General features: G+C 32.4%; 63 protein-coding genes and 1 other RNA gene (2 of these 64 cut by a window edge). 16 read left to right on the top strand and 48 right to left on the bottom strand.

The genetic code is table 11. The features are described 5' to 3' along the window. From BMZ09_RS13470 to BMZ09_RS13450, 5 genes are all read right to left on the bottom strand, one after another. Positions 1–433 carry the 5' portion of an N-formylglutamate amidohydrolase gene (locus tag BMZ09_RS13470; RefSeq protein ID WP_090841510.1) on the bottom strand. 248 nt of this gene lie to the left of the window's left edge, so only the first 433 of its 681 coding nucleotides appear in the window; its start codon is at positions 431–433; its stop codon lies off the left edge, out of view. A 1-nt stretch (position 434) separates the two neighbouring features. Further along, the gene (locus BMZ09_RS13465) at positions 435–1,667 is read right to left on the bottom strand and encodes a glutamate-cysteine ligase family protein (protein WP_090841509.1); all 1,233 of its coding nucleotides are present in this window, start codon (positions 1,665–1,667) and stop codon (positions 435–437) included. 2 nt (positions 1,668–1,669) lie between these two features. Then, positions 1,670–3,115, bottom strand: a complete 1,446-nt coding sequence (locus BMZ09_RS13460) for a RimK family protein (RefSeq protein WP_090841507.1) — start codon at positions 3,113–3,115, stop codon at positions 1,670–1,672. A 107-nt stretch (positions 3,116–3,222) separates the two neighbouring features. Next, positions 3,223–4,749 carry a carbon-nitrogen hydrolase family protein gene (locus BMZ09_RS13455; protein WP_090841505.1) on the bottom strand — a complete coding sequence of 509 codons (1,527 nt, stop codon included), beginning with the start codon at positions 4,747–4,749 and terminating at the stop codon, positions 3,223–3,225. A 78-nt stretch (positions 4,750–4,827) separates the two neighbouring features. After that, on the bottom strand, positions 4,828–6,561 hold the full coding sequence (locus tag BMZ09_RS13450) for a M14 family metallopeptidase (protein WP_090841503.1): 1,734 nt from the start codon (positions 6,559–6,561) through the stop codon (positions 4,828–4,830). 95 nt (positions 6,562–6,656) lie between these two features. On the opposite strand from BMZ09_RS13450, the gene BMZ09_RS13445 reads away from it, so the two are divergent. Then, complete coding sequence (locus BMZ09_RS13445) at positions 6,657–8,318, top strand: SulP family inorganic anion transporter (RefSeq protein WP_090841501.1); 1,662 nt, start codon at positions 6,657–6,659, stop codon at positions 8,316–8,318. A 174-nt stretch (positions 8,319–8,492) separates the two neighbouring features. Here BMZ09_RS13445 and coaD read toward each other — a convergent pair whose 3' ends face one another. The 3 genes from coaD to BMZ09_RS13430 are packed head-to-tail and all read right to left on the bottom strand — an operon-like array spanning position 8,493 to position 10,583. Continuing rightward, positions 8,493–8,951: a pantetheine-phosphate adenylyltransferase gene (gene coaD, locus BMZ09_RS13440; protein ID WP_090841603.1), complete on the bottom strand. Its 459-nt coding sequence runs from the start codon at positions 8,949–8,951 to the stop codon at positions 8,493–8,495. Between the two features lie 10 nt (positions 8,952–8,961). Next, on the bottom strand, positions 8,962–9,570 hold the full coding sequence (locus tag BMZ09_RS13435) for a hypothetical protein (protein ID WP_090841499.1): 609 nt from the start codon (positions 9,568–9,570) through the stop codon (positions 8,962–8,964). 38 nt (positions 9,571–9,608) lie between these two features. Beyond that, positions 9,609–10,583, bottom strand: coding sequence for a D-alanine--D-alanine ligase (locus BMZ09_RS13430; protein ID WP_090841497.1), 975 nt, complete (start codon positions 10,581–10,583; stop codon positions 9,609–9,611). Positions 10,584–10,709: 126 nt separating this feature from the next. Between BMZ09_RS13430 and BMZ09_RS13425 the strand changes: the two genes are divergently transcribed. From BMZ09_RS13425 to BMZ09_RS13410, 4 genes are all read left to right on the top strand, one after another. Continuing rightward, positions 10,710–11,273, top strand: a complete 564-nt coding sequence (locus BMZ09_RS13425; RefSeq protein ID WP_090841495.1) for a PASTA domain-containing protein — start codon at positions 10,710–10,712, stop codon at positions 11,271–11,273. A gap of 2 nt (positions 11,274–11,275) precedes the next feature. Continuing rightward, positions 11,276–12,313 (top strand): RluA family pseudouridine synthase, encoded by a 1,038-nt coding sequence (locus BMZ09_RS13420; protein ID WP_090841493.1) that lies wholly within the window; start codon positions 11,276–11,278, stop codon positions 12,311–12,313. A gap of 319 nt (positions 12,314–12,632) precedes the next feature. After that, a complete protein-coding gene (gene yaaA, locus BMZ09_RS13415) occupies positions 12,633–13,391 on the top strand; it encodes a peroxide stress protein YaaA (protein ID WP_090841491.1) in 759 nt (252 codons plus the stop codon). Next, a complete protein-coding gene (locus BMZ09_RS13410; protein ID WP_090841489.1) occupies positions 13,348–13,686 on the top strand; it encodes a hypothetical protein in 339 nt (112 codons plus the stop codon). The genes yaaA and BMZ09_RS13410 overlap by 44 nt, the downstream gene beginning before the upstream one ends. On the opposite strand, the gene BMZ09_RS13405 is transcribed toward BMZ09_RS13410, so the two are convergent. Next, positions 13,676–13,813: a 30S ribosomal protein THX gene (locus BMZ09_RS13405; RefSeq protein ID WP_090841487.1), complete on the bottom strand. Its 138-nt coding sequence runs from the start codon at positions 13,811–13,813 to the stop codon at positions 13,676–13,678. The two genes, BMZ09_RS13410 and BMZ09_RS13405, sit on opposite strands and share 11 nt — an antisense overlap. Positions 13,814–13,964: 151 nt before the next feature. Between BMZ09_RS13405 and BMZ09_RS13400 the strand changes: the two genes are divergently transcribed. Continuing rightward, complete coding sequence (locus BMZ09_RS13400; protein ID WP_090841485.1) at positions 13,965–14,657, top strand: uracil-DNA glycosylase family protein; 693 nt, start codon at positions 13,965–13,967, stop codon at positions 14,655–14,657. A gap of 75 nt (positions 14,658–14,732) precedes the next feature. On the opposite strand, the gene BMZ09_RS16205 is transcribed toward BMZ09_RS13400, so the two are convergent. The 10 genes from BMZ09_RS16205 to BMZ09_RS13355 form a co-directional block, all read right to left on the bottom strand. Beyond that, positions 14,733–14,906 carry a hypothetical protein gene (locus tag BMZ09_RS16205; protein WP_177183541.1) on the bottom strand — a complete coding sequence of 58 codons (174 nt, stop codon included), beginning with the start codon at positions 14,904–14,906 and terminating at the stop codon, positions 14,733–14,735. A gap of 129 nt (positions 14,907–15,035) precedes the next feature. Continuing rightward, positions 15,036–15,671 (bottom strand): hypothetical protein, encoded by a 636-nt coding sequence (locus BMZ09_RS13395; protein WP_090841482.1) that lies wholly within the window; start codon positions 15,669–15,671, stop codon positions 15,036–15,038. Positions 15,672–15,807: 136 nt separating this feature from the next. Next, positions 15,808–16,521: a PH domain-containing protein gene (locus BMZ09_RS13390; protein WP_143067826.1), complete on the bottom strand. Its 714-nt coding sequence runs from the start codon at positions 16,519–16,521 to the stop codon at positions 15,808–15,810. A 161-nt stretch (positions 16,522–16,682) separates the two neighbouring features. Beyond that, a complete protein-coding gene (locus BMZ09_RS13385; RefSeq protein WP_090841478.1) occupies positions 16,683–17,477 on the bottom strand; it encodes a hypothetical protein in 795 nt (264 codons plus the stop codon). A 160-nt stretch (positions 17,478–17,637) separates the two neighbouring features. Continuing rightward, complete coding sequence (locus tag BMZ09_RS13380; protein WP_090841476.1) at positions 17,638–19,491, bottom strand: hypothetical protein; 1,854 nt, start codon at positions 19,489–19,491, stop codon at positions 17,638–17,640. 454 nt (positions 19,492–19,945) lie between these two features. After that, on the bottom strand, positions 19,946–20,521 hold the full coding sequence (locus BMZ09_RS13375) for a hypothetical protein (RefSeq protein WP_090841474.1): 576 nt from the start codon (positions 20,519–20,521) through the stop codon (positions 19,946–19,948). 327 nt (positions 20,522–20,848) lie between these two features. Beyond that, positions 20,849–21,346 carry a hypothetical protein gene (locus tag BMZ09_RS13370; RefSeq protein ID WP_090841472.1) on the bottom strand — a complete coding sequence of 166 codons (498 nt, stop codon included), beginning with the start codon at positions 21,344–21,346 and terminating at the stop codon, positions 20,849–20,851. 301 nt (positions 21,347–21,647) lie between these two features. Further along, positions 21,648–22,184 carry a DUF6933 domain-containing protein gene (locus tag BMZ09_RS13365; RefSeq protein ID WP_090841470.1) on the bottom strand — a complete coding sequence of 179 codons (537 nt, stop codon included), beginning with the start codon at positions 22,182–22,184 and terminating at the stop codon, positions 21,648–21,650. 421 nt (positions 22,185–22,605) lie between these two features. Further along, positions 22,606–23,016: a DoxX family protein gene (locus BMZ09_RS13360; protein ID WP_090841468.1), complete on the bottom strand. Its 411-nt coding sequence runs from the start codon at positions 23,014–23,016 to the stop codon at positions 22,606–22,608. 82 nt (positions 23,017–23,098) lie between these two features. Next, entirely contained in the window at positions 23,099–23,572 is a 474-nt protein-coding gene (locus BMZ09_RS13355) for a Crp/Fnr family transcriptional regulator (protein ID WP_090841466.1), read from the bottom strand. A gap of 513 nt (positions 23,573–24,085) precedes the next feature. Here BMZ09_RS13355 and BMZ09_RS13350 point away from each other — a divergent pair. Genes BMZ09_RS13350 through BMZ09_RS13340 form a run of 3 tightly spaced genes read left to right on the top strand, consistent with a single transcriptional unit; the run spans position 24,086 to position 25,834 of the window. Then, complete coding sequence (locus BMZ09_RS13350; RefSeq protein WP_090841464.1) at positions 24,086–25,387, top strand: DEAD/DEAH box helicase; 1,302 nt, start codon at positions 24,086–24,088, stop codon at positions 25,385–25,387. Between the two features lie 7 nt (positions 25,388–25,394). Further along, positions 25,395–25,610 (top strand): DUF6500 family protein, encoded by a 216-nt coding sequence (locus tag BMZ09_RS13345; protein ID WP_090841461.1) that lies wholly within the window; start codon positions 25,395–25,397, stop codon positions 25,608–25,610. Continuing rightward, the gene (locus BMZ09_RS13340) at positions 25,610–25,834 is read left to right on the top strand and encodes a VF530 family protein (protein WP_090841458.1); all 225 of its coding nucleotides are present in this window, start codon (positions 25,610–25,612) and stop codon (positions 25,832–25,834) included. The genes BMZ09_RS13345 and BMZ09_RS13340 overlap by 1 nt, the downstream gene beginning before the upstream one ends. A 2-nt stretch (positions 25,835–25,836) precedes the next feature. On the opposite strand, the gene BMZ09_RS13335 is transcribed toward BMZ09_RS13340, so the two are convergent. The 12 genes from BMZ09_RS13335 to BMZ09_RS13285 form a co-directional block, all read right to left on the bottom strand. Further along, a complete protein-coding gene (locus BMZ09_RS13335; RefSeq protein WP_090841456.1) occupies positions 25,837–26,754 on the bottom strand; it encodes a YitT family protein in 918 nt (305 codons plus the stop codon). A 3-nt stretch (positions 26,755–26,757) separates the two neighbouring features. Next, positions 26,758–27,210: a tRNA (cytidine(34)-2'-O)-methyltransferase gene (locus BMZ09_RS13330; RefSeq protein WP_090841453.1), complete on the bottom strand. Its 453-nt coding sequence runs from the start codon at positions 27,208–27,210 to the stop codon at positions 26,758–26,760. Further along, a complete protein-coding gene (locus BMZ09_RS13325) occupies positions 27,203–27,427 on the bottom strand; it encodes a hypothetical protein (RefSeq protein ID WP_090841451.1) in 225 nt (74 codons plus the stop codon). Before BMZ09_RS13325 ends, BMZ09_RS13330 begins: the two co-directional genes overlap by 8 nt. 58 nt (positions 27,428–27,485) lie before the next feature. After that, entirely contained in the window at positions 27,486–27,635 is a 150-nt protein-coding gene (locus BMZ09_RS16200) for a hypothetical protein (protein WP_177183540.1), read from the bottom strand. 105 nt (positions 27,636–27,740) lie between these two features. Further along, complete coding sequence (locus BMZ09_RS13320; RefSeq protein WP_090841449.1) at positions 27,741–28,202, bottom strand: GNAT family N-acetyltransferase; 462 nt, start codon at positions 28,200–28,202, stop codon at positions 27,741–27,743. 12 nt (positions 28,203–28,214) lie between these two features. Further along, a complete protein-coding gene (gene trpA / locus BMZ09_RS13315) occupies positions 28,215–28,979 on the bottom strand; it encodes a tryptophan synthase subunit alpha (RefSeq protein ID WP_090841447.1) in 765 nt (254 codons plus the stop codon). A 456-nt stretch (positions 28,980–29,435) separates the two neighbouring features. Further along, the gene (gene trpB, locus BMZ09_RS13310; protein ID WP_090841445.1) at positions 29,436–30,617 is read right to left on the bottom strand and encodes a tryptophan synthase subunit beta; all 1,182 of its coding nucleotides are present in this window, start codon (positions 30,615–30,617) and stop codon (positions 29,436–29,438) included. Beyond that, on the bottom strand, positions 30,607–31,242 hold the full coding sequence (locus tag BMZ09_RS13305) for a phosphoribosylanthranilate isomerase (protein WP_090841443.1): 636 nt from the start codon (positions 31,240–31,242) through the stop codon (positions 30,607–30,609). The genes trpB and BMZ09_RS13305 overlap by 11 nt, the downstream gene beginning before the upstream one ends. Positions 31,243–31,246: 4 nt before the next feature. Next, positions 31,247–32,032, bottom strand: coding sequence for an indole-3-glycerol phosphate synthase TrpC (trpC, locus tag BMZ09_RS13300; protein WP_090841441.1), 786 nt, complete (start codon positions 32,030–32,032; stop codon positions 31,247–31,249). Then, positions 32,032–33,024, bottom strand: a complete 993-nt coding sequence (trpD, locus tag BMZ09_RS13295; RefSeq protein ID WP_090841439.1) for an anthranilate phosphoribosyltransferase — start codon at positions 33,022–33,024, stop codon at positions 32,032–32,034. Before trpD ends, trpC begins: the two co-directional genes overlap by 1 nt. A gap of 80 nt (positions 33,025–33,104) precedes the next feature. Then, entirely contained in the window at positions 33,105–33,668 is a 564-nt protein-coding gene (locus BMZ09_RS13290) for an anthranilate synthase component II (RefSeq protein ID WP_090841437.1), read from the bottom strand. An 84-nt stretch (positions 33,669–33,752) separates the two neighbouring features. After that, positions 33,753–35,147 (bottom strand): anthranilate synthase component I family protein, encoded by a 1,395-nt coding sequence (locus BMZ09_RS13285; RefSeq protein WP_090841435.1) that lies wholly within the window; start codon positions 35,145–35,147, stop codon positions 33,753–33,755. Positions 35,148–35,515: 368 nt separating this feature from the next. On the opposite strand from BMZ09_RS13285, the gene BMZ09_RS13280 reads away from it, so the two are divergent. Together BMZ09_RS13280 and BMZ09_RS13275 are read left to right on the top strand one after the other, a co-directional pair. Further along, positions 35,516–35,824: a rhodanese-like domain-containing protein gene (locus tag BMZ09_RS13280; protein ID WP_090841433.1), complete on the top strand. Its 309-nt coding sequence runs from the start codon at positions 35,516–35,518 to the stop codon at positions 35,822–35,824. Between the two features lie 9 nt (positions 35,825–35,833). Beyond that, the gene (locus tag BMZ09_RS13275; RefSeq protein ID WP_090841430.1) at positions 35,834–36,226 is read left to right on the top strand and encodes a rhodanese-like domain-containing protein; all 393 of its coding nucleotides are present in this window, start codon (positions 35,834–35,836) and stop codon (positions 36,224–36,226) included. 54 nt (positions 36,227–36,280) lie between these two features. Here BMZ09_RS13275 and BMZ09_RS13270 read toward each other — a convergent pair whose 3' ends face one another. The 5 genes from BMZ09_RS13270 to BMZ09_RS13250 are packed head-to-tail and all read right to left on the bottom strand — an operon-like array spanning position 36,281 to position 44,059. Then, the gene (locus BMZ09_RS13270; protein WP_090841427.1) at positions 36,281–37,258 is read right to left on the bottom strand and encodes a type I phosphomannose isomerase catalytic subunit; all 978 of its coding nucleotides are present in this window, start codon (positions 37,256–37,258) and stop codon (positions 36,281–36,283) included. Between the two features lie 2 nt (positions 37,259–37,260). Next, positions 37,261–38,394 (bottom strand): glycerate kinase, encoded by a 1,134-nt coding sequence (locus tag BMZ09_RS13265; RefSeq protein WP_090841425.1) that lies wholly within the window; start codon positions 38,392–38,394, stop codon positions 37,261–37,263. A gap of 9 nt (positions 38,395–38,403) precedes the next feature. Beyond that, positions 38,404–40,011, bottom strand: a complete 1,608-nt coding sequence (locus BMZ09_RS13260; RefSeq protein WP_090841423.1) for a sodium:solute symporter family protein — start codon at positions 40,009–40,011, stop codon at positions 38,404–38,406. 22 nt (positions 40,012–40,033) lie between these two features. Then, positions 40,034–41,344 carry an MGH1-like glycoside hydrolase domain-containing protein gene (locus BMZ09_RS13255; protein WP_090841421.1) on the bottom strand — a complete coding sequence of 437 codons (1,311 nt, stop codon included), beginning with the start codon at positions 41,342–41,344 and terminating at the stop codon, positions 40,034–40,036. A gap of 48 nt (positions 41,345–41,392) precedes the next feature. Further along, positions 41,393–44,059 (bottom strand): TonB-dependent receptor domain-containing protein, encoded by a 2,667-nt coding sequence (locus tag BMZ09_RS13250; RefSeq protein WP_090841419.1) that lies wholly within the window; start codon positions 44,057–44,059, stop codon positions 41,393–41,395. Positions 44,060–44,177: 118 nt separating this feature from the next. Between BMZ09_RS13250 and BMZ09_RS13245 the strand changes: the two genes are divergently transcribed. Next, positions 44,178–45,200, top strand: coding sequence for a LacI family DNA-binding transcriptional regulator (locus BMZ09_RS13245; RefSeq protein WP_090841416.1), 1,023 nt, complete (start codon positions 44,178–44,180; stop codon positions 45,198–45,200). A 32-nt stretch (positions 45,201–45,232) separates the two neighbouring features. Here BMZ09_RS13245 and ssrA read toward each other — a convergent pair. Continuing rightward, positions 45,233–45,627, bottom strand: a transfer-messenger RNA (tmRNA) gene (ssrA, locus tag BMZ09_RS13240). A gap of 100 nt (positions 45,628–45,727) precedes the next feature. On the opposite strand from ssrA, the gene BMZ09_RS13235 reads away from it, so the two are divergent. Continuing rightward, entirely contained in the window at positions 45,728–46,933 is a 1,206-nt protein-coding gene (locus tag BMZ09_RS13235) for an NAD(P)-dependent oxidoreductase (RefSeq protein WP_090841414.1), read from the top strand. A 65-nt stretch (positions 46,934–46,998) separates the two neighbouring features. Beyond that, positions 46,999–49,395 (top strand): carboxypeptidase-like regulatory domain-containing protein, encoded by a 2,397-nt coding sequence (locus BMZ09_RS13230; protein WP_090841413.1) that lies wholly within the window; start codon positions 46,999–47,001, stop codon positions 49,393–49,395. A gap of 34 nt (positions 49,396–49,429) precedes the next feature. Here the strand turns inward: BMZ09_RS13230 and BMZ09_RS13225 are convergent, their stop codons facing one another. The 8 genes from BMZ09_RS13225 to BMZ09_RS13190 all read right to left on the bottom strand — a co-directional run bounded on the left by BMZ09_RS13225 (position 49,430) and on the right by BMZ09_RS13190 (position 54,564). Next, complete coding sequence (locus BMZ09_RS13225; RefSeq protein WP_090841411.1) at positions 49,430–50,101, bottom strand: DUF1361 domain-containing protein; 672 nt, start codon at positions 50,099–50,101, stop codon at positions 49,430–49,432. Continuing rightward, positions 50,088–50,471 (bottom strand): ribosomal maturation YjgA family protein, encoded by a 384-nt coding sequence (locus BMZ09_RS13220; RefSeq protein ID WP_090841409.1) that lies wholly within the window; start codon positions 50,469–50,471, stop codon positions 50,088–50,090. Before BMZ09_RS13220 ends, BMZ09_RS13225 begins: the two co-directional genes overlap by 14 nt. Then, positions 50,472–51,104, bottom strand: a complete 633-nt coding sequence (locus tag BMZ09_RS13215; protein ID WP_090841407.1) for a SanA/YdcF family protein — start codon at positions 51,102–51,104, stop codon at positions 50,472–50,474. It lies immediately after the preceding gene. 2 nt (positions 51,105–51,106) lie between these two features. After that, on the bottom strand, positions 51,107–51,580 hold the full coding sequence (locus tag BMZ09_RS13210; RefSeq protein WP_090841403.1) for a Coq4 family protein: 474 nt from the start codon (positions 51,578–51,580) through the stop codon (positions 51,107–51,109). A gap of 7 nt (positions 51,581–51,587) precedes the next feature. Then, a complete protein-coding gene (locus tag BMZ09_RS16070; protein ID WP_143067825.1) occupies positions 51,588–51,950 on the bottom strand; it encodes a hypothetical protein in 363 nt (120 codons plus the stop codon). Positions 51,951–51,952: 2 nt separating this feature from the next. Beyond that, positions 51,953–53,344, bottom strand: coding sequence for a DUF4153 domain-containing protein (locus BMZ09_RS13205; protein WP_090841401.1), 1,392 nt, complete (start codon positions 53,342–53,344; stop codon positions 51,953–51,955). 54 nt (positions 53,345–53,398) lie between these two features. Next, positions 53,399–53,692, bottom strand: a complete 294-nt coding sequence (locus BMZ09_RS13200; RefSeq protein ID WP_090841399.1) for a winged helix-turn-helix domain-containing protein — start codon at positions 53,690–53,692, stop codon at positions 53,399–53,401. Between the two features lie 263 nt (positions 53,693–53,955). Continuing rightward, complete coding sequence (locus BMZ09_RS13190; RefSeq protein WP_090841397.1) at positions 53,956–54,564, bottom strand: hypothetical protein; 609 nt, start codon at positions 54,562–54,564, stop codon at positions 53,956–53,958. A gap of 147 nt (positions 54,565–54,711) precedes the next feature. On the opposite strand from BMZ09_RS13190, the gene BMZ09_RS13185 reads away from it, so the two are divergent. After that, positions 54,712–55,086 carry a hypothetical protein gene (locus tag BMZ09_RS13185; protein ID WP_090841394.1) on the top strand — a complete coding sequence of 125 codons (375 nt, stop codon included), beginning with the start codon at positions 54,712–54,714 and terminating at the stop codon, positions 55,084–55,086. 6 nt (positions 55,087–55,092) lie between these two features. Beyond that, on the top strand, positions 55,093–55,440 hold the full coding sequence (locus tag BMZ09_RS13180; RefSeq protein ID WP_090841392.1) for a DUF1801 domain-containing protein: 348 nt from the start codon (positions 55,093–55,095) through the stop codon (positions 55,438–55,440). Here the strand turns inward: BMZ09_RS13180 and BMZ09_RS13175 are convergent, their stop codons facing one another. The 3 genes in view from BMZ09_RS13175 to BMZ09_RS13165 are tightly spaced (at most 30 nt apart) and all read right to left on the bottom strand, a layout consistent with a single transcriptional unit that may run on beyond the window. Beyond that, a complete protein-coding gene (locus tag BMZ09_RS13175; protein ID WP_090841390.1) occupies positions 55,441–56,301 on the bottom strand; it encodes a TonB-dependent receptor in 861 nt (286 codons plus the stop codon). It abuts the gene before it with no gap. 26 nt (positions 56,302–56,327) lie between these two features. After that, the gene (kdsA, locus tag BMZ09_RS13170) at positions 56,328–57,146 is read right to left on the bottom strand and encodes a 3-deoxy-8-phosphooctulonate synthase (protein WP_090841388.1); all 819 of its coding nucleotides are present in this window, start codon (positions 57,144–57,146) and stop codon (positions 56,328–56,330) included. A 30-nt stretch (positions 57,147–57,176) separates the two neighbouring features. Next, on the bottom strand, positions 57,177–57,671 hold the 3' portion of the coding sequence (locus BMZ09_RS13165) for an ABC transporter permease (RefSeq protein WP_090841386.1). 699 nt of this gene lie beyond the right edge of the window; only the last 495 of its 1,194 coding nucleotides appear in the window; its start codon lies off the right edge, out of view — the gene reads right to left on this strand; its stop codon occupies positions 57,177–57,179.

Genomic DNA, 57,671 nt, shown 5'->3' with positions numbered 1-57,671 from the left:
CTTTTCTAGAATCGAATAGTAAACCGATATCACAATTACGGATGTCTTGGTTTAATTGTGGAGTAAAGGAATGTATGGATAAGTGTAATACGTCATTATTATTTTTAATACGTGCTTGGATATAATCTGTTACTGCACTTCTGTATACGCTATAATGTTTTTTAATAATTTGTTTTTTCTCATTGATAGGAAGCTTTTTAGTAAACTCGGAATATACATTTTTGTGTAATAAAGACCTATTCAACTCTATTAACAAGCGACTAGTTTTGCTATAGTTAGAATAATCAGCTAGTGGTTGTAAGTAATTAAACACATCCAAAGCGCCTAAATCATAACCTCTATGCGTTTCAAGTACGGAAGTGTCTGTGAAAAGTGATTTGTATTCCTTGGGAATAGTATTACCACCATGTTCGCAAGTTATAACTAATTTCATTTTAAACCGTGGGTGTAAATAGCACGTTGTTTTGCAAACATTGGGCTAGTTGATTATAAATGTGAGTTATGTTTTTAACTGAAACATCTTGTTTTAATGCGGTAATAATTCTAGTAGATAATGTACCATGTGTAAGGATAGTCTCTAACGCTTTTTGGTAGTCCTCAGAGATGTTTTCTTTAACTAGACTGTATAGATGTTTCCATATGTCTTTTACTGTGGCAGCGTCTTTTAAATCAAATAGCTCTAAATAGTTTAAGTCAGAGATGTTGTAAAGTTCTCCGTCTTTTATAGTATTATTCAAAATAGCAAAAAGATCTTGTTTTAACCATTTTTCTTGCTTTTTAAGTCCTACCGTTTCTCCATTAACTAATAGCTTTAAAACTTCAATTATTAATGCGCAAATGGCAATGTCTGCTTTTGGACATTCTTGTATATCTACTAATCTAATTTCAATAGCATTTCTGTCAAATCTAGCAATGGCACCACGACTATTTAAAAAGTGATGATCTAAGATATTGTTAGTGTCATGCTTTTTAATGGCTTTTTTTATGGGTTCAAAAATAGTTGCGTAGTAATCTGCTTTTGTAAAGACGCGCTCCGGAATAACTAACCCTGTCATTTCTGGAATTTCTTTTTGGTTGGTTTTATAATACTCTAATCTAGTGTCTTTAAAACCTGTTACTTTACCATCTAATATTGGAGAGCTGGCACACAATCCTGGTAATAGCGGTAAAATTACCCTAACGGCTGCGTGTAGTTTTTCAAATTCTTTATCATCATAAAAAGGGAGGTTAATGTGTGTGCTTTGGACATTACTCCAGCCATGACCTTTACAGTCAAAAATCCTATTGTACAACTCATACACTTCACTATAACTGTGTTTCCATAATTGTGTGTCTTTTAAAGGATCCATTGTCGGGTGACATGCTGTAGGTAGTAAATTAGCTTGTAGCGGTTTTAGTAACGCATTAATTTCTAATACGTTTTTATGAAATGCTTCCGCTAACGAATTTAAATCTTTAGTTGGTCCATTGGTCTTTAATTCTACCACATGGGCAACCAACTCATTACTCCAAGCAATGGTTCCGTTTTCAATATCAGAAGTTAATTGGCCATTCTTTTTAGTTAGTAATACATCAACAATAGGTGCCACTTTAAAGCTATTAGTGTTAACTAACATGTATTCAAGCTCTATCCCATAGACCTCAAATAAGTGATACTTTTTACCCATAATTATTCCAATCTTGTTTTTAAAGCATTCAATATTTTTGTGTAGACTAGATCACCATAAAATGCGTCTTCTACTCCAAAGTCAATGTTAGGGTTGTCATTAATTTCAATAACCATCGACGTATTGTTTACCACTTTTATATCAATACCATATAAACCTTTTCCCATCAGTTTAGCCGATTTTATAGCCATAGTAATAACTGTTTTTGGGACGTCTTCTATTGGTAGGCAATCTGCGTCACCATCTTGATCGTTTTTTTTATCGGCATTCCAATTATAGATTTGCCAATGTCCTTTTGCCATATAGTATTTACAGGCATAAAAAGGCACATCGTCTATAATTCCAATGCGCCAATCGTAATCAGATGGACAAAACTCTTGCGCAATAATTAAGTCTGATTCTTTAAGCATTTCAGAGACTAACGTATCATATTCTGCTGCTGTTTTAGCTTTTTTTACACCAAACGAAAACGTGCTATCTGGTGCTTTTAAAACACATGGTAAGCCTACTTGTTCTAAAACTAACGCTCTATTCTCTTTGTGTACAATGACTGTTTTTGGTGTTGCTATATGTGCATTGTTTAAAGCTTCTGCCATATACACTTTGTTGCAACATTTTAAAATAGCCTCGGGGTAGTCAATAATTGCAAGTCCTTCTTGTTGTGCTTTTCTAGCAAAAGCATAGGCTTCATTATTAACTTCTGTACTTTGTCTAATAAATAAAGCATCAAAAGACGATAGGCGACTTAAGTCTTTAGGCTCTATGATTTCGGCATAAATATTCATTTTTTCAGCAATATCAATAAACCTTTTTAAGGCTTTGGCGTTGCTTGGAGGTGCGGGATCGTTTGGGTTAACTAAAATCGCTAAATCGAAATCTGACGTCGCTAATTTAGGTGTGTCGTAACGTTTTTTTGCAAAATATTGATTGGCGAATACGTTGACACTTTCGATATGATCCGCTGGGATTTCGGATTCTGAAATGGCTTTAATACTTTGTATGTTCCATTTGTTGTTATGATGAAACTTAATACGTAAAAAAGGCACTTGAAAATGTTTATAAAATAAGCTGCTTAGCTCTTTATATTTTTGAGCTACATTTTGTCCAAAATAGATGCTCAATGTAAATTCTCTTGATTTAATACTTTTTAAACTTTGTTGGATAACATCATCAAACTCATCCGATACAATTTTAACGAGTTTTAATGTTTTTAAATCTACAATGTTTCTAACCGTAGGAATGGCTAAATGACCTCTAGCTTCTGCTAATAAAGACACGTAATACCCTTTAGATTGATAGCTGTAGTCTTTGCAAAGGTTAAATATTCTCGCTTTTTTTAAAAGTGAAAACTTAGGATTGGTAAGATAGTCTTGAGAAGAAATTACCGTAATATTCTCAATCGAAAAATGCCATTTTTCAGGTTGATTGACAACAATGTATTTGTTCATTTTATGCGATGATCGCGATATAAATTATAAGTAAAGTTATATTATTTTTAAACTGGTTTTACAAAAAGTAAAACCAGTTTAGTTAATTTTTTAATAAATAGTAAAGCCTATTTTTTAGTCAAGCTGAAAATGTCTTTACGTCTGTCTTTTAGGTTTCTAACGCTACCAAATTGGTTTAATTCGCGTAGTAAATCTATGTCTACATCTGCAATTAAAATCATTTCTGTGTTTGCTGTAGCTTCTGCTTTTATACCATTTGCAGGGAACGCAAAATCGCAAGGCGTAAACACCATCGACTGCGCATATTGGATGTCCATGTTGTGTACTTTTGGTAAGTTACCAACGCTACCTGCAATAGCAACATAACATTCGTTTTCTATAGCACGTGCTTGTGCACAATGACGGACTCTAGAATACCCATTTTGTGTATCCGTTAAAAACGGAACAAATAATATGTCCATACCCTCATCAGCTAATAATCTACTTAACTCAGGGAACTCAGAATCGTAGCAAATTAAAATTCCTATTTTTCCGCAATCGGTATCAAATGCCTGTAGTTTGTTACCACCTTGCATACCCCAAACTTTAGCTTCATCAGGTGTGACGTGTAATTTTTCATAACGTTCTAATGTCCCATCTCGTCTACATAAATATCCAACGTTATATAATAGGTCGTCTTTCATTTCTGGAAAACTTCCTGTAATAATATTGATGTTGTATGAAATCGCTAATTCTGAAAATTTTTGTACAATCTCATCCGTATGTTTTGCTAATTCTCTAATAGCTTCAGATACCGGTAAGTGGTTGTTGGTAGCCATTAAAGGCGCGTTAAAAAACTCAGGGAATAACGCAAAGTCAGAACGGTATCCAGATACGGCATCCACAAAATATTCGGCTTGTTGCATTAATTCTTCCAGATCCTTATATAAACGCATTTGCCACTGTATAAGACCTAAACGCACTACTTTTTTCTTGGTAGCTGCTTTTTTAGATGGTTTTTTGTAATAAATATTATCCCATTCTAAAAGCACCGCAAATTCTCCAGAGTCTTTATCCCCTTCTAAGTAGCCTTTTAAAACACGTAGTGGGTGAAAGTCGTTTGATATTTGAAAGTTTAAAACAGAATCATGGATTTCTTTACGCTTCACTTTATCCATGTATTCCTTCGGCGTCATTTTATCTTGGTGATTGTGGTAGTTTGGAATACGACCGCCAAATACAATACCTCTTAGGTTAAGTTGTTCGCATAATTCTTTTCTGTAGTCATACAAACGTCTCCCTAAACGTAATCCTCTAAATTTAGGTTTTATAAAAACATCAATACCATAAAGCACATCTCCAGATTTGGTATGTGTGTTAAAAGAGTAATTACCTGTAATATCCTCGTAGGTGTGTTCTTCTTCAATCCTATCGTAATCTACTATTATAGATAAAGCACAACCTGCAATTTGGTTGTTGATTTTAATAACAACTTGTCCTTCCGGAAACTTGTCTATTAATGTTTTAATTTGATGTTCTCTCCAATATAAATTAGGCATAGACTTATATGCTTCTTGCATAGCCTCTTTTAACTCTTGATAATCATCTAGAGTTAGATATGCTAATTCTATATTTTCAATGTCTTGTGGGTTCATTTTTATTTACTTGATTTGTATAGTAAATGTAGTATAAAAACAAATTGAAAAAACAACTAAAAAAAATATTTTTTACATTTATTTTTCCACTCTAAAAACAGGATATTGTAAGTGTGATTTCTCGTAATTTGGACTCTGTTTGTGCAACCAGTCTAGTTGTGAGTACCAGTTAGTTGCGAAGTCTTTATCGTACGATTTTTTAAGATTGAAATTTATTTTAAGTTTTGGATTTTGCGCCAATAATAATTCGGCTTTATCTTCCCAAACGTAAGGCGAAAATCCTTCTTTTTGTTGCAAGATTGTATCAAAGAAATTCCAGTTAAAAAATGAATCTGGAGCTTGAGGTTCTAAAGTTTCAATTAGATACCTAAACGCCGTTTGATTGGTTTCAATTAGAAAATCTCCTTTTCTAAAAAGAATGTTTTCCTCTGAGGCTTTTATGGAAGTATTATAATGTTGGTAATGTCCCTCATAAGCTCTTGTTCTAGTTTCAAACGTATCAATTTTATAAGATTGTACCGTTATGGTTGTGTCCTTGGTTAACGTTTTTAGTGCTACATTATTCAACTTTAAAAGTTCAATAACATGCCACCAACCTTGAGGTATAATGTAGGCTTTTGGAACACTAACCTCAACACTAGGTTTGAAGTAGTTCTGATAGGCAACAGGTTTTGTAAAAGGTTTGTTGACGTCGTATTTTAAACGATCGGCTTCGGTAATATTACTTGGTATTCTGTGACCTTCAAAACCTTTAAATTGTAATGTTGTGGTTTTTGTAGTATCAATTTCCCATTGTAATGGATAAGTTGTTTTAGCCAACAGTTTTTGATTCGCCTCTAGGCGTAGTGTTTTTATTTGCTCATGGTCTTCTTCTATAATTTCTATCATAGATTTCATTAACTCATAAGTCCCTTCTACACGTTGCTTATAGGGTTTAAGCATGTGTGTTTCTACCATCATGCCCAAGGTGTTAAATAATGTTGTGTATCCAGTGGAGTAGCGCGGGCTGTCCATAAATTGACTAAATCCAGCTTCGGGAACCGTGTTAAAAACATTGACATAAGGTGTGATGTCCCATTTTTTATCAGCTAATTTATGTTCTAAGTTAGGTTGCATCTTGCTGTGTAAATAGTCTCCTAATGCGCCACCCAGTTTGTTGTGTTGTGTAAATAAATGGGTTAGGGTGTATTGGTAATCTGCACCATTACTAACATGATTATCAATAAAAACATCAGGTTGTACTAAATGAAAAATCTGTGCAAACGTCTTGGCGTTTTTAGTGTCACTTTTTATAAAATCTCTGTTTAGATCATAGTTTCTAGCATTACCTCTAAAGCCATATGCTTTTGGTCCGTTTTGATTGGTTCTTGTGCCTGTGTTTCGGTTTAAGCTTCCACCCACATTATAAATAGGGATTGTAGTTAATACAGTATGTTTTGGTATTGCAATAGTACCATCCGCAATGTCTCTAAATAATAGCATTGTAGCGTCAATACCATCGGATTCTCCAGGATGGATTCCGTTATTAATTAGTAAGATGCGCTTGTCCTTTTTGATGTTTTCAAAATTGAAATTGCCATCAGGGTTTAAAGTTACTATATGTAATGGTTTTCCGGAATCTGTTTGACCTAAAGAGTCTATAGATATTGAAGGGTAAGTCGATGCTAAATTATTGTAAAAGGTAATAGTCTGTTGGTAAGTCGCTGTTTCTAATCCATTAGATTTTTCGAAAATAGTTTCAAAATCATAGTTAGTCTTAGTGGATGGTTTGCAAGAAACGATTAAAATTAAAAGGACTAATATTTTTTTCATTGGTAGTTTTTTAAAAAGTGGTTACACAAATATAATACTATAGACTTGTGATTGTTGTAATTAAACGTACTTTTGCAGCTTGAAAAATTGAAGATATGACTGAGTTTATTAGAAAGATAATTCCGAATGCAAAAGATGATGTTTTAGCCGGGATAACAGTGTCTCTAGCTATGATTCCAGAGGTGGTAGCGTTTGCGTTTGTAGCGCAAATTGATCCATTAATGGCATTGTCAGGTGCTTTTATTATAGGTTTAATTACAGCTATTTTTGGAGGTAGACCAGGTTTAATATCTGGAGCAGCAGGAGCAGTGGCAGTTATTTTTGTGACTATGATTGCCGATGGACATACCAAAGGAATGTTGATGGATACGCCTATTGAAAATATGGGGTTTTTCTACCTGATGGCCTGTGTGGTTTTAATGGGAGTGATTCAAATATTAGCAGGTGTTTTTAAACTAGGACGTTTTGTACGATTGATTCCGCATCCAGTAATGATGGGGTTTGTAAACGGGTTGTCTATTGTAATATTTATGGCACAAGTAAAAATGTTCTCTCATAAATCATTACAAATTTCTGATGCAGGAGTAAAGGAATACATTAGTACTTACATGCAAGGGTCTGAATTATATATCATGATTGGTTTAGTATTACTAACTATGGGTATTATTTGGGGATTACCTAAAATAACTAAAAAATTGCCAGCAGCATTAACTGCAATATTGGTGACTAGTTTAATAGTTATTGGTTTTAATATGGATGTGTCTACCGTTGGATCTTATATTGTTGAAGGTGGTGGTACAGGTTTAAAAGGAGAATTTCCAACACCTAACATGGAGCTTTGGGAGAAATTACCGTTTAATTTAGATACTTTAAAGTTTATTGCAATACCTGCGTTTTTAGCAGCTTCTGTTGGATTAATTGAGTCTTTAATGACTATGAATTTAGTGGACGAGTTAACAGAAACTAGGGGTAATGGAAACAGAGAATGTGTCGCACAAGGTGCCGGAAATATTGTGTCTGGTTTATTTGGTGGTACTGGTGGTTGTGGTATGATTGGTCAAACAGTTATTAATATTAATGCAGGTGGACGTGGAAGACTATCTGGTATCATGATGGCGGTAACATTATTATCGTTTATATTATTTGCTGATCAGTTAATAGAAATGGTGCCAATTGCAGCGCTAGTTGGTGTCATGTTTATGATGGTTATTGAAACATTTGCATGGTCAAGTTTTAGAATATTAAAAAAAATACCTAAGTCTGATGCAGTGGTGCTTATTACAGTATCTTTAGTAACGGTGTTTGTAGATTTAGCAGTGGCTGTATTTATTGGAGTCATAATTTCAGCATTAGTATTTGCATGGGAAAACGCAACTAAAATTAGAGCAAGAAAACGTATCAAAGCAGATGGAACTAAGATTTATGAAATCTGGGGACCATTATTTTTTGGAAGTATCCAAGCATTTAATGAGAAGTTTGATGCTAAAAACGATCCTGATAAAATTGAAATAGATTTTGTCGAATCTCGAGTAAGTGATCATTCTGCTTTAGAAGCTATTTTTAATCTAGTAGAAAAGTATGAGAAAGAAGGAAAGCAAATCCGTTTAAAGCATTTAAGCGAAGATTGTAAAGTATTACTATATAAATCTAACCCTAAGTTTAGAGAAGTGGTTGTAGAAGATATAGACGATCCTAGATACCATTTAGCAGCCAATCCTGAGGATTTCCCTAAGCCTTTGTCAGAATATAAGTTTTAGATCTGTTTTGTCTTTAAATAGGCAGAAGGCAGAAGTTAAAAGGGAAAAGGACTCGTTCTTAACTAAAAAAAAGCATCATGATCTAAATCGTGATGCTTTTTTTAATTTTGCCTAATGCCTAATGCCTAATGCCTAATGCCTAATGCCTAATGCCTAATGCCTAATGCCTAATGCCTAATTATTAGTCCTAACACTATCGGGTACTAAAACCGTGTAGTCTCCATTGTTTCTAATAACTTCTCTAACAATAGAAGAAGAGATATAACTTGTTCTTGCAGCAGTTAGCAAAAACACGGTTTCAATTTTAGAAAGTTTACGGTTGGTATGTGCAATTGCTTTTTCGAATTCAAAATCTGCAGGATTACGCAAACCACGTAAAATAAATTGGGCATCTACAACTTTACAAAAATCTATAGTTAAGCCTTTGTAGGTTACAATTTTTACTTTTGGTTCGTCCTTAAAAGTATCTTCTAAAAAGCGTTTTCTTTCTTCTAAAGAAAACATGTATTTTTTTTCAGAGTTAACACCAATAGCAACAATAACTTCGTCAAAAAGTTTGATACCACGTCTAATAATATCGTAATGACCTAGGGTAATCGGATCAAAAGATCCAGGGAAAAGTGCACGTCTCATGTTTTGTTTTTTAGTCTCTATCAACATCGTAAATGGTTCCGTTTGCAAAAAGAGATTTTATCTCAGTTTTTGAGTATCCATCAAATTCTGTATTATAATTTTCAGGTTTGTCTATTTTGTAGGTCTTTGATTTTTTATCAATAGACATGTCATTATAAATTACAAAAATACTGTCGGTTGTAATTTTGTTAATCTTCATTGTGCTATAATATCCTTTTTGTGGTGTTTCTAAAGCGTAAACATCACCTACAGCAGGATTTTCTATGTAGCGTTTTTCGTTTTCGGCATTCTGTTTACCAGAATACACTAAAAAAGCAATAATAACAGCTAAAACAGCTAAGCCACTAAAATACCAAAGTGGATATTTAGCATCTGCTTTTTCTAATTTAAATTTTTCTTTAACCTGATTAGGAAGCTCTTTTAGTTTATACGTCCTTTTACAGCTAGTACATTCTAGTATGTTTTCTTTACCAATCGGAAACATCGGGATCCAATATAAATAGGCATATTTTCCAAAAATGGTATAACGCATACTGCGTCCATCTTCGCAATCCGGACATTTTGTATTGCTTAGAGTGCCTTCTTTTATTTTAGAGGCTTTGCTTCCGTAAAAAATCATGTGTATAGTGGTTTGGTTAGTATTTAAATATATGCTTTTTATTTTAAAGCTTCTTCAATAGCACTGCTAAACAAGTCTTGCATGGATATCCCAGCAGCTTGCGCTTGTTGAGGTAAAATACTAGCAGTTGTTAATCCAGGAATGGTATTCATTTCTAATAAATGTGGTTCGCCATTTTTAAAAATAAACTCACTTCTAGAAAATCCTTTCATTTTTAAAACCTCATAGACCTTTTTTGCAACGGTATTGACCTGTTCTTCTTGTGCTTTTGTTAATCTGGCAGGCGTAATTTCTTGAGATTTGCCTAAATATTTGGCTTCGTAGTCAAAAAAATCGTTCTCGCTTACAATTTCTGTAATTGGTAATACCTTAGTTTCACCTTTATAAGTAATCACTCCTACGGACACTTCTACACCATCTAAAAACGATTCTATTATAATCTCATCATCTTCTTTAAACGCAACGTCAATAGCCTGTTGTAAATCTTCTTTTTTATGCACTTTACTAATACCAAAACTACTACCGGCTTTATTTGCTTTTACAAAACAAGGTAAGCCCACTTTGGCAATAATTTCAGTTTCATTAATAACATCTCCAAGATTAAGGTAATAACTCTCAGCGGTTAAAATTCCGTAAGGTTTTAAAACACTTAAACAGTCTCTTTTATTAAAGGTTAAACCCGCTTGATACATGTCACAGCTAGTTTGTGGCATATTTATCAAGGCAAAGTAACCTTGCATAAAACCATCTTCTCCAGGACTACCATGTATGGCGTTAAACACACAATCAAACGTTATTTTTGTGTCATTTACAGTAACAGAAAAATCGTTTTTATCAATTGTAAATTCAGTGTCATTAGCATCAACATACACCCATTTGTCTTTAAAAATATGTATGCGATAACCAATGTATTTAGTGTTGTCTAAATTTTGATATACAACGTTTCCGCTGTTAAGAGAGATCTTGTATTCGCTAGAATAACCTCCCATTATTATGGCAATGTTTTTTTTCATTTAAATCTAAATTATATCAGATATCCAATAAAGTAGTATAATATTCGTTTTGTAAAAATATCATTTATTTTATTCCGAAGATAAAACCTTTTAGTTTTTATATATTTGCCTACAAAAATTAGTTAAATGAGTGTGATCAGTTTTCTTAAAAGTAAAGCGTTTTTTATACAATTAGCAATTGCTATAGTTGCTTTGTTTGTAATTGGATTTTTAATCTTAAAATGGTTGGACATTACAACCAATAATGGCGAGTTTCAAACTGTGCCAGATTTAAAAGGAAAATCCATAGAAGTTGCTCAGATAGAGTTAGATGAAAATAATTTGGTCATGCAAATTCAAGATTCTGCTAATTTTAATCCAGATTACCCAAAGTTTTCTGTGATAGATCAAGACCCGAAAGCTAGTGAGCAAGTAAAGGAAAACCGTAAAATATATATCACCTTAAATCCCTCTGGCTACCGTAAAATAGCAGTGCCTGATTTACGCCAAAAGTCGTTTAGGCAAGCTAGACCAATGATAGAAGCCTTAGGTTTTCAAGTTGGAAAAACAACCTACATAGATAATATTGGTAAAGACATGGTCTTAGGACTACGTTATAATGGCAGTGTTTTAGAGCCTAATACAAAATTACCAAAAACATCAAAAATTGATGTGGTTTTAGGTAACGGTAATCGTCCAGGAGGTAACTAATTATGAACGACTATACACCAGAATTACCAGAAGAAGAAGAAGGAACGTTGTACGAGCATCACACCTTTGTTGCAGATAAAGGTCAAAAACCATTACGAATAGACAAATGGTTGATGAACAAAATCGAAAACGCAACACGTAACAAAATACAAGATGCTGCCAAAAATGGAAGCATATTTGTTAATGAGGTGCCTGTAAAATCAAACTACAAGGTCAAGCCGGAAGATGCTATTGCAGTACGTTTAGCCTATCCACCGCACGAGAATCTTCTAGTAGGAGAAGATCTACCATTAGATGTTGTTTATGAAGACGACCAATTATTGGTAGTCAATAAACCAGCAGGTATGGTTGTGCATCCAGGACACGGTAATTACTCTGGGACGTTAATCAACGCATTAATATTCCATTTTGATAACCTACCAAACAACTCTAGTGACCGTCCAGGATTAGTCCACAGGATTGACAAAGACACTTCAGGATTGTTAGTTGTAGCAAAAACAGAAGTTGCTATGGCACATCTGTCTGCGCAATTTAAAGCCAAAACTAGCGAGCGCGAATACGTTGCCATAGTTTGGGGTAATATGGACGAGGAAGAAGGGACCATAGAAGGTAACATTGGACGACACCCAAAAAACAGATTACAAAATACCGTGTTTTTTGACGACGAAGCAGACAAAGGTAAACCCGCAGTAACACACTATAAAGTTATAGAGCGTTTAGGATATGTAACCTTAGTAACTTGTAAGTTAGAAACCGGACGTACACACCAGATCCGTGTGCACATGAAACATATTGGACATACTTTATTTAATGACGAGCGTTACGGCGGAAACCTAATCTTAAAAGGGACCACGTTTACAAAATACAAGCAATTTGTAGATAACTGCTTTAAAGTATTACCACGTCAAGCCCTACATGCAAAAACATTAGGATTTGTGCACCCTACAACAAATAAGTTTATGAGCTTTGAGTCTCCAATCCCAGAAGATATAGCAAACTGTATCGAAAAGTGGAGAGGTTACTCAAAACACATGGAATAATATCTAGTCTAAGATATTTTGGACGTTACCCTTATCCTGAAAAAAAATCAGGATAAGGGTCGCGCTATCCGTTATATCTTTTTTTGCCATTTATGGCAGCAAAAAAAGGATGCCACTACTATCCCTAACGCAACACGGTACATCATAGTAAAATCAAATTTTAGTATTGTAAATTACTATAGATTCAGCTTTTATAACCAAAGTGTAATTCGTAATTTCGTGATAAGTAAAACAATAAGTTATGGTATGTATTAACGTACTATATACAAAGCAGTAACATTGCAAAACAATGGGACTCCAATAGTAAATTAAACACATCATGAAACTAGTTATATCTCCAGCAAAATCCCTTGATTTTGAATCTAAATTGCCAACAACAAAAACAACTCAGTCTTTGTTTTTAGCGCAATCTAAAAAACTAAATACGGTATTAAAAAAGCAAACGCCGCAAGACCTGTCAAAATTGATGGGTATTAGCGACAAGTTAGCACAGCTTAATTACGACCGTAATCAAGACTGGACCATACCATTTACTAAAGACAACGCAAGACCTGCCATCTACGCGTTTAACGGAGATGTCTATAAAGGACTAGACGCCTACAATATCCCAGAGGATAAGTTAGCGTTAACCCAAAACACAGTTAGGATTTTATCAGGGCTTTACGGGGTGTTAAAACCATTGGATTTAATACAACCGTACCGTTTAGAAATGGGAACAAAGTTACCCGTAGGAAGCAATAAAAATTTATACGAGTTTTGGAAAAAAGACATCGTAGCAGCTTTAAACGAAGAGCTTGAGGATGACGAGCTGTTTTTAAATCTAGCGTCAAACGAGTATTTTAAGGCTATAGACACCAAAGCACTAAAAGTACCGGTTGTAACCGCTAACTTTAAAGAGTTTAAAAATGGGAAGCTAAAAATAATATCGTTTTATGCTAAAGAAGCACGTGGTTTAATGGCTAAATTTGTTATTGATACCAATGCAAAAACTGTAGACGATTTAAAACAATTTAACTATAATAACTATCAATTTGATGGAAACCTCTCAACCCAAAAAGACTTGGTCTTTACAAGATAACAAACGTACCAAAGACCAACGTAATTTATTTAAGGCTACCGGAAAAACAAAAAAGAACAAAAACGTCATGTATTTGTTCTCTGTAATTGGTGTGCTATTGGTAGTTAGCTTTTTATTGCCAATGCTGTACGATCAAGAGGTTACTGTATGTATAACAGACACCTTTTGTCTTAACTCTGCACACCATGTTATTTTATATCCACTTTACATATTTTGCACCATAGTAATATTGCTATTAGCCATTTATGGTGCTTACGTCATAGGAAAAAAAATAGGGGATAGGTTTAAGGTTTAACCGTACCCTTTTTGTCTAAGCTAATTTTAGTTTCTGGTCTCACACGTTTTTTAATACGTGGGCGTCTAACACCAAAAGTACCGCGGTTAATTTTTCCTCGTTTTGATTTTCTATCTCCTTTACCCATAGTTTGTTTTTATTTTAATTGGCACGCTAGTGCAAATAATTAGTTTTAAATACTGTTTTTAAGATACAAAAAGGACTATTTTTAGCCAAAGTAATACTCCTAAAGTTGTTATAAAGTTTGCCGGACTAACGGACTTTAATAACTAAAAACTATGTTTAAACACAAACATCCATACCAACCCTTTATAAAAAAGGATACCACAAAACTAATTGTAGGTACCTTACCACCACCGCGTTTTACAACTGGACAGTTACTAGAAAAAGATGTGGACTTTTGCTACGGTAGTTATTATAATAGCTTGTGGTTGTTTATAGATAAAATACATGATTTAGGATTGCGTTTTGATAACTCTCAAGAAGCAATAGACCAAAGAAAAGCCTTTTTAATACAACAAAAAATAGGGGTTTGTGATATTGTGGATAGTGCAGAACGCGAAAAAATTGATGCGTCAGATCTAGGAATGACTAATATTAAATTAAGAGACCTAATTGGCTATTTACATAAATATCCCGCAGTAGACACCTTGTTGTTTACAGGCGGAAATAGTAAAAACGGACCAGAATATTTTTTTAGAAGACACATCAAAGACTACAATCTAAAATTAGAATTAGTCTCAAAAATAACACCCAAAATACATCAGTTTGTATTACCAAGTCCCAAAACTACAGCAACCCAACCAATCTTACTCAAACCAAGATTAATTAAAACCGTATCCTTAACCTCTGGGTCTGGAGCAGCCAATATAGCTATAGGTAGTAATCCATTATATAAACAACTAAAAGCAGCTAACCCTAAATTTAATACGTTTGATTTTAGAGTCATGCAGTATCGTGAGTTTTTTTAGGGTGTGTTTAAAAGCTTTAAATGGTGTAAATGGGATTATGTAGTGCGTTTTAGAGTAATACTGTTATAGGGCTTTTTAATTGTATAATTTAGGTTCCGTTATGCCTCTGTCTAACATGGCTTGTTTATTCATTTCAAAATGGTTTATAGTCATGCTATTAAAATAGTCGCGGAAAGGAGGAAGGTTATAGTCTTTTCTTAATTGCTCAATATTAATCGTGTCCATTAAACCAATTTTAGGAAAATTCATTTTTTTAATGTGCCCTAACGTTAATGTATAAGGAAAGTTGCGTGTTTGTATGCGAGGATTTTCCGAAAGAAATTTAGGCGCAGCAAAATAACATTAGCTCTTGAATAAGCACTAAACTGCGCATTGTTTTTATACGGTGTTACTAACTGGCTTTATTTCCGTTATTGGAATCGGTTCATATTTTTCCTTTTTCACAATATGAGTCAATTCAGTTAATATTTTTTCTAATTCCTGAATAGAATTTAGTTTTTCCTTTCTAGTGTCAATTTTTTTAGTGAAAGAATATCTACTAAAGTCAATATTGGAATAATCATATTCTTTAGCTTTTTGTAAATATTCTTTACTGTTCAAATGATTAGTAAGTCCATAAATACTAAATTCTGCTGTTTTCGGTTTTTTAATGTCAATGTCAAATGTAATTTCACATCCATTTATTTCTGCAAATTGAACATAGTCCACCAAACTATTGTGATTTGTTTTAATTGTCCTTTTGGTAAATCCGATTTTTTCTAATTCAGAGTATGGTTTTTTTGTCAGAATTCGGTTTTTATATCTTCTTTTACGAAACCAATCAGAAATCCAAGCTGATAGAACAAATAGAGGTAAAACTATTAAAGTCAGAGCAAAAATTATCAAAAGCCATTTTGTTGCAACTTTGGAAAGAAAGAAAAACAGATAAATTGAAAAAATACCAGTCAGAACTCCGCTTATCCATAAATATCCATTAATTAGAAACCTTTTGTTTAATTCTAGCAGTTCGTTCATTCAGGTTGTTGGTAGCGTTGTTGTCTATGGTTAGTTGTGTATTTCAAGAAACTAATTTAGTAAATAAATACTAACTATAAAATCTTAAAGGATTTTCATAAATAAACTAAAAATGAGCAATAAATTATATACGGTGTTACCCATCGTTTTTATTTTTCAAAACTATTTTGGCTGCCTCCACTGCCTCTTTTTGATAGCTTTTTCGGTTGTCCAAAATTTCAATTAATTGTTTTTCGTTTTTGGATTCATATAGCTCTACAAATTTTTCAATTCGAGTTTTTTCTCGTTTTTCTTTTAATTCAATTGCTTGTTTAGAATCTGACTTATTAATGTAAGTAAACATTCTAAATCGATATTTTGTTTTACCTAAAAATGGCGTATCGTGTATGAAATCGTGAAGAATATTTGTCAAATAGTATCTATCTCCATTTTTAAATTTCAAATCCCAATATCCAAAGTCAGATACAAGCATTGGAATGCGTCCAGCTCTATCTATTTCATTTTTGTAATAAATTCCGAGATGATAGTTCGATTCCGAAACATCATTTATCGTGTATGTTTTAGTTATTCCGTTTTGAGTGATTTCAATTTTTTTTGAGTCAAAGTCCAAAGTAAAAGAGGTGTCTTTGTTTTCAAAGTAATAATTGAGATAGATTAACGAAGATGGAATGTTTATAATCAGGATTATGACACTAAAAATTATGAATATTTGTTGGTCAAGAACAAATTCGGTTCCGTTTCTCCATTTCCAATAAAAAGGCAATACGATTATCATAAGAGCTATCATTTTGAGGTTGTCAAAAAGTAGTCCTTTCAGAAGTTTGTTGTTTATTTCGTAGTGTTTTTTCAAATGTTGGGTAACGTTCAGGCTATGGTTAGTACGGGAATTAAAATTACTGAATTTCCGATTAAATACTTAGCCAAAAAATTTTGGCGGGCTTGGTTATAGACTCTAAACTCTTGCTTAAACACCAAAACCCGTATTAACTATTGCCATTGTTGTACTTAGTTTTAACCGTTTTTATATACTCTATATTCATTTATAATATCAATTATCTTTTCCTTTTCTTCTAATCTGTTTTTAGGGATTAATAGATTGAAAAATTGATAATTAGGGTTGGCAGTTCCGCTTGACCTTCTAATTTTAAAAGTAATACATTCGCTTTTAATATATAAGTTACTGTAACAAATGTCTAACCATCCATCTTTATTATGGTATGAAATCAGATAAGTATTATTTATTAAAATTCCAGATTGAGCTATTTTGACTTCAGGAAAATGATTATAATTTTCCATACTATACTTTTCTTTTTTCATTTTTTTAAAGAAAAAGTAACTTATTAATAATAAGGTGAGTAATGTGATTATGTTAATTGGAATTAAGTTTAGTCTTGATTCCTTTTCAAAAATTGAATTAACAATAATTATAATAAGACAGAGTATGAATAGATAAATATAATATGCCTTACGTTTTTTTAAATAACTTTTTTGTGCGAAATCATCCCATTCATTTTTTGTGTATTTAAAATGAGTAAGTAATTTATAATCATCAAATTTTTGAATTACTCTATTTTTTAATGCTTTATCACTTTTTATGCCTTTTTCAAGTACCTGCCAGAGAATTAAAAACCCAGAGAGTATTAATGTGAGATATAAAACCCATTGAGCATCATTTTTTTGAATTTTATCATTGTAATCTATCCATAGGATTAAAGCAAAAATAACCAACCCAAATGACGAGAATAAACCTATAAACATATAAAAGGGACTAAAAATAATTGTAGAACGAGTTTCTTTTATTTTCATAGAGTTTTAGTTCTTTCAATTAAGCGCAACGTGATTGTGTATGATTAGTTGCGTGTTTTAAGCACTAAAGTTAGTAAATAAAACACAGATAGAAAGTTCGCGAGAACTTTCGTAAATTGGCTAAAACCAAGCAATTAATTATACACGGTGTTAGGCAACGTTAATTATGTCGGATGTAAATTTTTGCTCCAAAACTCGGAACTTCTTTAATTTTAACACCCATAATTTTCTTGTCAATTGTTTTAATTAGTTTAGAGTTGATGTCTTTTATAGCATCTTTTACTGGTTTGGCTGTATTCTTACTTTCGTGTAATTCTAAAATCAATTCCTTGTCATTAAATTTTAATACAACTCCATCAATATCTGTTACTATCCTATTGTTTGGTGACAAAGAGTAATTGTAAATTTTTATTCTGGAAAGACAAATTAACACAGTACCTTCAAATTTTCTGTAAGCGGATTTTTTTAATTGATTTAATTCGTGTTTTCTATCTAAATCTTTTTCAGAATCTATGGCTTTGTCTAAATTTTCTTTTAAAGGATTTAAGCCAGCAACTTTTACTCCAAAATAATCATAGTTCTCAAAAGAGTGATTATCTATATCAAAATGATATTTTGAATCTAGGTGATAACGCAGAACTGCCCAAAGAATATTTTTGAATATTGGTAAATTTTTATTTAATAAAGCTTTTTTAATATTTGACGAAATATGTTCTTGGATTGGCTTTTTGAAATCCTCCTTTTCCGCATTTGTTATTGGTAATTTATTTAAATTGGAATCTATTATTTCATTGATTTTTTTAGTTTTATTAAATTCATTTGATGCAGTTCCTATAATTTGTTCAATTGTAATGTTTCCAATATTATAAATGAAAGTTGAAAAATGTTTAATATTAAAATTATCTTCCAAATAAAAATCAATAACTCTTTCGTCAGTAAACGGATTTAAGTCCATTGATGCGTCAACACCACTCACTCCTTTTTTTACAGTCAAAATTTGTCGAGTAGCATTTGAAATCTCTTCAAAAAGCATATTTTTTTTGTCAAGTTGAATTCTTAAAAAATGATGCAAATTACATACTGTAGGATTATATAACCCATCTTTTAAAGCAGTGTCTAGACTCTTCATTACATCTGTTCCGATTGTTTTAGATGCATTTATTTCGTATGACCTCTGATGTTTTTGGCTTTTAATATTCAAATAAAGATTATCACACAGAATAGATATTAATGGCTCCAATATGATTGAAATCCTTTTGTTTTGATATTTATTCTCAAAAGAATCTAATGATAAAACTGTAGAAAGAATATCTAAATTGAAGGGTAAAGAACTATTTCTTGAATCTAAAGCTATTATAGAAATATCTCTTAAAATGTAATAAAGATTTTTTAGTTGAGAAATCTGAATAGAGCTTGCTATTAGTTCATTTTCTTCTTCTGGCAGTAGTAATAGTTTGTAAATATTAATAAGTTCTTCTTGTCTTTCAACTCTTCTTGTGAATGTCTTATAAATTCTAATAAAACTTATTATATGATGAAAGCTAACGTAATCAAAATTATTAATTACTTTTTCAGACCATTTTTTTAATTTTGCATCTTTAATGCAATTAATTAGTTTTCTTTTGTAAGATTTATTTTGAATACAATGAAGAAGTAGTGTTTTTTCGTCTCCAATTGTGTTTTTGCAGTGCCCAAAATTAGAAAGTAAAATCCAAGTTTTAATTACGTCATTTCCAATCTGTTTTGTTCCATTTATTGTGATACTTCCTTGTGCGTTAGTAGTTCCTTTAAATGAGTTTTCAATTAGTTCAGATATTACACATTGTAAAATTAAATAATCAAATCTACTGTGATTTGAGTTTTTAAATGCGTGAGAAATTAAACCTAAATGAGCTGTGTTTTTTTGCCTATCTATTTCTTCAATGTCAATATAATGTTGATATAATTTCGCACTTAAATCAAGGAAGTTTACAGTAACTTTTCCTAATATTGGAATGTCTTCCTTTATTCTCATAGGTTGTTTTTATAATGTTGCCTAACGTGTTTGTGTATGGTTAGTTGCGTGGTTAAGCAACTAATTTAGCAAATAAATCACAGATAGAATATTCCGCAGGAATGTTCGTAAGTCGGCAGTGACTTAGCAATTAATTATACACGGTGTTGCCAGTAGTTTTTTTCGTGATTTAGTCAAAAAATGTTCTTTGAAAAGTGAGGTTGAGAACTATTTCTCTCAAATAGGGCAAACTAAAATCTATTCTCGTTCAAAGTTAGAATGTGCCCTAATGAGTCATTAAACATTAGTTAATAACTAACATAGCGAACTGTGTGGCGTAAATTAAAAACTTAATAAGTTGATACACCTTTAGCGATACAGTCACTCGCAAGCTAATTTTTATTTCCATTTTTAGATGAATTTAAAAAGTTAACTCACAATTTCAAAGAACACGCAAATTTAGGTTTTTAAATTTTTACTGTCCGCTTTTTTTTCCAAAATTAGGTTGTAATAATTCCCACACTTGCTGTTCTATTAATTCTATTAGTTTCTGTTCTGTAGCCATTTTATTAGAACTCTTAATTTCATAAGTATTTATGATTAAATCGTAACTAATATTATTGTCCCATTTTGATAGGTGCATACTATAAACTCTTGTGCCTCTTGTTCCAAAATGGTTTTTTATTCGAGAATAAAAATCAGTTATAGAACTTCCGACATATAAAAAACTGGAATTCGTTTTATTATATTTTGAGACATTAACTCTGTCTTTGTTTTTTGTTTTAAGCTTGTTTTGTTCGTGAAATTCTTCGAAGTTGTTTAATAAATTCGGAAGTATATTTTGTTGTTTTAATTCAATCGTATAAATCAACGGAAACTTATTTAGATTGATTTTCTTTATTTTGCTATTTAGAATTTCAGAGCTTCTAAATTCAGATGAATTAAATACAATAGTTTGACTTAATGAAATGCTAACTTCTTTTAAATCAGATTTTAATTTATTCAAATAATCTTCAGTATCGGAAAGTATATTTCGTAAGTCTGTGTTCATTCTCAAATTACTGGCAACTAGTATTATATTGACTAAAGTTCCTGATATCCCTAAAATATGTCAGGATATCAGGGAGTTTAGTCCAAAGTTTAGGATTACTAAACTAAAGTATATAAGTGCTATTTACAATACGTATAACTACGTATTTTTTATAGCAACTGCTCCTCAAATATAAAATAAATGTTTGTAGTAATATTACGGTTTTCCTCAATTTTGTAAAATAGTTTTAACAAAAACAAAGAGTTGTATTAAATACAGATAGATTGTTATTAAAACAGGGTTGTAAGTAGTTTAAACTAGTAATTAATTTTAAATGGTGTTGTGTTTTTATGTATTCGGCTTATGATTCTGGCCAGTTTTAAACCCGCAGAAGGCGAGGAACATCAGTAAGACTATTAGGGTATAGAAAAGAGCACTTGATAATATGCCTAAATTATTTTCTTTTGGTTTAATATCTTGTTCAACTTCTCCAGCACTTAAAGGCGGATAAATGCTCCAACTTGTGGTTTGTGTGATAAAAGCATCTAAAATTGAATCAAGTCCGATTAGTACTAGAATTAGAAGTAGTGTCGCAATCATTACAATTAGATTTGCAGTCAGATTTTTAAAATTGCTGCGTAATGTTCTAACCAAATAAACACCAAAAAACACTAAAACTGCTAGTAAAAGAATGAAATGATAATTCGGAATTATAAAATAAGTATCATGAATATTTATATCAAGTGTGGCGTCAGCGTTTAATCCGTTAATTCCAAAAATTAGCGTGTTTAATATTAGTACGAGAATTGTCGTTCCAATAAACCAAAAGAGCTCTTTCTTTTTCAATTTTTAATTTTGATGTTAATACATAAAACGTAATGGTTTTGTGTATGGTTAGTGGCGTTTTTGTATGCGAGTAATTTCCGAAGGAAAATCAGACGTAATAAACTAGCAACTACCTTTGGTTAAGCCCAAAATCGAGTAGTTGTTTTATACATTGTTGGCAAATGTTTTATTTTTTAATTAAATTTAATGACTATATATTATTTCGCTCTTTACAGCAACACATAACCAAGCGGGATCCAAATTATAGCATTGAGCGCTATTACTTTTTTATAAACAAGATGTAAAACGCAATACCAATCTGCTATTTACAAAACTTATTCAACAATTCCTGCATTGCATCATTAGGATACCCATAGCCACGTTTCTTTTTACCAAGAACGCTTAAAATCTTTTCATTAATATTGGAATTCAATTCGTCAACGTCAATATACTCAATATTGTCACTATAGTCTTCGGTAATATAAAGTTTCATATCAAGGGTGGCATCCTGTATAGCACCCAATACCTTTCTGTTATTATTGGTAGTTAAAAAAATAGGCTGTAACTCTTTCGTGATTTTGTCTGTAAATTCAGATGGAACCGTTATCTCATCATTTTCCAATTGCTTAAGAAAGCGCTCAGCGAATACTTCATGGAAATTCATTAAATCAATTTTTTTAAAATCAATTAAAATCACAGAATAATAAGAAACATCATTCATTAGTATTACACAATTTTTCTTGTTAACCATAAACACATTAGCGTTCCAGTTTCCAAGAGGAGAAGATTTATCCGATTTAACTATACGTGATTTACCAACTACAGTTTCAAATTTTTGGGTACAGTATATTATTGCCATTATTTAAATTTCAAATTATCATTTATCTCAAACTTGTACTGCACCGCTTAAAAGTAATCAAGTGCTTTTTAATGCGTTTGGGTAAGCGAAGTTACAAATAATATACCTTGGGTTACTAATCAAAGCACTACATGGTCTGACAAAGGTATACTAGGGGATGGTAGAAAATCACAAGTAGCTTTATGGTTAAAGTTTTAAATAAAATATATATTAGTACTTAATGTATGATAAGGGGCATACTTTACACTAAGCCTTATTTATATTTGCTAACGGTATTGTATATAAAAAGTAGCAGATTTATATGTACTAATTTGTGATATAAAACAAAAATAGCAGAAAAAACCAAACTATAAGTTTAGCTCTTAACTGCTATTTTTTATGTACAGTGGTGTACCGTTTTTATTCCGCTATTAATTTACCACTAACTTTTAGGAAGTATAGGTGCTTTTTTACTTCTTCCCCAGGCAATAAAAAGCGCAATGCCAATTAGAATAACATTCATTCCTATATTTGGGAACTCGCCTCGTGATGCATGAAATACTGCTGCTAAAACCATTATTAATGCAAGACCTAAAGCTGCCCAAACAGTTAAAAAAGGTTTGAATCGGAAAATAGATGGAATTAATAAGCCTAATCCTCCTAACAATTCACTAATACCAATAAATCTTACCAATTCTACTGGTGTAGATGTTACCCATGGCAGTGATTCTGCTAATGCTTCAACTGGTTGAGTCGTTTTCATAATACCTGCCATTATAAACATTACAGCTAATAATCCTTGTGCAATCCATAAAATTATATTGATTGCTTTGTTGTTTTTCTGATTTGTCATTTTATCTTCTTTTTATTTATAGTACAAAAGTCAGAGCTTTAGAAGGGCTATGCATTGATGTAAATCAAGAAATGACATTAGATTATTTTTTTTGAGAAAGTTCATTTCGAACTCGACTTAAAGCTTCTGGTGTAATTCCTAAATAAGAGGCCACCATTTTTAGTGGAACTCTTTGAATTATGTTCGGATAAGTTTTAATAAAATGAAGATACCTTTCTTTTGCATTTGAACTCATTAGCATTATAATTCTATTTTGCATAGTATCTAAACGCCTTAGCAAGGCAGTTAGGTCTGGGCCTTCTTTTAATAATTCTTCTTTTGTAGCGACATTTATAATGGTATCTTCAATTGCATCTATAAATAATTGACAAGGTGTATTGGATTCACAATTGTCAGCAACTAACCAGTTTTCAGGACCAAACAAATAAATATGTTCTTTCCCTTTTTCATCAATCGTATAGCTCCGTAACAAACCACTTTCAACAATATATATTTTAGAGCTTATATCTCCTTTTCGCTGTAAGATTTCTCCTTTATTTACGTTTATTTTTTTCAATTATCAATATTAACGTAATGTTTCTCATAATTACTTACAACTAGTATTATGCCGACTAAAGTTCGTGATATCCCGAAAACATGGCGTGATATAAGTCGGTTTAGTCCGAAGTTTAGTATTGCTAAACTATAGTATATAAGTCCTATTTTCAGTACGTATAACCACGTGTTTTTTATAGCAACCGCTTCTCAAATATAAATTAATTAATAGTAAAAATATTAAGTCAATCCTCATTATGGTAAAAATAGTGTCATAAAAGACAACAGTAGGGATTACTTTATTATTGATTAGTGTTGTTGTAAATGTTTAACATATTGGATTGCGAATATGTTGTTGGTTTATAGAATCTTATTCAAGCTCACACGAATTTAGCGTATTTTTCTGACAAATTGAAATACCTAAACCTTAAACAAAACCCAATTAAAATATTAAAACCATAATTTAACAGTACCTTTGCATCAAATTAAAAGAGATAACCTAACTAAATAGTGATTATCTCGATAAACAGTATTTATGTCATTTCAATCTTTAGGCCTATCTGAAGCCTTACTAAAAGCAATTAGTAAAAAAGGATACACAACACCAAGTCCAATTCAACAAAAAGCCATTCCGCCAGTATTAGCGGGACACGATGTGTTGGCTTCGGCGCAAACTGGAACAGGTAAAACAGCAGGTTTTACATTACCATTATTACATATTTTATCGGAAAACCCGAAAGAAAAGTACAGACCTATACGTGCGCTAATATTAACTCCAACACGTGAGTTAGCAGCACAGGTATATGCCAATGTAAAAGAGTATAGTGAGTTTTTAAACTTACGTAGTGCTGTGATTTTTGGAGGTGTTAATCAAAAACCTCAAGCAGCAACAATTCGTCAAGGTATTGATGTGTTGGTAGCAACTCCAGGACGTTTAATAGATTTAGAAAGCCAAGGCTTATTATCTTTAAAACGTGTTGAGATTTTTGTTTTAGATGAAGCTGACCGTATGTTAGATATGGGGTTTTTACGCGATATAGAACGTGTAATGAAGTTAATGCCAGACAAACGTCAAAACTTAATGTTCTCTGCAACTTTTTCTAAAGACATTAGAAAATTAGCTAACGGAATTTTAAATCGTCCGGTACAAGTAGAAGCTACTCCAGAAAATACAACTGTTGATGCCATTACACAAAAAGTGTATCGTGTTGCTAAAGCTAAAAAAACAGATCTAATTATCAAGTTAATTACTGATGGTAATTGGAAACAAGTGTTAGTTTTTAACAGAACTAAGCATGGTGCAAATAAGTTAGTAGAAAAAATGATTAAAGCAGGTATTAAAGCTGCTGCAATCCATGGTAATAAAAGTCAAGGGGCACGTACTAAAGCCTTAGCTGGTTTTAAAAGTGGAAGTATTAGTGTGTTAGTAGCTACTGATATTGCTGCACGTGGTTTAGACATACCTTTATTACCACACGTTATTAACTTTGAAATTCCTAATATTTCTGAAGATTATGTACACCGTATCGGTCGTACTGGTCGTGCAGGAGCTAATGGGGAAGCGATAAGTTTAGTAAGTGCTGACGAAACGACTTTTTTAAGAGATATTCAAAAGTTAATTGGTATGAAATTACCAGTAGAGATTATGGAAGGGTTTGAACCTGACCCAAATGCATCTACTGCGCCAATTAAACCTGGTCAAAACCGAAGACAACAGCCTAAAAGCAGTAAGCCAAAAGGTGATAAGAGTAAGTCAAGAGGTGGTAACGCGTCTTCAAACTCTGGAGGTCGTAATAGAACTAAATCTAAAAGTAGAAATAGCGATAGTAGACGCTAATTTGTTTATGACACTTGCTTTAAAAGATAAAATAATAGAAGTTTGCAATAAGAAAATTGCGCAAAAAGGAGACTCCGTTGGAGTCTCTTTTTATGCTTTTTTTAAAAATAAAAATGATGATCCTGAGTTGTTAATGGAAGCTGCCACGTGGTGGATACAAACTAATAAATTGGATCATTTTGAGAAAGCAGTTAAAATTAAAAGCTTAATAGAAAACATCTAGTGGAAACACAAAAAAACAATCCTTTACACGGTATAAAACTAGAACAGATCATAACGGATTTAGAATCGCATTATGGTTGGGAATACATGGGTCATGTTATAAAAATTAAATGTTTTACAGACAACCCTTCAATTAAATCTAGTTTAAAATTTTTACGTCGTACACCTTGGGCTAGAACTAAGGTAGAAAACATGTATTTAAAGTATTTAAAGAATAATAAGTAAGCTTATTGCATTGGTGTTTCTGATAAGAATTTAGCTGAGTTTACGCCTTTTTTTCTGTCTAAATATCGTCTTAATACACCTCCTTTGACATTGTTTACGTCAAACTCTACAATAAAGGCATCTTCATCTATATTGGATATAATACGATACATTTTTTTTATATCAATACGGTTTATAATAGTGTGTATGATATCTATATCTTCCGTTTCGCCTTGGTTAATAAAGCCTCTTTTTCCTTTGTAAATGGTCATTCCTGTACCAAGTTCTTTAATAATTTCGACTTTTATTTTGTCAAAATCTTTAGACACAATGGACACCCCTATAAAATCTTCAAACCCTTCAATAACCATATCTGTAACTTTAGCAGTTACAATATAAGTTAGTATAGAGTACATGGCTATTTCTTTTGAAATTACAAAAGCGGTAATAGTAAATAAGATCACATTAAATAGTAAAATTACTTTACCAATACTTATTCCAAAACGGTCATTTATAAAGACACCCAAAATTTCTGATCCATCTAAAACACACCCATTTCTAATCGCAATTCCAATACCAGATCCTAAGAATAATCCACCAAATATGGAGATTAGAAACTTGTCTTCTGTTATGATTTCAAAATTTTCAAAGTGAATAAATAGTGCAAGTCCTAAAATGCTAATGACTGACTTTAGAATAATCCTTTTAGAGACCGTAAAATAACCAATAATTAAAAACGGAATACTAAACAGTACTAGTAATAAGGAAATATTGATATGTACTAATCTGTTTATTAATAATGCAATTCCGGTAACACCACCATCTAAGAATCCATTAGGAAGTAAAAAGGCTTTTAATCCAATACTTGCTAATACAATTCCGAGTGCAATTTGTGCGTATTCTGAAAGTGATTTTGTTATTTTTCGTTTTCTTGAATCCATAGCTTATAGCTGTAGTTTTCTTAAGCCTTCATAAACAATAATCCCAACAGCGTTTGCCAGGTTTAAACTTCTTATATGCTCACTATACAAAGGGATTTTATAAAGTGAATCTTTATGCTTTTCTATTATAGCGCTTCCAAGTCCAGCGGATTCTTTACCGAAAACTAAAAACTGGTTGTCTTTAAACGGGATGTCCCAATGGGATTTAGTTCCGTGACTAGAAAAGAACGCAAAATCAGCGTCTTTGTTTATTTCAAAAAAGTCATCTACTGAGTCGTACATAACAACATTTAAATGTTTCCAATAGTCTAATCCCGCACGTTTTAAACGTTTGTCACTTAGTTCAAATCCAAAGGGTTTAACCAAGTGTAACGTACTGCCAGAAGCTAGTGCTAGTCTACCAATGTTTCCAGTGTTGTTAGGGATTTCTGGTTCTATTAAAACGATATTAAGCATTGTTTTTTGATGTTAATTTTACAATTATTACTCTAATTAAAAGCACCCAAGGAAACCCATGCAGTAACACATCAAACCAATCTTTAGGTTGCATACCTGTTGCGCCTCCTGCAATCCATTTTAATTTACCCCAAAGATGAGGTTCTGGAAAAAAAGGAGCTAGGCCTAAGGTTAAACATAGTAATGCAATTAGTCGGAAGTCGTTAAGTAGTTTCATATAAAAAATGCCTATTCAAATATACTGAATAGGCATTTAATAACTAAGCTAAATCGGTTTAGCTATTGGTTTTATTTTGCTGTTTTTTAATGGTCGCACTATCAATATCAAAATCGTTAGTCTCCCTTTTTGTGTTTCCTGTAGGGTTAGTTGGATTGGTTTGTCTAACCGTTGTTTTAAATTTCTTTCTATCTTTTATCATTCCCATAATTTATAATTTTTTGGTTCTTAATAAAGATAGTATTTACATATGCTACTGTGTCACAAGGGATAGTTAAACTAATATCACTAACTGTTAAACTCTCTTAAAGGATTATTTAAGGTCCATTTTCATTTCGATCATCCTATTTTTAAACCCTTTTTTTTCATAGGCTTTAATCGCTGAGGTATTATTGCTATATACTTCTAATCTAGTTTCAAAAATACCGATACTAATTGACCATTGTTTTAAGTGTTCAATTATATTTTGAATTACACCTTGACCTCTAAATTTTGGATCGACATACATAAAACCCATATAGGTGTATTCTGTAATTTTGTGATAGGGCTTTGCTTTTACAATTTTGGCATAGCCTGAAGCGATAGGCATACTGTTAACTGTAGCAACGATTAATTTAGCGTCTTTTGATTGTATTAAAAAGTCAAGGTCATAATACGTACAATCGGCTTTTAAAATACTGTCAAAAGGACGCTCGTAGGCAATAAGTTGTTGTTCAAATTGTAATAACACTGGTTTGTCCTCCAATGTTGCTTCTCTAAACGTAATCGTTGCCATAGGTGTTACTTTTTAATTTAATATAGTATCCGTAAATTCTTTTATTTTGGCGTTACCGTTAGTGGTTAAGTGTTTTATAAATGCACTTCCAATAATGGCTCCTTTTGCATATTGTGTTGCTTGAGTAAACGTTTTGTTATCAGAAATACCGAAACCTACAATTTGAGGGTTGTTTAACTTCATATCTGCAATACGCTTAAAGTAATCTGTTTGTGTTGTTCCAAAACCAGAATTACCACCTGTTACGCTAGCGCTACTTACCATGTAAATAAATCCGTTTGAAATAGAGTCTATAAAGTTGATGCGTTCCACACTAGTCTGTGGTGTAATTAAAAAGACATTTATTAAACCGTACTTTTCAAATGTTGCTTTGTATTGGTCATTGTAAACATCTACTGGTAAATCAGGAATTATTAATCCGTCAATACCGGTCTCTTGGCATTTTTTGCAAAATGCTTCAACCCCATATTGTAGCATTGGGTTAAAATAACCCATGATTATTAATGGTATTGATACTGTTTTTCTAATGTCTTTTAGTTGGGTGAATAACGTGTCTGTAGTCATTCCGTTTTTTAAAGCTTGCGTAGAACTAGCTTGTATGGTTGGCCCATCTGCTAAAGGATCACTAAATGGAAGTCCAATTTCAATCATATCAACTCCGTTTTGTTCAAGGTTTTGAATTATTGAAACGGTATCGTTTAGTGTTGGGTAACCTGCAGAGAAGTATATGCTTAACAGCTTTTTATCTTCTTTTAGTTTTTGATTTATTCTGTTCATTTTTAAATGAATTTATTTTTTGTTTGCACTAATGCAGTTTTTTAAATTTATCTATATTCATTTTTTGCTTGTCCAAAAAACGAACCAAAAAAAGACATCCAAGCCAAGGAATTTTCAGTTTTACAAACTGAAACCAATACGAAAACTCCGCGTCGAACTATGTTCTCCTGTTTTCGGAGCTTTTCTTTATTTATTCTTCGCCTTGGCGTTCAATTCTGCGAATTGATTAGGGACTTTTTCTATTGCTAGCTTTGTTTAATTTTTGATACTTAACTTGTCTTAGATTCTCATTATTTTGCTAATTATTAACTATATAGCTCTCCCGCGTTGAGGATTACTCACAGATTAATATTTTAAAATATTGATTTCGTGAACCTAAAGGTTTGAAAAGGTTTGTTTGAGCGCCTCGCAGAGCGCGAGCCTTGAAAGCCTAACCCTAGTGGTAACGACCAAATATTACAGTTTAAAATAGTCGATATAATTTTGTAAATCTTTATCACCACGTCCTGATAAATTAATTACGACGATGTCTTCTGGATTAAATTTTTTGTTTTCGAAAATGGCAAATGCATGCGAACTCTCGATTGCTGGAATAATCCCTTCTAACTGACTTAATTCTAATCCAGCTTTCATGGCTTGATCATCGGTAATTGATATAAACTCGGCACGACCAGTGGTATACAAGTTAGCGTGCATTGGCCCAACACCTGGATAATCTAATCCTGCTGAAATCGAATAAGGCTCTGTAATCTGTCCATCCTGCGTTTGCATTAATAGGGTTTTACTTCCGTGAATAATGCCTTCTTTTCCTAATACCGACGTTGCTGCACTCTCTCCAGAATAAATCCCTTTTCCGGCAGCTTCTACTGCTACTAATTTAACGTCTGTGTCATCTAAATAATGGTAAAAAGCACCTGCTGCATTACTACCACCACCTACACAAGCAATGACATAGTCTGGTTTTTCGCGACCTTCTTTGTCTTTTAATTGCCATTTAATTTCTTCAGAGACTACAGATTGAAAACGTGCTACCATATCTGGATAAGGGTGCGGTCCAACAACACTACCAATAATGTAATGTGTGTCTACTGGGTTATTAATCCAATCTCTAATGGCCTCGTTAGTGGCATCTTTTAAGGTGCGACTTCCTGATAATGCTGGTCGTACTTCTGCGCCTAACATTTTCATTCTTGCCACGTTTGGTGCTTGGCGTGCAATATCAATTTCGCCCATGTAAACAATACATTCCATGCCCATTAAAGCACAAACAGTTGCTGTGGCAACACCATGTTGTCCAGCGCCAGTTTCGGCTATAATACGTGTTTTACCTAAACGCTGTGCCATTAAAATCTGACCGATGGTATTGTTTACTTTGTGTGCTCCTGTATGGTTTAAATCTTCGCGTTTAAGGTAGATTTTAGTATTATATTTTTCGCTTAAGCGTTTTGCAAAATAGAGTGGAGAAGGGCGTCCAACATAATCTTTTAATAAGTAGTCAAATTCCGCTTTAAAAGACGGTTCTGCCATTATTTTTAAATAGTTTTGACGTAATTCTTCTACGTTTGGATATAGCATTTCTGGGATGTATGCACCTCCAAAATCTCCGTAATATCCTTTGTCGTTAATATTAAAACTCATAATTGTGTGCTATCAATTTTTGTTTAAAATCGTTAAGTTTTGTCGTGTCTTTTAATCCTGCTGCAGTTTCGAATTTGCTATTTAAATCAAATCCAAAGCATAGGTAAGATTCCGGCCTCTTTAAAAATAGAAGAATGGCATCTACTTCGTTTAATCCAATACCGCCACTTAAAAAGTAAGGTTTTGAAGAGGGGTAGCTTTTTAAAACATTCCAATTAAAGGTGTAACCATTTCCTCCGGGTTCTTTTCCTTTTGTGTCAAATAAATAATTGTCACAAACATCCTCATAAGGTTCTAAAACAGAGAAGTCAAATTGGTTTTTTATAGAAAACACTTTGATTACAGCAATGTCTAAATCTTTTAAACGTTGACACAATTCTGGTGTTTCTTGACCGTGTAATTGCACACCTTGTAAGTCATGCTTATCTACTTTTCCTTTTATATACTCAAACGTTGCATTTACAAAAACACCAATTTTTTTGATGCTTTCTGGTAATTCTGGAATGACTCCGTTAAAATAACGCGATGATTTTTCGTAAAAAATGAAACCCATATAATTTGGATTAAGATCAGCAACATCTAGGATGTTGTTTTCGTTTTTCATTCCGCATACTTTTAGTTTCATAGTCTTAGTTGTTTAATGTTTTGATAAATTGTTTGGCACTTAAGCCAGCATTGTCAGTTTTCATGAAATTTTCGCCAATTAAAAATCCTTTATAACCAAAGGGTTGTAGTGTTTTTATGGCTTCGATATTGCTTATTCCGCTTTCCGATACTTTTACAAAATCGTCAGGGATTAAATCACTTAATTGTTTGCTTGTATCTAAACTAACATCAAAGGTTTTTAAATTACGGTTGTTAACACCTAGCATATCTAAGCTTGGCATAATAGATTTATGTAATTCGTCTTGGTTATGCACTTCTAAAAGCACATCAAGATTTAAACTTTTAGCTAATTCTGAATAGGTTTTAATTTCTTCTCTGGTTAAGATTGCTGCAATTAATAAAATAACATCTGCACCATAAGCTTTAGCTTCAATAATTTGGTACGGATCTATTATAAATTCTTTTCTTAATAAAGGTAAATTACAACTTGCTCTTGCAGTTAGTAAATCGTCTAAACTTCCTCCAAAATATTTCCCATCGGTTAAAACTGACATTCCGCAAACTCCAGCATCTTCATAACCTTTAGCAACATCAAAAACATTTAAATCGTGATTGATGACTTGCTTTGAAGGCGAACGTCTTTTATGCTCTGCAATGATACCTGTGTTGCTTTCTTTTAATTTTTTTGCAAGTGAAACAGTCTCGCGTTCAAACAAAATAGAGTGTTCTAATTGTTTGATTGGTATTAGCTGCTTGCGTAAGTTAACTTCAATACGTTTGTCGTTAACTATTTTAGTTAGAATATCCATTACTTACTTAATTCTATTAATTTTTCTAAACTTATTTTTGCACGTCCACTTTCTAAACTTTCTTTAGCAAGTTCAAAACCTTCTAAATGTGAAATTTGTTTGGCTGTTGCAATTGCTAAACCTGCATTAGCACAAACCACGTTGTTTTGTGCATCTGTACCTTTTCCATTAATAATATTTTTGAAAATTTTAGCAGCTTCTTTAACTGTGTCTCCTCCAAATAAGTCTGATTGTTCTAGTTGTTCTAATCCTAAATCTGATGGACTTAACATAGTCTCCGAAGCGTTAGAAATAATTTTTGTATTTCCTGTTAAAGATATTTCGTCATAACCATCTAAAGCGTGTACGATACTATAGTTTTTATCTGTGTTTTGATATAAGTAACCATAGATACGTTGTAGCTCTAAATTAAAAACACCAACCATTTGATTTTTTGGAAATGCAGGATTTACCATTGGCCCAAGCATATTAAAAAAGGTTTTAACACCTAATGCTTTACGTATTGGTGCCACGTTTTTCATGGCTGGGTGAAACAAAGGTGCGTGTAGCACACAGATGCCGGCTTTTTCAATAGAGTATTTTAAGAAATCAGATTTATCAGAAAAATGAATGCCTAAAGCTTCCATTACATTTGAAGATCCTGAAGCTGATGATACTCCGTAATTACCATGTTTAGCAACATTTACTCCGGCTCCTGCAGTAATAAAAGAGGCTAAGGTAGAGATGTTAAATGTGTCTTTTCCGTCTCCTCCAGTTCCGCATAAATCGATAGGGTCAAAATCCGAAAGGTTTACCGGGATACATAACTCTAATAGCGCATCACGAAAGCCTTGGAGCTCTTCCAGTGTTATACTACGCATCATGTAAACGGTTAGGAAAGAAGCAATTTGACTTTGATTATATTGACCTAATGATATATTAACCAATACGCGTTTTGCCTCTTCTGTAGAGATGCTTTCTTGATTTATTAATCTATTTAGTATTTGTTTCATTTCTATGATTTACTCTTCGTTTTTAAAGAGATCTTTTTTAATGTTTTAATAGCTATTTTAAGTATTGTGTCCGATTATAATCAGCTATTGATCCAATTTTCTAAAATTTGTTTTCCATTTGGTGTTAATACACTTTCTGGGTGGTATTGTACGCCTCTAACATCATAAACACGATGTCTTAACGACATAACTTGTCCGTTTTTATCAAAAGACGTCGCTTCCAAAACTTCTGGTAAGTCAGGGTTAACAACCCATGAATGGTAACGTCCTACCTCGATAGTTTTATCCATACCTTTAAATAAGACTTCATCATCCACAACAATCTCTACATTTGTAGCAACTCCATGGTATACGTCTTCTAAGTTAATTAAAGATCCTCCAAACACTTCTCCAATAGCTTGTTGCCCTAAACAAACGCCTAAAATACTTTTTGTAGGTGCGTAAGTTTTTATTATTGCTTTTAAAAGACCTGCCTCATCCGGTATTCCTGGACCTGGAGATAGCACTATTTTATCAAAAGCATCAACTTCCTCTAAAGTTAATTTATCGTTTCTTTTTACTGTTACTTCGCAATTTAAGTCCTCAAGATAGTGAACTAAATTGTAGGTAAAACTATCGTAGTTATCTATTACTAGTACTTTCATTTTTATACTTTTTTAATTTCCGCTTAAAGCGAAAACTATTTATTTGCAATTCCTTTTTTATGATTCAATGTGCTAGTTTAGATATTAAATATCTTCTGCTAATTGAATGGCAGTTGTTAAAGCACCAAGTTTGTTATACACTTCTTGCAGCTCGCTTTCTGGATTTGATTTTGAAACCAATCCTGCACCTGCTTGCCAATGTAATTTATGATTTTTACTCATAAACGTCCTGATCATAATGGCATGGTTATAATTACCATCAAAATCCATAAAACCAATAGCGCCACCATAAAAACCACGACTTGTTTTTTCGTATTTTTCTATTAGCTGCATGGCTTTGTGTTTTGGAGCACCACTTAATGTTCCTGCAGGAAACGTGTCTGCAACCACTTGCATAGTCGGTGTATCTTTATGTACCTTTCCTGTAACTTTACTAACTAAGTGAATTACATGTGAGAAAAATTGGGCTTCTCTATAAGTCACAACTTTTACTTCGCTACCATGTCTACTTAGATCATTTCTTGCTAAGTCTACTAACATTACATGTTCCGCATTTTCTTTAGCATCCTGTGCTAGTTTTTTTGCTAGTATTTGATCTTCTTCGTCGTTTCCTGTTCTTTTAAATGTTCCTGCTATTGGGTGGATTTCGGCTTGACCGTTATTAACCACTAATTGTGCTTCTGGAGAACTTCCAAATATTTTAAAATCGCCGTAATCAAAATAGAAAAGGTATGGCGACGGGTTGACACTACGTAGGGCACGATACACATTAAACTCGTCTCCTTTAAAAGCTTGAGAGAATTTTTTAGATAATACTAATTGAAACACATCACCTCTTGCACAGTGTTGTTTTGCTAATTCTACTTGTGCTTTATATTCGTCATCGGTTAGATTAGATTCTATTTCAGAATTTGTTTCAAACTTATAAGAGGCAAAGTTTTTAGAGCTAATTAGTTGTAGCACTTCGTCTATATTATTTTCTGTTTCAAAACAGTGCGCAAAAATATAGGCTTCGTTTTTAAAATGGTTTATGGCAATTATATTTTGATACACTGCGTAATAGACATCAGGTATTTCTAACGAATTTGGTTTTTTAGAAATCTGGACATCTTCAAAATGTTTTACAGCATCATAAGCCGTATAACCAAAAATACCATTGTTTATAAATTTAAAATCTTCGTCAGATTTAACTTTAAAACGTTTGGTGAATTTATGAATCATTTCGGTTACGTTACGCACCTTGTTTTTCATTTCACTACCATCAGGAAATGTCTGTGTAATTGCCGTATCATCTACTTTAATAGAGGCAATTGGGTTAAAACAGATATAAGAAAAACTATTGTCGTTGGCATGATAATCACTACTTTCTAACAAAATACTATTAGGATATTTATCTCTAATTTTTAAGTAGATACTTACCGGAGTAATAGTGTCTGCTAGTATTTTTTTATAATGTGTGTATAAACTGAATGTTTTCATTTTTTGGTTGAATTTATTTCAGTACCTCTTACTTAAGAGATAGTATTAATTTGTTGTTTGTTTCTGAAGCTAATTCAGAAAATAAAAAAAAGGCTTGTCGTGAATGACAAGCCTTTTTGTATAGTTATTTAAATAATACGTATAGGTTAGTTCACGAAGTTTGAGTTTCGAGAGTTCCACCACCAAGTATGATTTAATATTGTATTCATAATTATTGTAAAGTTCAAAGATATAAATCAAATTTTAGTTTTTCAAATTTTTTAGCTTCAAATTATGCAATTAAGGAGTGAAAATGTAACATTTCGGATTTTTTCACGTCTATATACTAAAGAAACGTTAATTTTGTAGAAAATTAAGAGTACAAGAAAATGGCAGATTTATTACAATCAGACTGGGTAGCCCAATTAGAAAAAGATGACAATGCAGTAATCCTAGATGTTAGAACGGAAGGAGAGGTTGCAGATGGTAAAATACCAAACACATTACATATTGATATATATAAAGGACAAGGTTTTGTGGATGATGTACAAAAACTAGATAAGTCAAAGAATTATTATGTGTATTGTAGATCAGGAGGACGTAGTGCTCAAGCTTGTGCGGTTATGAATCAACTAGGCTTTGAAAATGCATACAACCTTATAGGAGGGTTTAATGAGTGGAATGGTGAAGTGGAATAATATTTATTTATGAAAAAAGTATCGATAATTTTAAGCTTTTTAGTTTTGTTAGTGTTTAGCTGTACAGAGCAAGTAGAGGGTGAGATAAAAGTGGTGTCTCCAGAAGAGATGCAAACATTATTACAATTAGATAATGTGCAATTAGTAGATGTAAGAACGTCTAAAGAATACAAGTCAGGTTACATTGCGTTAGCGCAAAATATAGATTTTATGTCACCTACGTTTGATATAGATATTCAGACATTGGATAAGGCAAAACCGGTATTGTTATACTGTCAGAAAGGCGGAAGAAGCGCTAAGTGTGCAGAAAAGATGATAGATTTAGGTTTTAAAAAGATTTATGATATGCAAGGCGGCTTCTCTAAATGGGAACATGAAGGACTGCCCTACAAGAAAAAATAACAAATAAAAAAATCCCAATCTGAAAAGGTTGGGATTTTTTTTGGTTTAATAATATTATAAATAGACTTCAATTAATTTGGTGTAATTAGCTTGCAATACAACCGTACTTATGCAAGCAGGGATAATAATTGTCTGCCCCATTTTTAATGTGTATTCTACTGCGTCTTTTGGAATGGTTATAGTTACTTCGCCATCAACACACATATAAATTGTAAACGAATCTTTAGTTGTTAGATCTCTAGTTAGTTCAGTATCTAATTCAATTATGTTTGTTTTAAAATATTCTGAATTTACTAATTTACAAGGTGTATTACGGACCTGTTTATAATCCGTCTTGTACTTGTCATAACAATTGTAATCTATTGCGTCTAAAGCTAAATTGGTGTGTAGCTCTCTTTTTTGTCCCGTTTTTTTGTCAACTCTATCATAATCATAAATACGATAGGTGATATTTGAGGTTTGTTGGATTTCGGCAAGTAAAACACCTGCTCCAATAGCATGAACACGCCCTGTGGGTATGTAAAATGTGTCGCCCGAAGTGACTTTTTCAACATTTAAAATGTCTTTCAGCTTGTTATTTTCAAGGGTGTTTAGATACTCCTCTTTATTTATTTTTTTGTTAAAACCTAAAATTAATTCAGCATTTTTTTCAGCTTGCATAACATACCACATTTCGTTTTTACCAAAAGCATTATGTCGTTGTTTTGCTAATTGGTTGTTAGGGTGTACTTGTATGGATAAAGGTGTTTTAGCATCAATAAATTTTATTAGCAAAGGAAAGTCGTTGCCAAAAGCATCATACACTTTCTGTCCTACAAAATCACCTTTAAACGTATTGATTATTTCTTTTAATTTTTGTCCTTTAAGGTATCCATTATTTACAACTGTTTCGCTGTCTTTAATGTCAGAAATCTCCCAAGATTCGCCTATGCTTTCTTGGGAGTAACTTTTGTTTAATACCGTTTTTAGTTTGTCGCCTCCCCAAATACGGTAACTAAAAACTGGGGTGAAAGTTAAGGGATATAGTTTCATTTTTATGCTAATTGTTGAATATGATTAACAAAGTTTTTTGTGATTTTTTTTAGGTGAATTGGTGCGTTTTTCATAGCATCGTCTAGATTTTTAGCTTCGTTTATTATTTCTGAAACATATGAAATTCCCATTTTATTCAAGACATTACTATCAATATCAATTGTGCCACAAAAAGCTGCTACTTTAATGTTTTTAACTAATGAAACATCTAAAATACCTTGAATGGTTTTGCCTGATAGCGTTTGACTGTCTAACTTGCCTTCTCCAGTAATAATCCAATCTGCATCTATAATTTGTGTTTCAAAATTGGAGAGTTGTTTAATTAGTTTATTCCCGCTTTGTAAGTGTCCTTTTAAAAATATTTTTGAAGCAATACCCATACCTCCAGCTGCTCCCGAACCAGGAATACTCTGAGGGTCTATATTAAAGATTAAACTTATAAGTTTTGAAAAATCTTTAAGTCCTTTGTTTAATAACAAAACATCTTTATGTGTAGCTCCTTTTTGTGGACCATAGACATAGGCTGCCCCATTTTTTCCGTACAAAGGATTGGTGACATCGCAAGCAATTTTAAAGTCTACTTCAAATATTTTGGGTTCTACTTTTGAAAGATCTATTGCTTTTATTGCGGATAAATTGGCTCCGATAGGATGTACTGCGTCATTGTTTTTATCTAAAAATCTATAGCCTAAAGCTGTGGCCATACCTATTCCGCAGTCGTTAGTGGCACTTCCTCCAATGCCTAGTATTATTTTAGTTGCGCCTTTATTTATAGCATCCAAAATAAGCTCTCCGGTACCATAGGTAGAAGTGTTTTTGCAATCAAATTGTGTTTTTTCTAGTAGTTTTAATCCGGAAGCTTCAGCCATTTCAATAAAGGCTGTTTTAGTTTTAATGGCATATACATAACTAGCATTTACAGCTGTAAAAAAAGGATTGCTAACCTTGGCATTAATTGTTTTTCCTTTTAAATAATAGTTTACTATATCAATTGTGCCATCACCTCCATCTGCTAATGGTAATTTAACAACAGTAGCGTTAGGTAAGTCTGCTTTTATTTGTGTTTCAACAATAGAACAAAACTCTAAACTGGTTAGCGAATTTTTAAACTTGTCTGGAGCAATTACAATTTTCATAAAGCTATTTTATTTTAGGATATCACCTATGTAAATGGCAAACAACACAATTACAATAAAGTATGATAATAATATAATGACTTCCTTTTTACCTGCTTTATAGACTTCAATATCTAACCCTGGTTTAGTTTCTTTTTTAATAACATAGCTTACAATTAAAGCTATAATAATAGTAACTAAGCACCCAATTGCATTCCACCAAAACCAAAATATACTAGGTACATATAACCATAGGTACATATTAAATAATACACCTATAATAATACCTATGTTAGCACCCAAAGCGTGTGTTTTTTTAGTAAGTATAGCTAATATAAAAGCAGCTAAAATTGGACCGTAAAAAATAGAACTTATTTTGTTAATAACCTCTATAACGGTTCCCTCTATGCTTCCAGCAAAAAACGCAAAAAACAAACATACTAATCCCCAGAATACAGATAATAAACGCGAGTATTGTACGTATTTTTTGTCTGGCATATTAGGCTTAAATCGCTTAATAAAATCTTCTAAAGTTACTGCGGATAATGAATTTACTGTGCTACTTAAAGAGGACATCGCAGCGGACATTATTGCGACTATTAAAATCCCGATTACACCATTTGGTAAATATTTAATAATAAAAACAGGTACCATTAAGTCCGCTTTTTTACCTTCTAAACTTGTTATATTGGATTGGTAAACCGTATCTAATAGCTCTTGGAAACCGGGGTCTTGAAGTAATAATGTTCCTAAAATTAATCCCATTATACAATAGGTTAACGTAATAGGAAATCTAAACAATCCATTAGCTAGTAGTAATTTTTTAATGGTAGGTAATCCTTTGGCAGATAGCAGTCTTTGTGATTGTGTTTGATCTGTCCCATAATAAGAAGCATATAAAAAGAAACCACCAATTACCATTGGCCAAAAGCCAAATTCGTCATTTTTATCGGCATTATTAAATCCCCACTTAGAAAAATCTACAGCTGTTAATCTGTCTTTATCAACTAAGTTTATAAAATTATCATAACCACCTAGTTCGCTTAAACCATAAAACAGACAAATAATGATTCCAAAAAACAGAATAATCATTTGTATGACATCTCCCCAAATTACAGCCTTCATTCCGCCTTGAAAGGAGTATACCATGGTTATAACACCAATAATTAATATCGAAATCCAAAACTCTATACCAATGGTAGCTTGTAAAATAAGTGCCATAGTATATACCATAACACCTGTTGCTACAGAACGACTAATTTGAAAAACAAAACTTATAAGTAACCGTGAAGAGGCATCAAAACGACGTTCTAAATATTCGTAAACACTTACAATACCAGAATTATATAAGGTCGGAATTATTGCAATTAATAAAAAAGCCATGGCTAATGGTACACCAAATTCATAAGTTAACCATTGCAGTCCTCCACCTTCTTTTAGACCAACAAATGCAGGCGCAGATATAAAACTAATGGCAGAAAGTTGAGTTGCCATAGTTGATAAGCTTAGTGGGAACCATCCCATTGACTGACCTCCAAGAAAGTAATCTTTAGAGTTTTTGTTTTCTTTAAAGAAGTAACCTATACCTAAAAATCCGATTAAATATAATATTATAATAATGTAGTCTATATAATTCATGTGGTTAAAGCTAGTGGGTTATTTACTCATTTAATAAATCTATAAATAATGCAGCACTCCATGAAAAATTATGACCTCCATAACCTGCTTTACCATTTTTGTGTTCTTCTTTTCTAGAATCAAAATACTCATAAAACCCATTGTTTTCAATAATATCAATGGTGTCTTGTTTTATTCTTTTAGCTATGTCATAAAAACCATATTGTTTTAAGCCATAATATAACATCCAATTTAAATTGACCCAAACAGGACCTCTCCAATATTTTTTAGGATTAAATCTATCGCTAGTCGGGTCAAATGATGCACATAGATATTGATCTGGATTACCAAATTTTTCCATCATAATATCCACCATTTTTTCTGCTCTAGCTTCACTTGGTAAGTTAGCAAAAAGTGGAGCAAATGAAGAAGATGATATATGTCTTAATAGTTTTTCGTTTCTTAAATCATAATGTACATAAACACCTAGTTCTTCATCATAGAGTTTATTATTAAAGGATTTTGTCCCTTTGTCTTGCCATTTTTGAAGTTGGTGTATCTTATCGTTATTATTTTTATTTCCAATAATACGATAGAGATCTATTAGACTTTGATTAGATTTTAATAAAACCGCATTAAATAGAGGGTCTTGAACTAAAAAAGGGGAAAGTTCTGCTATTTTTTGATCATTATAATTGTTTTGTTTTGCAATTTCTATGATATGTAAATAATGATCGTATTCTCTTTTTGAGGGTCTTTCTGATGCATCAACATGTGTTGTGTCTCTTCTTTCAAAAGAATATTCTGGAGGATTCATGGTGTCCCAAATGTCGTCCCAAATAGGAGAGTTGTCTGTCCCAGATTCCCAATTGTGGTATATGTAAACTAAACCTTCATCTTGTGGGTCACGTTGGTTGTAAAAATATTCGTGATTTTGATACACTTTATCAATTACCGTCTCTATAAATTTTAAGGTTGCATCTCGATCCTTACTAATTCGATATAAATCTTCTAAAACAAATCCTGTTACAGGTGGTTGTGTCATACCTGTAGATTTATATTTTTTTGAAGATTCTGAATGTAAGTCTGAACGATGAAAATCTGGTCCAGGAAAATAAGTATCAGAGTCTGTATGAAAAATAATATGTGGTATAAAACCATTACTCCATTGTGCGTCAAGTAAAGTTTCTATTTCTTTTTCAGCTTTAGGCATATCAAAATGAGCAAAACCTATGGCTATTAATCCAGAGTCCCAAAACCATTGAAAAGGGTATAACTTGGCACACGGAATACTAAATTTATCTTTCCAGTTATTATTTAAAACCGTAATAGCGTCTTGTTGTAAATCTTTCATATTAGATTAATCTTGTTTTTGGTGTTAGACTGATTAAATAATTATAAATTAAAAGTTGAATGTGGCTGTTAAGAACAGACGTCTAGGTAGGATTGGACGTCCAACAAAAAACTCACCATCTGACGACTGACCAGCAATACCTGCTCTTGGGTTTCCTTCTGTAATACCAGAACTATCAAATAAGTTAAAGACAGACAGTCCAAAACGTAAAGAAGTGTCCTCATTGGTTTGTATTGTATAACCAGCACCTAATCTAGCAATTGTTATAGCGTCTAGCTCAACATTATTAGTATCGTCAGTAAACTTTTTACCTGTATGGTTTACAGAAAAACTAGCATCAATTTTTTTGTTATCATAGTTAAGGCCTAAGTTTCCTAAAATTTTTGGTTGTCTAGCTATTTCATTTCCTTCGTTAATAGTACTTACTGTACCGTTAATTAAATCTTCGGTTTGATTTGTTGTTATTTCGTGATTTTGGTATGTTAAAGTTGCAGAAAGATTTAAATGATCTGTAAACTTATATCTACCTGTAGCCTCTAAACCTAATGTTTTTGTTGATTGTTCACTTCTAGCTTGATCTACTAATTGACCACCAGAAATAGCTTGATCAATACGTATACGATCACTTAAACCTACATAATACGCTGCGACAGATCCCGAAAATTTATCTGTTCCAAATTTAGCGCCTATTTCTCCTTGTATTATTGTTTCAGCTTCATAGTTTGTATCTCTAATACCTGGTGTTGGTCCAAATCCACGTTGTTGTGGAAAAAAGTAACCTTTAGAAAAGTTAGCGTATAAGTTAGTGGCATCAGTAAGTTTGTATAATCCGGCTAATGATAATGCCCAATCTGTATCTTTAATTTCTCCGGTTGTAAACGTACCATCTGCGAATCTTACATTTTGTAAATCACTAGTTAGTTCTGCATTTTCATATACCTGAGATTCTTCAATACCACCTCTTCGGTAAGTACCGTTAGTCGACTCTATACGTAAACCAACATCAAAACGCCATTTGTCAAAGACCATTTCATCTGTAATATAAAAAGCCGTTCTGCTTTGCGTTAAAAAATTATTAGCTGTCATACCTATTCTATTATACAAGCCACCTTGAGAGTATATAACATTGTCACCACCAGCGTTAGTGTAATTTAGGTTTACTAACTGCGGATTGTTGTTAAACTCAGAAAGGACTCTGTATTGGTAGTTTACATCTTCTGCTTCAGTTCTAGCTAAAAAAGTACCAGCAGTATAAGTGTGTATACCATCATCAGATTTTAATATAAAACTAGCTTCTCCAGAATAATCTGTCATTGGTCTTAAACGATCTACATGCAGGTTTTCTACTACTAAGTCAGTCCCGTTTATTTGGTTTCCAGAGCCACCTTGGTAAGTTGCGCTAAAGTCTGTATTGTTTGGTGCTATTGCAGCAACATAATCGTTAATTGTAATTGGGTTACCATAATTACCACTTCCTCCAACGTATAGTGCAAAATTGTGTTGGTAATTAGCATACTTAACTTTAGATTTAAATTTTAGATTATCATTTAAATTGTAATTAAAATCAGCTAAAACATAACCACCTTTAGTGTAAACACCATCTTCAATTGGACTTTCATATACACCACCTGGTGTTAAAAAAGAGGTGTTTGCTAGTTCTCCTGATAATAGTTGACTAACTTCTTCACCATCATTACCATTTAGTCTCTCTCGAGAACTTCCATCTAGTGGTAACGGTAGGTAAAATTGTGCTCTATCATTTATATATTGACCATGAATTGTAAAAGATCCATTGTCAAATTTTTGTTTAATATTTGCTCTAAATTGTGCTCCTCTTGTTGCTAAACTAGTATCAATTGGCCCGTCATCTTTTCTTACAAAACCTGTAAAAGCATAATAGGTATTAGAGTCTTCTCCACCAAGTTTACCACCGGTATAAAAATCTGTTTTAAGTCTACCATCATTACCCCATTCTACATTTATAATATTCTCATCATTAGAATCTCCAGTTTTACTGGTGTAGTTAATGATACCTGCAACAGATCCTGCGCCATATAGCACAGCCGATCCACCTCGTACAAATTCTACACCTTTAAATCCAATATCAGGTCTGGCGTAAACATCGTGCGCTGATGAGTTTAGTCCAAACGTGCTCATTAATGGCATACCATCGTACTGTAAAGGGTTAAATACATATTGTCCTCCAGAAGGTAGTCCTCTAACAAAAAGGTTAGTCGCGGTTTCTCCACCACCACCTTCGGCAGTTATACCAGGTACATCTCTTAAAATATCTGCTTGACTATTGGCAGATAATCTTGTAATTTCTTTAATACCTTTACTACTTATTGATAAAGGCGCTTGTTTTTGGGATCTAAAAGTAGAGGATGCTGTAAGAACAATTTCGTCTAGATTATTACCTTCTTGTAAAACAATATTAATTGTAATTGGAGTTCCATTTAAATCTACGTCTTGTGTAAACGTAGAATAACCAATATAAGATACTTGTAATTGTCTAGTACCTGTAAGGTCAGATACTGTAAAGTTGAAATTTCCATCAAAGTCGGAAGAAGCTCCAACGTTTGAGTTAGTTATTAAAATGTTAGCATTTGGTACGGGTAATCCAGTATTGTCTTTTATAGTTCCAGAAATCTCTGTTTGTGCAAACATCGAAAAACAACATATTAAAGCTAATAAGGAGGTTGATAGTTTTTTCATTTTATTAAGAATTAGTTAATATATTGCTAATATAAATACAGAATAATCAGTTTTGTATATAAAATTGTATCATATTTGCATGCAAACGTTTGCGGTAACGTTTGTAATTTTATTTTAAATGAAAAAAGAAGTCACAACACTTAAAAAACTTGCTCAAACGCTAAGTTTATCTATATCAACTGTTTCTAGAGCTTTAAATGATCACCCTGATATAAGCAATGATACTAAAGATAAGGTACAGAAGCTTGCTGCAAAGTTAAATTATGTACCTAATATCTTTGCAAAAGGGTTTAGAAAGCATCGGTCTAATATTATTGGTGTGATTGTACCTAATATTACACATTATTTTACAACAACAATTGTAAGAGGTATAATGGAAGAGGCGGAAAGTAAAGGATACAGAGTAATTATATCCGAGTCTAATAACGATGTAGAAAAACAAAAAGAAATGTTTAATACCATGATACAATTTGGGGTGGATGGTATTTTAGCGTCTTTAACAAAGCGCACTAGAGATGTGGAGCATGTTTTAGCAACATTAAATAATATTCCTATTGTGTTGTTTGATAAGGTTTCTAATAAAATACCGTGTACACAAATTACTATTAATGATGAGGAGGCAGCTTATAATATTGTTGAACATTTAATAAATATTGGTAAAAAACGAATAGCGATAATTAAGGAAGGTGAATATTCTTATAATTCGGAAAAACGGTATTCGGGATATTTAAAAGCTTTAAAAGATTATAATTTAGAGGTTGATCCTAAAATGGTTATTACAGTTGAAGATATTTCTTTGCTGGAAGGTAAGCGGATGACTAATATATTACTAAGCTCTAAAATAAGACCTGATGCCATTTTTGCTATAACCGATGGTGCGGCTATTGGAGTTATTCAAACACTTATTAAGTTTAATGTCAAAATCCCAGAAGAAATAGCAGTTGTTGGATTTAGTAATTCGGTTAATTCAACAATTATCCAACCTAAATTAACTACAGTAGATCAGCCAGGTGAAAAAATTGGACGTACAGCAGTTAAATATTTAATTAACGAAATAAATTCGCCGGAAGACAATCTGACTAGTAAAATGGTTGAGATTAAAAGTAATATTGTTATTCGAGAATCATCTTTTAAGTCATAAAAAAGCTGTAAATATTTAATTTACAGCTTTTTAAGTGGAGTCGGAGAGAATCGAACTCTCGTCCAAACAAGTAACCAAAAGGCTTTCTACACGTTTATTCTTTTCTTAGGTTTTCGATTGTAAGCTGGTTAAAGACAACCCACTTACAACTTATCTTTTTTAGTTTCAGCAAAGCATCAAAGCGCTACTAAGCCTATATTGACATTTTCGATGCCTCAAATGGAACGCTGTCAATCAAAGCTTTCCGGAGACATAAAGCTCGTACACCTTGTGTACCGAGGCTTAATCCTACTATAATTCGGATTAGGCAGCTAAAGCGTAGTTATTCTCGCCGATTAAAAAGTTGATCAAGGGTTTTACGAGTACAAAATCATTACTCGACGTGCTTACAATCTAATTAATCTCGCTGTCAAAACCAGTCGACCCCATTTTAATTAAAAATAATAAGAATGCAAAGTTACCAAAAAGTTTGTATAACCATGCATTTACACTTAATTTAGTGCAAACTTTATACCAAATTAAACAAAATGAAATTCGCAATTATAAAAGAGCGTAAAAACCCACCAGATAGACGTGTGGTTTTTTCTCCAAAAGACTTAAAGCAACTTAAAACTAATTTTCCTGAAGCTGAGTTAGTTGTGGAAGCTTCAGATATTAGAGTGTTCAAGGATGCTGATTATCAGCAAGAAGGATTTCAGGTATCAGATACTATCTCTGATGCAGATGTGATGTTTGGTGTAAAAGAAGTGCCACTTGATGCACTTATACCCAATAAAAAATACTTTTTCTTTAGTCATACTATTAAAAAGCAACCTTACAATAGAAAACTTTTAAAAGCTATTCTAGATAAGAATATAGAAATGTATGATCACGAAACAATTGTTAAGCAAAGTGGAGCAAGGTTAATTGGTTTTGGGCGTTATGCAGGACTTGTAGGTGCTTATAATGGTTTTAGAGCATTAGGATTACGCGATAATTTATTTGAATTGCCTAAAGTTGAGAATTTAAAGGATTTAGATGAGGTTAAAAGTGAGCTTGATAAAATTACGCTACCAAATATTAAAATTTTACTATCAGGAACAGGAAAAGTTGCAAAAGGTGCTAAAGAGATTTTAGACCATTTAAAAATAAAGGAAGTTAGTGATGCATTATATTTAACATCAGAATTTACAGAGCCTGTGTACTGTATGGTTGATGTTATGGAATATAGTAAGCGTAAAGATGGAAAAGTTGGAGATAAATGGGCATTTTATAAAGATGCATCAGGTTACGAAAGTAATTTTATGCCGTATGCTAAACAAACAGACTTTTTTATAGCAGGTCACTTTTTTGGAGATGGAGCACCGTATTTATTTACCAGAGAAGATGCTAAGGACCCTGAGTTTAGAATAAATTTAGTCGCAGATATATCTTGTGATATTGATGGGCCTGTAGCCACTACAATTAGACCGTCCACTATTGCAGATCCTTTTTATGGTTACAATGCTAAAACTGAAAAAGAAGTTGCTTTTAATGCTAAAGATGCTATTACCGTAATGGCAGTAGATAATTTACCTTGTGAGTTACCAAAGGATGCCAGTGAAGGTTTTGGAGATATGTTTTTAAAACATGTCATTCCTGCATTTTTTAATGGTGATGCGGATGGTGTTTTAAAACGCGCAAAGATTACTGAAAAGGGTAAATTAACAAAGCGTTTTAGTTATTTACAAGACTATGTAGATGGTAAAGAGTAATTTAATGACTAGGACTTTTAAGTCTTAAGATGTTATACTTATGTAATAATTACAATATTAAAAAGATGAAAAAAATAAATTTGATACTTTCGGCAGTAGCCCTATTATTGATATTTTCTTGCGAAAAAGATAATAATATCCCCCTTAATCAGCAGCAGGTAGATGGTTTAACTAGTAATCCGTTTTTAGATAATTTTGGAGACAATATAACAGCACGTTTTATTGGTACGGTAGTTAATGAGGAAGGTGGTCCTATTTCTGGAGTTACTATTACTATTGGATCCACTATGGCTATTACTGATTCTAATGGTGTGTTTTCTATAGAGGAAGCTGTCGTGTATGAGCAGTTTGCTTACGTAAAAGCTAGTAAATTTGGTTTTATAGATGGATCTAGAGCGTTAGTCCCAACAGATGGTGTTAATCAAGTTTCTATAATGTTATTGGATTCAGAGCCAATAGCAACAGTAGCTTCAGGGCAACCATTAACATTTGATTTACCTGGCGGTGTTTCTGTTGATTTACCTGGGACGTATCAAACTAAGTTTGGATTTGAATACCAAGGTGATGTGTCTGTGGTTATAAAACATTTAAACCCTGATAATCAAAACATGGCTTTACAAATGCCAGGAGCGTTAATTGCTGAAAATGAAAGCGGCGATTTACGTGTTTTGGAAACCTACGGAATGATAGCAGTAGAGTTAATTGGTCAAAATGGAGAAGATTTAACTATCGGAGAAGATTCGGTAGCTTTAATTAGTGTTCCAGTGCCCACAAACGCTACTAATCCGCCTGCAACAATACCATTATGGTATTTTGATGAGGTTTATGGGTATTGGAAGGAAGAAGGTTTTGCTGAGTTAGTAGGAAACAAATATGTTGGAGAGGTCTCTCATTTTAGTTTCTGGAATTGTGACGCGCCTTTTGCTGCAGTACCATTTTGTGTGACTTTACAAGATACTGATGGTAATCCGTTGCCTAATAATTTTGTGCAATTACAGCGCAGTACCTCGGGTTGGTATTCCTCTACTAGCGGTTATACAAATCAAAATGGATTAGTTTGTGGTTTGATTCCTGCGGATGAAATGTTAACGCTAACTATTCAGGATTTTGGTTGTGTAGGAAATAATTTTACTGAAAACATTGGGCCTTTTTCTGAAGACGCAAATATCACTATTACTGTTGGTAGTGGACCTACAACTAATTTAATAGGAATATTTAACGATTGTAATGGAGTTGCAGCAGTAAACGGATATGTGCAATTGTTTTATAATAGCGCCTATTCCATAGTACCAATAACAAATGGACAGTTGGATGTTGCAATTGATTATTGTAGTACAGATACTGCATTTTCTGCTCAGTTTTTTGATTTAGAAAGTGGCCAAAGTACGGATGCGGTTACTGGTAATTTTACTATAGGAATAACGGATTTAGGTACGGAAATGTCTTGTACAGATCTATCAGATAGTGATGCTGATGGAGTTATAGATTTAAATGAAGACCTTAATGGAAATAATAATCTTGATGATGATGATACAGATCAAGACGGAACACCAAATTATTTAGATACAGATGATGATGGTGATGGAATAGATACAATAGATGAAGATTATAATAATGATGGTAGTCCAATGAATGAAGATAGTGATGGAGATATGATTCCTGATTATTTAGACGCACAGGATGTTATTGTTTATAATTCTGAAATTTGGGCTTTAAATTGTGATGCTGATAGTGCACAATATAATTTAACGGATACTTACGGTGTGGTATACCCGAACACGGTCTTTAGTTATTTTGAAACACAAGCTGATGCGGAGGCTTCCACTAATGCTATAATAAATACTAGTATTTATACTAATTCTAACCTGTTTAATGAGGTTTTTGTGGTAGCAACAAATACTATTAGTAATCAGTCGGCAATAGGCCAATTACTTTTATTGGGACTAGAGTTTATGGATAGTGATCAAGATGGTATTGCAGATTGTGATGAGGTCTCTGGTTTAGATAATGGTTTTGGAACGTGCAGTCCTAATGGGAATATAACGGACCCTAATAATGCGGATAGTGATGGTGATGGCTTTGATGATTGCGTCGAAGCACAACAAGGAACAGATCCAAATGATGCCTCTGATTATCCAATAGCTCCAGATGTGACTTTAGATGATTTTACAATTATAGAAGGTAATACTGGTTTTGGTAATGTGTCTTTAAGTAGTCCTGCAATAGATGATATAGTTTTAGAATACAGTGTTATTGGAGGTAGCGCAAGCTTTAGTGATTATGTGGGTAATTTCTTTACCGTTACCATCCAACAAGGTGAGGTTGCAGGTGTTTTAGATGTAGAAATTTTTGACGATGCTTTAGTAGAAGGTGTTGAAACAATGATAATATATCCTTCAGTATTACTTGGTTCAGTAGGTTCTATAAACTTTGCGACAATAACGATACAGGATAACGATTAAATTTTTAAGATATTTTTGTAAAAGAGACTCTGTTTTAGAGTCTCTTTTTGTTTTCAATTGTAGTGGTTTTAACTATATAATAAAATACACCTAAAAACAAACCAAAGCAAATTGTAAAAAAACATGCAGCACTATGTGTTCTGGGGTGTGTTATTATTTCTAAAATGGTAGTTATTATGGTCCAAGGCTTATTAATAATTTCCCAAGAATTAAACCTTAAAAAACGACCTAAATAAACACCAAAACCTACTAGTATAAATAATACAGGTAGCATAAAAGCAACGACTCTTTTTTCGACGTAAGTCTTAATAATAGACTCCATAGTTAATACCGATTTATAAAAAAAGATTAGACCAGTTATTGCAAACACAATAATTATTAAAGTGTCTAACCAAACTAGATGTGCACTGCTATAACGGAGATGAAATAAATCCGTAATTATGTATGGCGCATTAGGTAGAAAGACTAACCAAACACTACCAATAATTAAAAGAGACAGTGTGTTTATATGCTTTAAAGTTTTTAAATAACTAGTAATAGCATATGGAATTCCTGCAAGGAAAAGATTCCACACTAAAAATAAAAAGTAGTGAGATTGTGTTAGTTTTATTCTAAATAGAAGCAATAGAATACTAAATGCAGATAGTAATATTAGTACTGAAATAGTTTTTGTTTCAGCAGCGATAAATTGTCTAATGGTTTTCATTTGAAATGTAGGTTATATCTATAAAATAGATGGTTATGATGCCAAAAGCGTAAGCGATTAAATCTTCAATACTAAAATGACTTCCAAGGATTATAGAGGCTATTTTGTTTGCTCTTAAATTTAAAAGATCAAGTAGGTTAAACAGTTGTGCAAATTCTACTGTAAAAGAAATAATTAAAGCAGTTAGTGCTACCCGCACAGCTTTTGTACTACAACAGCTCCTTATGGCGCAATACACTAAAATAGAAGCAAGGACGTCTCCAACAGTATAGCGTACAAAGCCATCTTTTAAAAAGTAGGCAATAGCAATTTCGGTTATTAGTAATACCACTGTTAAGACAGTAAATAGCGGGTTGAATTTTAGTGTCATTTACAGTTTTATTTTTGGTCCTAAAAATTTAGGCTGCTTATTAATTACAACGTCTATAATAGCTTTTGTTCGAGCTAGATATTCTCTAATTTTTGTTTTAAATCCATAGCGCCCTTTAATAGCTTTAGCGTTAAAGGCTATGACATTTAAGTTGTTGTTTTCTGCAAGGTAAATGGCACGTTGGTTATGAAATTGTTGCGATATAATTGTAAAACTGTCTAGTCCAAATATCTTTTTTGCTCTTACAACGGAGTCTAATGTTCTAAAACCAGCATAGTCCAATATTATTTTATCTTCGGGAACACCTAGATCTATTAAGTCTTGCTTAAATGTAGAAGGCTCATCATAATCAACGGTACTATTATCGCCACTTATTAAAAGGTAGTCAATCTTTTTGTTTTGATATAGTAAAAAGGCAGCCTCTAGACGGTATTTGTAGTATAAATTAACATGATTACCACTGCCAACATATTTACCTGCGCCTAACACTAAACCTACTCTGTTTTTAGGGATATTCTCAATGGAGTTATACAGTTTTCCTTTGGCATTATAGTTTATATGATAATTGGCTAGTAAAATAGCAAGGATTAATATAACCCCTAATTTAATACCACGTTTGATTAGTTTTTTCATGTTTAGTAGTTTAAATTAACAAATATGGAACCGCGTAAAGTACTTATCGATGTATTAAGTAACCTTTTGTAATCTAAGTTGTAAAACATGTTGGCGCTTTTTCCAATACGATATGATTTGAGATAATATTTCCAGTATTCTGGCAAAATAATAGTGCCAATTGTAATAACGCCAAAGAGGTAAATACTGCGTTTTCCATTACCATAGCAGAGGTATTGCAAAGCAATTTCGTCTTCTTCGTTACTATTGTACCCGGTTATTACATGGTATGCGTCGTGACGTTCTACTTTAGGGATTAATTCAAAGCCATTACTGTCTAAAAACAATCCTAAATGGTAGCCAAAAGTGCTAGGACTGTATTCTAGTAATTGTTCTTTTTTAATATTCCAAGGTGTGTTGGTTTTAAAGTAGGTCGTGTAAATATGTTGTGTGACTTTAAAAAGCCAAGCTATTAATTGTTTACGTTGTTTTTGCATAGATTTATTATTTTGAAAACCATAACCACGATTGGCTTGTTGTTATAAATGCTGAGGTTAAAAAGGACAGTAAAAAAGGATCGAATTGTGTTGCGGAAAGTAGTATTATCGAAACACTAAAAAGGACCATTGCGTAATACGGAAAGTATCTTTTGAAAGTTTTTTTTCTAGCTAATTTTGTTTTTCCTCCTATTACAAAAATTGGGTAAATGGTAGCTGATATTGTTATTAAACTACATAAAAATATAGGTAATAATGAAATCCCTATAAAGAAGAAAGCACTACTTAAAGTAATTTGATTTAGATTAAGTAACCAAAAGATAATAGTCGCCAAGAGGGCACTTTTTGCTGTGTTAGTTATAAAATTCATTACTATTTAGATTTAGACATATTAGTAAAGTTTTCTAAACTGTATGCTTGCCAATCTCTATTTAGTAGTTCTTGATTATGTTTGTCCCATTTTTTATTAATGCGTGTAGTTGTACGGTCAGATAATTTGTACTGTACAGCATATGTTTGGAGTAGTTTAGCATTATTACCTTTTAAGTGAATTAAATAGTTTAAGTCTAATACCTTGGCATTATTAATATTATATTTTGTTATTGAATAATCCCAGTTTACGGTAGCAGACATTATGCAAATAGCAAAAGCGACTTGAGTATTTATTCTGAATAAATACCATAGGTTTTTGATCTTAAATACTTTTATAAACGTGGTAATCAAACCTGAAAAAGTTAAAAGTAAATAAGCAAATACACCAAGGCGTTTATAGGTAAATCCAAAAGCAGAGACGTATTGGTAGTTTTTTATGGAAATCAAAACAATCAGTATAATGTTTAATCCTATCCATAAATAAGAGAGCTGTTTAGTGGTTTTGTTTTTTTTGTAGAAATTAAGATCGCCTCTAAAAAAGAATAAAATAGTAAGTATGGCTATTATAATGGAAGCTATTAATGCATTAATCCCATTATGGACTTGAGTGGACAAGTGGTTTGCAGTGTCTACTATGTTAGTTAATAAATAGGTTGCATCCGTAATAATATAAAATATAATAAGCACATTAAGAAAAGCCAGTAGAGTAGTCCCTAATTGGTTATCTTTTTTATTTTTTTCTTCGGAAGTATTCTCGCTCTCAATTAATAAGTTGGAGGTGTTACTATCTAAAGTTGTAGCAGGCTCTACAGTGACAGGTTGATTAATGTTATTAAATAGGAAGTACCCCAATACAGTAAGTAGTATCCATTGCATATTGATGAAGTCGAAATTAATTTCGGTAATTAAATCTTCAAATATTGGGTTTCCATTTTTATAAAGCAACATGAAGATGATAACAAATACTAACGGAATGCCAATCAGTTTTATCCAATGTATAATGTCAATATCTTTTTTTGTCGTAGACACTTCAGTAGTTTTTGGAGCATCAAATCTACGTTGGAAATAACCTGCAATCACAGAGTATAATCCGTTAATCCATTGGACATAAATTGCGTTTTTGTTGGAAGAGACTGAACCTACTAAGGTGAAAAATGAAAACAGGTTAACAAATACAGACAAAGCAGAGCCATGTATAAATACTAGAACTGCAGTTACTAAATAAATAGTTGCATAGATTATAGTCCTCTGATTCTTAAACTTTGATTTGTTGTGCCACCATAATATGCCAATACTGATTATGGAAAACAGACTTAGGTTTAAACCAATTTGTTGTTGGTAAAAAAGTGTGCTAAAACATAGCGCGGCGATAATTAAGGTTAGGTGCTTCATAATAGTTATTTAAAAGTACTTTGTTTTTCAAAGTAGATTGATAAAAAAATAGTGTTATTGTTTTTTAATTAATTTTTCAAGTGCGTTAATATGCTTTTTAAATTCGGCTTGACCTAATTTAGTAACACTGTAACGTGTATTGGGTTTACGATCTATAAATTGTTTTTCTACTGTAATATATTCTGCTTTTTCTAAGGCTTTACTGTGACTTGCTAGGTTTCCGTCTGTGGCACCAAGCAATTCTTTTAGTGTTTTAAAATCGGCATATTCATTAACCATCAAAACAGACATGATACCAAGTCTTATCCTGTGGTCAAATACTTTATTGATGTTAGTTATTATGCTCATAATATTTTCCGGGAATGTAGGAATCTATTTTTTGTTATTTTTTAAAATTACATATATTATTAAAGCAACGTTTAAAGCGATTATCGCATATATGGATGAATAGGCTAATTTTTCTTTAATGGTCATACTCGTAAAATGGAAGTATTTAATAGTATTTACATTATGAGAATATTTATAACCTTCTAGAATAAATAGGGCGATAAAAATAAATATAAAGTCAGTTAATAAAATACCAATTCCTAAATAAATATGATTCTTTAATTTCATTTAACATCATATTTAAAATGCATATAAGTCCCATAAATTATATGCATAATACCAAAACCAATAACCCAAAGCCAGAATCCGTATCCAGGATATAAGCTTGCGATAAGACCTAAGATAATTTCTGTAAAGCCTAAATACTTGATATCACCTATGCTATACTTTGAAGCGCTAACTAATGCTAATCCATAAAAAATAAGCATTAAGCCTCCGGTTTGTCCGTAGCGTCCTTGGCTAAGTATTATTAAAATATATAAACCACCTGCCACTAACGGAATTAGAAAATTAAATAGTAACCGTTTTGAAGAACCGTCCCATATACTTTCTCCATTTTGTTTTGCTTTTTTTGTAGTTAAATAAATTCCGGTAACCACACTTAAAAAAGCAACCATAAATAGGATAAAAAAGACGTATCTAAAAACCCAACCATCTAAAGTTAATGTTCCGTAGCTATAAGTTGTGACTAAATAGTAGGTTAGAGCTGCGCCAATTAAAGCATAGATACCTGCTAATATACCTGACAAACCACTTAATGATATAAACCTTGAAGACTTATTCATTAAATTTTTAATCGTGCTAATGTCTTTTAAATAATCTTTGTCGCTCATGGTAAAAGTACTTTGAATTACAAAGTAACCGTAAATCGTTTAAATATGCAAGTTAAAAGTTTCTTAATATTCATTTTAACATTTAGGGGGAAGTGCTATTTATTTTTCATAGATTTATAATCTAACTATTTAAAAACAAAAATTATTATGGCATTGACAAGTTTACTTTTAGACATTGCAAACATCTCAGGAGGGTTGTTATTAGGATTAGCAACTTTAGATAAATGGGATGGAGAAGCTAACTTTTTTAATAAAATTGCTGGTGTATTAGCGCCTTTTCAAACAGTAATTGGAGGTGCGTTATTGGTGTTACCAATATTAGGAATATTTTCAGGAGGATTTAGTATCTACGGATTAGTAAGTATTGTTGGAGGTTTATTGTTACTAACGCACGTCTTTGGAAAAGTACCAGCTTTGGAAGAAACATTAAGAAAAGTATCAAGCAAGCTTATGCCTTTTAAAGCTATTATAGGTATTGCTTTATTAGCAATTGGCGTATTAAGTTTATTACATATATTATAATAACAATTGAATCCTGCTGAAGATTATATCTTAAAGCAACCAGAACCTTACAGTTCTATTTTGCTGCATTTGCAGGTCATTGTTGAGCATACTATTAGTATTGCAGAATTAAAGTACAAGTGGGGTCTTCCGTTTTATTATATAAACGGAAAACCCTTTTGTTATTTTAATGCGAGTCATAAAGGACAATTTGTAGATGTTGCTTTTGTAAAAGGCAATCAAATTAATGTCTTTAAATCGCATCACGTTACTGAGAAGCGAAAAAAAATGATGTCTTTAAGATATCAGTCTTTAGAAGAGGTCAATGATGCTGTTATAATAGCAATATTGCAAGAGGCGTATAGTTTGTATTGATTATAACCTAAAGCGACCACCAAAAGAGATAACACGTTGTAAAAACCAAAAATGCTGTGATGCACTCTCATTAGCATTGCTTGTTGTTCTAATATCTGGCATGTTTATATAACCACCTTTTAAGTCTACTTGAATAAAAAAGTATTTATAAAACGTAAGGTTAAGACCAACATTTAAGTGGGTTCCGTAACCTGCTAAATGAAACTCGTCATAGCGATCTTTTGCTAATAAAGTAGTATTTGTTTTAGGATATAAAGCTCCAGCACCAAAACCTTCAGTTACATTTAATTGAAAGATATCTGTATTGTTGATTTTAAATAAAGACGAAATATCATCAAATCTATTCAATTCTAAATACACGTAGTTTAATCCGTTTGTATGTTCAAATTTTAAAAAATCTTCTGATAAAAAATAGGGATCACCATTAAATTCTTGATTATAAATACTACCGTCTTCGTCAGCAGGTAAATCAATATATCCTGTCACAGTTCTAGTTCTGTTTCTGTTCATAACATACTTCATGTGATCTACTCCAAGCGCAACATTATACTTGTCAGAAATAAAATATCCAGCCTTAAAATTAGTCTGTGGTATGGTCATACTAGTTGGGTTGATATAATCTATATGCCAACCTTTTGGTTTGTCTTTTGCAGTAACATCTTGTATGGTAAAGTCGTAGCCTTCACCTTCAAATCTAATATCAGATTTAGAAAAGGTTTCTCTGTTTCCTCCCCAGCTTACATAAAATTTTCCCTTGTTGTGTGCAGTATATTTTTCTGTATTGGTGTCTTGGGCTATTGTAGATATTGAAAATAGGGTAAGACATAACAATGCTAATGTGTTTAGCGTTTTGTTTTTCATTGTAAAATAATAATTTTTGTATGTATTTAAAAAGTAGTGACTAGTTTTCTAATAGCCGTTAAGTTGCTTAATAGCGCTTCTAAGTTATCTAAATGTAGCATATTTGCGCCATCACTTTTAGCATTAGCAGGGTCAAAATGTGTTTCTATAAACAAACCGTCAACGTTATTTACAATTCCTGCGCGTGCAATAGTTTCGATCATATCTGGACGTCCACCTGTTACACCTGCACTTTGATTTGGTTGTTGTAAAGAGTGCGTTACATCTAATACCGTTGGTGCGTACTGACGCATTGTTGGAATACCTCTAAAGTCTACAATCATATCTTGGTAGCCAAACATAGTTCCACGATCCGTAATCCAAGCCTTATCACTTCCAGCATCTTTTACTTTTTGTACCGCATGCTTCATAGCTTCAGGACTCATAAATTGCCCTTTTTTAAGGTTGACTACTTTACCTGTTTTGGCAGCAGCAACAACAAGATCTGTTTGGCGAACTAAAAAAGCAGGAATTTGTAATACATCAACATACTGCGCAGCTTTTGCAGCATCACTTACTTCATGGATATCAGTAACGGTTGGGACATCAAATTTTTCAGAAACTTTAGCTAAAATTTCTAAAGCCTTTTCGTCTCCAATACCCGTAAAACTATCAATTCTACTGCGGTTAGCTTTTTTAAAACTTCCTTTAAAAATATAAGGAATTTCAAGTTTGTTAGTAATAGTTAAAACTTTTTCGGCAATTCTAAACGCCATATCTTCTCCTTCAATAGCACAAGGCCCACAAAGCAAAAAGAAATTGTTACTGTCTGTATGTTTTATTTTAGGAATATCTTGAAGTATCATAATTGTAATAATTTATGATGCAAAGATAAGTTAATTTTCAGTAGTTAGTAGGCTTGTATTGGGTCTTAACATTTGCTGTATTTTACTATTTGTATGGTTACGATAATACAAGGCTAATAAAATAAAAAGAACAATACTTATTACAACTAGATAAATAATAGAAGTCATTGTTTTTTCGACGTGTAAAAGTGCTAAGTAAGGCGAAATAATTATTTTACTAATAACACTTAATACTAAAGCAACGACAATGGAAATAGCTAAAATTTTATAAGCAATGGTATGGTATACTTTAGCAATTTGAGCTTTAGAATAGCCTAAAAAGTGAAGTTGCGTAATGGTCTGTTTGTTTTTTAATATCAACAAGTTAATGTTTGTTATGACTAAGTAAATGGATAAGAATGTAATTAATAACCCAATACCTAAAACAATACTAAGTATTAATTTTAAGACATAACTCAGTTTTGAGTTTTGTACATCATTTGATAAATAATTGTACTTTTTTGAAGCTAGAAATTGTAATAATTT

The sequence above is a fragment of the Olleya namhaensis genome (genome assembly GCF_900114005.1).
Classification (GTDB): domain Bacteria; phylum Bacteroidota; class Bacteroidia; order Flavobacteriales; family Flavobacteriaceae; genus Olleya; species Olleya namhaensis.
This window is presented reverse-complemented; position numbering and strand designations above follow the sequence as displayed.

Coding starts and splice junctions, on each gene's coding strand:
- BMZ09_RS13465 (WP_090841509.1), bottom strand. CDS start 1,667: ATGGGTAAAAAGTATCACTTATTTGAGGTCTATGGGATAGAGCTTGAA.
- BMZ09_RS13460 (WP_090841507.1), bottom strand. CDS start 3,115: ATGAACAAATACATTGTTGTCAATCAACCTGAAAAATGGCATTTTTCG.
- BMZ09_RS13455 (WP_090841505.1), bottom strand. CDS start 4,749: ATGAACCCACAAGACATTGAAAATATAGAATTAGCATATCTAACTCTA.
- BMZ09_RS13450 (WP_090841503.1), bottom strand. CDS start 6,561: ATGAAAAAAATATTAGTCCTTTTAATTTTAATCGTTTCTTGCAAACCA.
- BMZ09_RS13445 (WP_090841501.1), top strand. CDS start 6,657: ATGACTGAGTTTATTAGAAAGATAATTCCGAATGCAAAAGATGATGTT.
- coaD (WP_090841603.1), bottom strand. CDS start 8,951: ATGAGACGTGCACTTTTCCCTGGATCTTTTGATCCGATTACCCTAGGT.
- BMZ09_RS13435 (WP_090841499.1), bottom strand. CDS start 9,570: ATGATTTTTTACGGAAGCAAAGCCTCTAAAATAAAAGAAGGCACTCTA.
- BMZ09_RS13430 (WP_090841497.1), bottom strand. CDS start 10,583: ATGAAAAAAAACATTGCCATAATAATGGGAGGTTATTCTAGCGAATAC.
- BMZ09_RS13425 (WP_090841495.1), top strand. CDS start 10,710: ATGAGTGTGATCAGTTTTCTTAAAAGTAAAGCGTTTTTTATACAATTA.
- BMZ09_RS13420 (WP_090841493.1), top strand. CDS start 11,276: ATGAACGACTATACACCAGAATTACCAGAAGAAGAAGAAGGAACGTTG.
- yaaA (WP_090841491.1), top strand. CDS start 12,633: ATGAAACTAGTTATATCTCCAGCAAAATCCCTTGATTTTGAATCTAAA.
- BMZ09_RS13410 (WP_090841489.1), top strand. CDS start 13,348: ATGGAAACCTCTCAACCCAAAAAGACTTGGTCTTTACAAGATAACAAA.
- BMZ09_RS13405 (WP_090841487.1), bottom strand. CDS start 13,813: ATGGGTAAAGGAGATAGAAAATCAAAACGAGGAAAAATTAACCGCGGT.
- BMZ09_RS13400 (WP_090841485.1), top strand. CDS start 13,965: ATGTTTAAACACAAACATCCATACCAACCCTTTATAAAAAAGGATACC.
- BMZ09_RS16205 (WP_177183541.1), bottom strand. CDS start 14,906: ATGAATTTTCCTAAAATTGGTTTAATGGACACGATTAATATTGAGCAA.
- BMZ09_RS13395 (WP_090841482.1), bottom strand. CDS start 15,671: ATGAACGAACTGCTAGAATTAAACAAAAGGTTTCTAATTAATGGATAT.
- BMZ09_RS13385 (WP_090841478.1), bottom strand. CDS start 17,477: ATGAAAATAAAAGAAACTCGTTCTACAATTATTTTTAGTCCCTTTTAT.
- BMZ09_RS13380 (WP_090841476.1), bottom strand. CDS start 19,491: ATGAGAATAAAGGAAGACATTCCAATATTAGGAAAAGTTACTGTAAAC.
- BMZ09_RS13375 (WP_090841474.1), bottom strand. CDS start 20,521: ATGAACACAGACTTACGAAATATACTTTCCGATACTGAAGATTATTTG.
- BMZ09_RS13365 (WP_090841470.1), bottom strand. CDS start 22,184: ATGGCAATAATATACTGTACCCAAAAATTTGAAACTGTAGTTGGTAAA.
- BMZ09_RS13360 (WP_090841468.1), bottom strand. CDS start 23,016: ATGACAAATCAGAAAAACAACAAAGCAATCAATATAATTTTATGGATT.
- BMZ09_RS13350 (WP_090841464.1), top strand. CDS start 24,086: ATGTCATTTCAATCTTTAGGCCTATCTGAAGCCTTACTAAAAGCAATT.
- BMZ09_RS13345 (WP_090841461.1), top strand. CDS start 25,395: ATGACACTTGCTTTAAAAGATAAAATAATAGAAGTTTGCAATAAGAAA.
- BMZ09_RS13335 (WP_090841456.1), bottom strand. CDS start 26,754: ATGGATTCAAGAAAACGAAAAATAACAAAATCACTTTCAGAATACGCA.
- BMZ09_RS13330 (WP_090841453.1), bottom strand. CDS start 27,210: ATGCTTAATATCGTTTTAATAGAACCAGAAATCCCTAACAACACTGGA.
- BMZ09_RS13325 (WP_090841451.1), bottom strand. CDS start 27,427: ATGAAACTACTTAACGACTTCCGACTAATTGCATTACTATGTTTAACC.
- BMZ09_RS16200 (WP_177183540.1), bottom strand. CDS start 27,635: ATGGGAATGATAAAAGATAGAAAGAAATTTAAAACAACGGTTAGACAA.
- BMZ09_RS13320 (WP_090841449.1), bottom strand. CDS start 28,202: ATGGCAACGATTACGTTTAGAGAAGCAACATTGGAGGACAAACCAGTG.
- trpA (WP_090841447.1), bottom strand. CDS start 28,979: ATGAACAGAATAAATCAAAAACTAAAAGAAGATAAAAAGCTGTTAAGC.
- trpB (WP_090841445.1), bottom strand. CDS start 30,617: ATGAGTTTTAATATTAACGACAAAGGATATTACGGAGATTTTGGAGGT.
- BMZ09_RS13305 (WP_090841443.1), bottom strand. CDS start 31,242: ATGAAACTAAAAGTATGCGGAATGAAAAACGAAAACAACATCCTAGAT.
- trpC (WP_090841441.1), bottom strand. CDS start 32,032: ATGGATATTCTAACTAAAATAGTTAACGACAAACGTATTGAAGTTAAC.
- trpD (WP_090841439.1), bottom strand. CDS start 33,024: ATGAAACAAATACTAAATAGATTAATAAATCAAGAAAGCATCTCTACA.
- BMZ09_RS13290 (WP_090841437.1), bottom strand. CDS start 33,668: ATGAAAGTACTAGTAATAGATAACTACGATAGTTTTACCTACAATTTA.
- BMZ09_RS13285 (WP_090841435.1), bottom strand. CDS start 35,147: ATGAAAACATTCAGTTTATACACACATTATAAAAAAATACTAGCAGAC.
- BMZ09_RS13280 (WP_090841433.1), top strand. CDS start 35,516: ATGGCAGATTTATTACAATCAGACTGGGTAGCCCAATTAGAAAAAGAT.
- BMZ09_RS13275 (WP_090841430.1), top strand. CDS start 35,834: ATGAAAAAAGTATCGATAATTTTAAGCTTTTTAGTTTTGTTAGTGTTT.
- BMZ09_RS13270 (WP_090841427.1), bottom strand. CDS start 37,258: ATGAAACTATATCCCTTAACTTTCACCCCAGTTTTTAGTTACCGTATT.
- BMZ09_RS13265 (WP_090841425.1), bottom strand. CDS start 38,394: ATGAAAATTGTAATTGCTCCAGACAAGTTTAAAAATTCGCTAACCAGT.
- BMZ09_RS13260 (WP_090841423.1), bottom strand. CDS start 40,011: ATGAATTATATAGACTACATTATTATAATATTATATTTAATCGGATTT.
- BMZ09_RS13255 (WP_090841421.1), bottom strand. CDS start 41,344: ATGAAAGATTTACAACAAGACGCTATTACGGTTTTAAATAATAACTGG.
- BMZ09_RS13250 (WP_090841419.1), bottom strand. CDS start 44,059: ATGAAAAAACTATCAACCTCCTTATTAGCTTTAATATGTTGTTTTTCG.
- BMZ09_RS13245 (WP_090841416.1), top strand. CDS start 44,178: ATGAAAAAAGAAGTCACAACACTTAAAAAACTTGCTCAAACGCTAAGT.
- BMZ09_RS13235 (WP_090841414.1), top strand. CDS start 45,728: ATGAAATTCGCAATTATAAAAGAGCGTAAAAACCCACCAGATAGACGT.
- BMZ09_RS13230 (WP_090841413.1), top strand. CDS start 46,999: ATGAAAAAAATAAATTTGATACTTTCGGCAGTAGCCCTATTATTGATA.
- BMZ09_RS13225 (WP_090841411.1), bottom strand. CDS start 50,101: ATGAAAACCATTAGACAATTTATCGCTGCTGAAACAAAAACTATTTCA.
- BMZ09_RS13220 (WP_090841409.1), bottom strand. CDS start 50,471: ATGACACTAAAATTCAACCCGCTATTTACTGTCTTAACAGTGGTATTA.
- BMZ09_RS13215 (WP_090841407.1), bottom strand. CDS start 51,104: ATGAAAAAACTAATCAAACGTGGTATTAAATTAGGGGTTATATTAATC.
- BMZ09_RS13210 (WP_090841403.1), bottom strand. CDS start 51,580: ATGCAAAAACAACGTAAACAATTAATAGCTTGGCTTTTTAAAGTCACA.
- BMZ09_RS16070 (WP_143067825.1), bottom strand. CDS start 51,950: ATGAATTTTATAACTAACACAGCAAAAAGTGCCCTCTTGGCGACTATT.
- BMZ09_RS13205 (WP_090841401.1), bottom strand. CDS start 53,344: ATGAAGCACCTAACCTTAATTATCGCCGCGCTATGTTTTAGCACACTT.
- BMZ09_RS13200 (WP_090841399.1), bottom strand. CDS start 53,692: ATGAGCATAATAACTAACATCAATAAAGTATTTGACCACAGGATAAGA.
- BMZ09_RS13190 (WP_090841397.1), bottom strand. CDS start 54,564: ATGAGCGACAAAGATTATTTAAAAGACATTAGCACGATTAAAAATTTA.
- BMZ09_RS13185 (WP_090841394.1), top strand. CDS start 54,712: ATGGCATTGACAAGTTTACTTTTAGACATTGCAAACATCTCAGGAGGG.
- BMZ09_RS13175 (WP_090841390.1), bottom strand. CDS start 56,301: ATGAAAAACAAAACGCTAAACACATTAGCATTGTTATGTCTTACCCTA.
- kdsA (WP_090841388.1), bottom strand. CDS start 57,146: ATGATACTTCAAGATATTCCTAAAATAAAACATACAGACAGTAACAAT.